General features: G+C 61.7%; 53 protein-coding genes and 3 pseudogenes (1 of these 56 only partly in view). 24 read left to right on the top strand and 32 right to left on the bottom strand.

Annotated features, from left to right (window positions below; all coding sequences use genetic code 11):
- Positions 1-712 (top strand): IS3 family transposase (locus A2I95_RS17955; protein WP_291731782.1); only part of this gene is annotated, 712 nt, incomplete at its 5' end.
- Here A2I95_RS17955 and A2I95_RS17960 read toward each other — a convergent pair.
- Positions 662-1,318: a M20/M25/M40 family metallo-hydrolase gene (locus A2I95_RS17960; protein WP_291731784.1), complete on the bottom strand. Its 657-nt coding sequence runs from the start codon at positions 1,316-1,318 to the stop codon at positions 662-664. The two genes, A2I95_RS17955 and A2I95_RS17960, sit on opposite strands and share 51 nt — an antisense overlap.
- Before the next feature lie 305 nt (positions 1,319-1,623).
- On the opposite strand from A2I95_RS17960, the gene A2I95_RS17965 reads away from it, so the two are divergent.
- The 3 genes from A2I95_RS17965 to A2I95_RS17975 are packed head-to-tail and all read left to right on the top strand — an operon-like array spanning position 1,624 to position 5,350.
- Positions 1,624-2,880 (top strand): Zn-dependent hydrolase, encoded by a 1,257-nt coding sequence (locus A2I95_RS17965; protein ID WP_291731786.1) that lies wholly within the window; start codon positions 1,624-1,626, stop codon positions 2,878-2,880.
- Positions 2,877-3,656, top strand: a complete 780-nt coding sequence (locus tag A2I95_RS17970; RefSeq protein WP_291731788.1) for a carbon-nitrogen hydrolase family protein — start codon at positions 2,877-2,879, stop codon at positions 3,654-3,656. The genes A2I95_RS17965 and A2I95_RS17970 overlap by 4 nt, the downstream gene beginning before the upstream one ends.
- 17 nt (positions 3,657-3,673) lie before the next feature.
- The gene (locus A2I95_RS17975; RefSeq protein ID WP_291731792.1) at positions 3,674-5,350 is read left to right on the top strand and encodes an amidohydrolase; all 1,677 of its coding nucleotides are present in this window, start codon (positions 3,674-3,676) and stop codon (positions 5,348-5,350) included.
- Positions 5,351-5,352: 2 nt separating this feature from the next.
- On the opposite strand, the gene A2I95_RS17980 is transcribed toward A2I95_RS17975, so the two are convergent.
- Genes A2I95_RS17980 through A2I95_RS17990 form a run of 3 tightly spaced genes read right to left on the bottom strand, consistent with a single transcriptional unit; the run spans position 5,353 to position 8,355 of the window.
- Positions 5,353-6,231 carry a LuxR family transcriptional regulator gene (locus A2I95_RS17980; RefSeq protein WP_291731795.1) on the bottom strand — a complete coding sequence of 293 codons (879 nt, stop codon included), beginning with the start codon at positions 6,229-6,231 and terminating at the stop codon, positions 5,353-5,355.
- 46 nt (positions 6,232-6,277) lie between these two features.
- Positions 6,278-7,339, bottom strand: a complete 1,062-nt coding sequence (locus A2I95_RS17985; RefSeq protein WP_291731797.1) for an agmatine/peptidylarginine deiminase — start codon at positions 7,337-7,339, stop codon at positions 6,278-6,280.
- Positions 7,336-8,355, bottom strand: coding sequence for an agmatine/peptidylarginine deiminase (locus A2I95_RS17990; RefSeq protein ID WP_291731799.1), 1,020 nt, complete (start codon positions 8,353-8,355; stop codon positions 7,336-7,338). Before A2I95_RS17990 ends, A2I95_RS17985 begins: the two co-directional genes overlap by 4 nt.
- A gap of 99 nt (positions 8,356-8,454) precedes the next feature.
- Here A2I95_RS17990 and A2I95_RS17995 point away from each other — a divergent pair, with 99 nt between their 5' ends.
- Positions 8,455-9,336 carry a LysR substrate-binding domain-containing protein gene (locus A2I95_RS17995; RefSeq protein WP_291731800.1) on the top strand — a complete coding sequence of 294 codons (882 nt, stop codon included), beginning with the start codon at positions 8,455-8,457 and terminating at the stop codon, positions 9,334-9,336.
- Here the strand turns inward: A2I95_RS17995 and A2I95_RS18000 are convergent.
- Both A2I95_RS18000 and A2I95_RS18005 read right to left on the bottom strand, forming a co-directional pair.
- Positions 9,333-10,376 carry an ABC transporter ATP-binding protein gene (locus tag A2I95_RS18000; RefSeq protein ID WP_291731802.1) on the bottom strand — a complete coding sequence of 348 codons (1,044 nt, stop codon included), beginning with the start codon at positions 10,374-10,376 and terminating at the stop codon, positions 9,333-9,335. The two genes, A2I95_RS17995 and A2I95_RS18000, sit on opposite strands and share 4 nt — an antisense overlap.
- A complete protein-coding gene (locus A2I95_RS18005) occupies positions 10,373-11,362 on the bottom strand; it encodes an ABC transporter ATP-binding protein (RefSeq protein WP_291731804.1) in 990 nt (329 codons plus the stop codon). Before A2I95_RS18005 ends, A2I95_RS18000 begins: the two co-directional genes overlap by 4 nt.
- Before the next feature lie 216 nt (positions 11,363-11,578).
- Between A2I95_RS18005 and A2I95_RS18010 the strand changes: the two genes are divergently transcribed.
- The 4 genes from A2I95_RS18010 to A2I95_RS18025 are packed head-to-tail and all read left to right on the top strand — an operon-like array spanning position 11,579 to position 16,308.
- Positions 11,579-13,234: an ABC transporter substrate-binding protein gene (locus A2I95_RS18010; RefSeq protein WP_291731806.1), complete on the top strand. Its 1,656-nt coding sequence runs from the start codon at positions 11,579-11,581 to the stop codon at positions 13,232-13,234.
- Positions 13,235-13,245: 11 nt separating this feature from the next.
- The gene (locus A2I95_RS18015) at positions 13,246-14,253 is read left to right on the top strand and encodes an ABC transporter permease (protein WP_291731809.1); all 1,008 of its coding nucleotides are present in this window, start codon (positions 13,246-13,248) and stop codon (positions 14,251-14,253) included.
- On the top strand, positions 14,250-15,179 hold the full coding sequence (locus A2I95_RS18020) for an ABC transporter permease (RefSeq protein WP_291731811.1): 930 nt from the start codon (positions 14,250-14,252) through the stop codon (positions 15,177-15,179). The genes A2I95_RS18015 and A2I95_RS18020 overlap by 4 nt, the downstream gene beginning before the upstream one ends.
- 16 nt (positions 15,180-15,195) lie before the next feature.
- Positions 15,196-16,308 (top strand): agmatine/peptidylarginine deiminase, encoded by a 1,113-nt coding sequence (locus A2I95_RS18025; RefSeq protein ID WP_291731812.1) that lies wholly within the window; start codon positions 15,196-15,198, stop codon positions 16,306-16,308.
- A 35-nt stretch (positions 16,309-16,343) separates the two neighbouring features.
- On the opposite strand, the gene A2I95_RS18030 is transcribed toward A2I95_RS18025, so the two are convergent.
- The 3 genes from A2I95_RS18030 to A2I95_RS18040 are packed head-to-tail and all read right to left on the bottom strand — an operon-like array spanning position 16,344 to position 19,061.
- Entirely contained in the window at positions 16,344-16,805 is a 462-nt protein-coding gene (locus A2I95_RS18030) for a GNAT family N-acetyltransferase (protein ID WP_291731814.1), read from the bottom strand.
- Positions 16,802-17,683, bottom strand: a complete 882-nt coding sequence (aguB, locus tag A2I95_RS18035) for an N-carbamoylputrescine amidase (RefSeq protein ID WP_291731816.1) — start codon at positions 17,681-17,683, stop codon at positions 16,802-16,804. Before aguB ends, A2I95_RS18030 begins: the two co-directional genes overlap by 4 nt.
- A 4-nt stretch (positions 17,684-17,687) precedes the next feature.
- Positions 17,688-19,061, bottom strand: coding sequence for an aminotransferase (locus tag A2I95_RS18040; protein WP_291731818.1), 1,374 nt, complete (start codon positions 19,059-19,061; stop codon positions 17,688-17,690).
- A gap of 677 nt (positions 19,062-19,738) precedes the next feature.
- Between A2I95_RS18040 and A2I95_RS18045 the strand changes: the two genes are divergently transcribed.
- The 5 genes and pseudogenes from A2I95_RS18045 to A2I95_RS18065 form a co-directional block, all read left to right on the top strand.
- A complete protein-coding gene (locus A2I95_RS18045; RefSeq protein WP_291731819.1) occupies positions 19,739-20,281 on the top strand; it encodes a sigma-70 family RNA polymerase sigma factor in 543 nt (180 codons plus the stop codon).
- On the top strand, positions 20,278-20,967 hold the full coding sequence (locus A2I95_RS18050; RefSeq protein ID WP_291731821.1) for an anti-sigma factor: 690 nt from the start codon (positions 20,278-20,280) through the stop codon (positions 20,965-20,967). Before A2I95_RS18045 ends, A2I95_RS18050 begins: the two co-directional genes overlap by 4 nt.
- Positions 20,968-21,063: 96 nt before the next feature.
- Positions 21,064-21,615 (top strand): fasciclin domain-containing protein, encoded by a 552-nt coding sequence (locus A2I95_RS18055; protein ID WP_291731823.1) that lies wholly within the window; start codon positions 21,064-21,066, stop codon positions 21,613-21,615.
- A gap of 119 nt (positions 21,616-21,734) precedes the next feature.
- A complete protein-coding gene (gene msrB, locus A2I95_RS18060; RefSeq protein ID WP_291731825.1) occupies positions 21,735-22,196 on the top strand; it encodes a peptide-methionine (R)-S-oxide reductase MsrB in 462 nt (153 codons plus the stop codon).
- 61 nt (positions 22,197-22,257) lie between these two features.
- Positions 22,258-22,398 (top strand): annotated as a pseudogene (locus tag A2I95_RS18065) (DoxX protein); the annotation flags it as partial.
- A gap of 201 nt (positions 22,399-22,599) precedes the next feature.
- Here the strand turns inward: A2I95_RS18065 and A2I95_RS18070 are convergent.
- Positions 22,600-22,808 (bottom strand): annotated as a pseudogene (locus tag A2I95_RS18070) (IS5/IS1182 family transposase); the annotation flags it as partial.
- A gap of 129 nt (positions 22,809-22,937) precedes the next feature.
- Between A2I95_RS18070 and A2I95_RS18075 the strand changes: the two are divergent.
- On the top strand, positions 22,938-23,555 hold the full coding sequence (locus A2I95_RS18075) for a transposase (RefSeq protein ID WP_291731826.1): 618 nt from the start codon (positions 22,938-22,940) through the stop codon (positions 23,553-23,555).
- Positions 23,556-23,968: 413 nt separating this feature from the next.
- On the opposite strand, the gene A2I95_RS18080 is transcribed toward A2I95_RS18075, so the two are convergent.
- The 15 genes from A2I95_RS18080 to A2I95_RS18150 all read right to left on the bottom strand — a co-directional run bounded on the left by A2I95_RS18080 (position 23,969) and on the right by A2I95_RS18150 (position 43,342).
- The gene (locus tag A2I95_RS18080) at positions 23,969-24,772 is read right to left on the bottom strand and encodes an IclR family transcriptional regulator (RefSeq protein WP_291731828.1); all 804 of its coding nucleotides are present in this window, start codon (positions 24,770-24,772) and stop codon (positions 23,969-23,971) included.
- Between the two features lie 67 nt (positions 24,773-24,839).
- Complete coding sequence (locus A2I95_RS18085; RefSeq protein ID WP_291731829.1) at positions 24,840-26,180, bottom strand: TRAP transporter large permease; 1,341 nt, start codon at positions 26,178-26,180, stop codon at positions 24,840-24,842.
- 41 nt (positions 26,181-26,221) lie between these two features.
- Positions 26,222-26,722, bottom strand: coding sequence for a TRAP transporter small permease (locus A2I95_RS18090; RefSeq protein WP_291731832.1), 501 nt, complete (start codon positions 26,720-26,722; stop codon positions 26,222-26,224).
- A 58-nt stretch (positions 26,723-26,780) separates the two neighbouring features.
- A complete protein-coding gene (locus A2I95_RS18095; protein ID WP_291731834.1) occupies positions 26,781-27,851 on the bottom strand; it encodes a C4-dicarboxylate TRAP transporter substrate-binding protein in 1,071 nt (356 codons plus the stop codon).
- 176 nt (positions 27,852-28,027) lie between these two features.
- Positions 28,028-29,548, bottom strand: a complete 1,521-nt coding sequence (locus A2I95_RS18100) for a class I adenylate-forming enzyme family protein (RefSeq protein ID WP_291731836.1) — start codon at positions 29,546-29,548, stop codon at positions 28,028-28,030.
- Positions 29,549-29,571: 23 nt separating this feature from the next.
- Complete coding sequence (locus A2I95_RS18105) at positions 29,572-30,576, bottom strand: nitronate monooxygenase (protein ID WP_291731838.1); 1,005 nt, start codon at positions 30,574-30,576, stop codon at positions 29,572-29,574.
- A 10-nt stretch (positions 30,577-30,586) separates the two neighbouring features.
- Positions 30,587-31,366, bottom strand: a complete 780-nt coding sequence (locus A2I95_RS18110) for an oxepin-CoA hydrolase, alternative type (RefSeq protein WP_291731840.1) — start codon at positions 31,364-31,366, stop codon at positions 30,587-30,589.
- Positions 31,363-31,788, bottom strand: coding sequence for a PaaI family thioesterase (locus tag A2I95_RS18115; RefSeq protein ID WP_291731842.1), 426 nt, complete (start codon positions 31,786-31,788; stop codon positions 31,363-31,365). The genes A2I95_RS18110 and A2I95_RS18115 overlap by 4 nt, the downstream gene beginning before the upstream one ends.
- Positions 31,789-31,791: 3 nt before the next feature.
- On the bottom strand, positions 31,792-32,922 hold the full coding sequence (locus A2I95_RS18120) for an acyl-CoA dehydrogenase family protein (protein WP_291731844.1): 1,131 nt from the start codon (positions 32,920-32,922) through the stop codon (positions 31,792-31,794).
- 14 nt (positions 32,923-32,936) lie between these two features.
- Positions 32,937-34,133, bottom strand: a complete 1,197-nt coding sequence (locus A2I95_RS18125) for an acyl-CoA dehydrogenase family protein (protein WP_291731846.1) — start codon at positions 34,131-34,133, stop codon at positions 32,937-32,939.
- Between the two features lie 13 nt (positions 34,134-34,146).
- Positions 34,147-35,325, bottom strand: a complete 1,179-nt coding sequence (locus A2I95_RS18130) for an acetyl-CoA C-acyltransferase (protein ID WP_291731847.1) — start codon at positions 35,323-35,325, stop codon at positions 34,147-34,149.
- 11 nt (positions 35,326-35,336) lie between these two features.
- A complete protein-coding gene (locus A2I95_RS18135; RefSeq protein ID WP_291731849.1) occupies positions 35,337-37,430 on the bottom strand; it encodes an FAD-dependent oxidoreductase in 2,094 nt (697 codons plus the stop codon).
- Positions 37,431-39,536: 2,106 nt separating this feature from the next.
- Complete coding sequence (locus tag A2I95_RS18140; RefSeq protein WP_291731851.1) at positions 39,537-39,866, bottom strand: hypothetical protein; 330 nt, start codon at positions 39,864-39,866, stop codon at positions 39,537-39,539.
- Entirely contained in the window at positions 39,802-40,740 is a 939-nt protein-coding gene (locus tag A2I95_RS18145; protein WP_291731853.1) for an IS110 family transposase, read from the bottom strand. Before A2I95_RS18145 ends, A2I95_RS18140 begins: the two co-directional genes overlap by 65 nt.
- Positions 40,741-41,293: 553 nt before the next feature.
- Positions 41,294-43,342, bottom strand: a complete 2,049-nt coding sequence (locus A2I95_RS18150; RefSeq protein ID WP_291731854.1) for a TonB-dependent siderophore receptor — start codon at positions 43,340-43,342, stop codon at positions 41,294-41,296.
- A gap of 490 nt (positions 43,343-43,832) precedes the next feature.
- On the opposite strand from A2I95_RS18150, the gene A2I95_RS18155 reads away from it, so the two are divergent.
- From A2I95_RS18155 to A2I95_RS18170, 4 genes are read left to right on the top strand one after another with little or no spacing between them, the layout of a single operon-like run.
- A complete protein-coding gene (locus tag A2I95_RS18155) occupies positions 43,833-44,744 on the top strand; it encodes a Fe(3+) dicitrate ABC transporter substrate-binding protein (protein WP_291731856.1) in 912 nt (303 codons plus the stop codon).
- Entirely contained in the window at positions 44,741-45,787 is a 1,047-nt protein-coding gene (locus A2I95_RS18160; protein WP_291731858.1) for an iron ABC transporter permease, read from the top strand. Before A2I95_RS18155 ends, A2I95_RS18160 begins: the two co-directional genes overlap by 4 nt.
- A complete protein-coding gene (locus A2I95_RS18165) occupies positions 45,777-46,811 on the top strand; it encodes an iron ABC transporter permease (RefSeq protein ID WP_291731859.1) in 1,035 nt (344 codons plus the stop codon). The genes A2I95_RS18160 and A2I95_RS18165 overlap by 11 nt, the downstream gene beginning before the upstream one ends.
- Positions 46,808-47,590: an ABC transporter ATP-binding protein gene (locus A2I95_RS18170; protein WP_291731861.1), complete on the top strand. Its 783-nt coding sequence runs from the start codon at positions 46,808-46,810 to the stop codon at positions 47,588-47,590. The genes A2I95_RS18165 and A2I95_RS18170 overlap by 4 nt, the downstream gene beginning before the upstream one ends.
- A gap of 94 nt (positions 47,591-47,684) precedes the next feature.
- Here A2I95_RS18170 and A2I95_RS18175 read toward each other — a convergent pair whose 3' ends face one another.
- Both A2I95_RS18175 and A2I95_RS18180 read right to left on the bottom strand, forming a co-directional pair.
- Entirely contained in the window at positions 47,685-48,008 is a 324-nt protein-coding gene (locus A2I95_RS18175; protein ID WP_291731883.1) for a YnfA family protein, read from the bottom strand.
- Positions 48,008-48,421 (bottom strand): helix-turn-helix domain-containing protein, encoded by a 414-nt coding sequence (locus A2I95_RS18180; RefSeq protein ID WP_291731863.1) that lies wholly within the window; start codon positions 48,419-48,421, stop codon positions 48,008-48,010. Before A2I95_RS18180 ends, A2I95_RS18175 begins: the two co-directional genes overlap by 1 nt.
- 76 nt (positions 48,422-48,497) lie before the next feature.
- Between A2I95_RS18180 and A2I95_RS18185 the strand changes: the two genes are divergently transcribed.
- From A2I95_RS18185 to A2I95_RS18200, 4 genes and pseudogenes are all read left to right on the top strand, one after another.
- Positions 48,498-48,890 (top strand): mercuric transporter MerT family protein, encoded by a 393-nt coding sequence (locus A2I95_RS18185; RefSeq protein ID WP_291731865.1) that lies wholly within the window; start codon positions 48,498-48,500, stop codon positions 48,888-48,890.
- A 12-nt stretch (positions 48,891-48,902) separates the two neighbouring features.
- Complete coding sequence (locus A2I95_RS18190) at positions 48,903-49,217, top strand: heavy-metal-associated domain-containing protein (protein WP_291731867.1); 315 nt, start codon at positions 48,903-48,905, stop codon at positions 49,215-49,217.
- A 254-nt stretch (positions 49,218-49,471) separates the two neighbouring features.
- Positions 49,472-49,696 carry a mercury resistance system transport protein MerF gene (gene merF, locus A2I95_RS18195; RefSeq protein ID WP_291731869.1) on the top strand — a complete coding sequence of 75 codons (225 nt, stop codon included), beginning with the start codon at positions 49,472-49,474 and terminating at the stop codon, positions 49,694-49,696.
- A gap of 143 nt (positions 49,697-49,839) precedes the next feature.
- Positions 49,840-50,115, top strand: a pseudogene (locus A2I95_RS18200) (FAD-dependent oxidoreductase); the annotation flags it as partial.
- 997 nt (positions 50,116-51,112) lie between these two features.
- Here the strand turns inward: A2I95_RS18200 and A2I95_RS18205 are convergent.
- From A2I95_RS18205 to A2I95_RS18225, 5 genes are all read right to left on the bottom strand, one after another.
- Positions 51,113-51,298 (bottom strand): sulfur transferase domain-containing protein, encoded by a 186-nt coding sequence (locus tag A2I95_RS18205; RefSeq protein WP_291731871.1) that lies wholly within the window; start codon positions 51,296-51,298, stop codon positions 51,113-51,115.
- Between the two features lie 153 nt (positions 51,299-51,451).
- Positions 51,452-52,972, bottom strand: a complete 1,521-nt coding sequence (locus A2I95_RS18210) for an NAD(P)-binding domain-containing protein (protein WP_291731874.1) — start codon at positions 52,970-52,972, stop codon at positions 51,452-51,454.
- Positions 52,973-53,003: 31 nt separating this feature from the next.
- The gene (locus A2I95_RS18215) at positions 53,004-53,375 is read right to left on the bottom strand and encodes a PadR family transcriptional regulator (protein WP_291731875.1); all 372 of its coding nucleotides are present in this window, start codon (positions 53,373-53,375) and stop codon (positions 53,004-53,006) included.
- A gap of 212 nt (positions 53,376-53,587) precedes the next feature.
- Complete coding sequence (locus A2I95_RS18220) at positions 53,588-54,046, bottom strand: LysR substrate-binding domain-containing protein (protein ID WP_291731876.1); 459 nt, start codon at positions 54,044-54,046, stop codon at positions 53,588-53,590.
- A 17-nt stretch (positions 54,047-54,063) separates the two neighbouring features.
- The gene (locus A2I95_RS18225; protein ID WP_291731878.1) at positions 54,064-54,999 is read right to left on the bottom strand and encodes a LysR family transcriptional regulator; all 936 of its coding nucleotides are present in this window, start codon (positions 54,997-54,999) and stop codon (positions 54,064-54,066) included.
- A gap of 99 nt (positions 55,000-55,098) precedes the next feature.
- On the opposite strand from A2I95_RS18225, the gene A2I95_RS18230 reads away from it, so the two are divergent.
- Positions 55,099-55,710, top strand: partial view of a cupin domain-containing protein gene (locus tag A2I95_RS18230; RefSeq protein WP_291731879.1) — the 5' portion only. Its footprint extends 69 nt past the window's final position; only the first 612 of its 681 coding nucleotides appear in the window; the start codon lies at positions 55,099-55,101; its stop codon lies beyond the right edge, outside the window.

Genomic DNA, 55,710 nt, shown 5'->3' on the forward strand with positions numbered 1-55,710 from the left:
CCGCATCCGTGAGCAGTTCCGCCTGTCCCTGGGCAGCGATGGCAGACCCCGCATGACCGAAGAACTGAAGGAGCTTGGCTTTGATATCGGGCACCGCCGTGCTGGCCGCCTGATGCGTGAGAACCGCATTGCGGTGAAAAGAAACAGGAAGTTCAAAGCCACGGCCGGCAGCAATCACAGCTTCAACATCGCGCCGAATCTTTTGAACCGGGACTTCTGTGCTGACCTCCCGAACCAGAAACGGGCGGGCGGTACCGGCTGCGTCCGGACACAAGAGGGATGGCTGTATCTGGCTGTCATCCTGGACCTGCATTCCAGGCGGGTTATCGGTTGGGCTGTCAGCAACCGAAGGAAGCGCGGCCTGGCGATCCGGGCGTTGAACATGGCGATTGCTTTGCGCGGGCCGTCGAAGGGCTGCATCCATCACACGGATCGCGGCAGCCAATACTGTTCGCACGACTACCAAAAGATCCTGCGCCGGCATGGGTTCAAGGTGCCGATGAGCGGGACTGGAAATTGCTACGATAACGCGGCGGTCGAAACCTTCTTCAAGACCCTCAAGGCGGAGCTGCTCTGGCAGCGATCCTGGGAAACGCGCAGGGACGCCGGGATGGCCATCTTCGAATACATAAACGGCTTCTGCAATCCGCGCCGGCGGCACTCAGCACTGGGCTGGAAAAGCCCCTTGGCCTACGAAAGAAAAGCCGCTTAAGTGAGAAATTGGAGCGGCATCAAACCGCGACACGTCCAGATCGGCGCTGTAGCCCCGTTGGAGGCAGGCGAGTGTCCCCGCGCCGGTGCTTTCCTGCTCGATCACGAACTGTACGCAAATCTCGGCACCGGGACGGAACCCGGCCGCGCGGATCGCGTCAATGGCGAACAAACCTGCAACCAGCCCTGATTTCATATCGCCCGCGGCGCTGCAATACATCCAGCCGCTGTCAATCACCGGCTCAATGGGCGGGCGAGTCCACATCTCCTCCGGACCTGCGGGCACGGTATCGACATGGCCATTGATGATCAGCGACCGGCCTACCGGGGACTCGCATGGCAAAACGCCTACGGTATTGAATGCCTGATCCAGGTCGCGGGTCAGAGGGGAATAGCCGGGATGATCCCGTATCTCTTCATCGGAAATGCGCCAGTGATCCACCTCGTAGCCGATCGCGGCCAGCCGGTCGGCCATGCAGTCCTGCACGCCCCGCTCGTTGCCGCGGGTGGAGGCAAATTTCACCAGATCGGAAGTAAAGGCCAGCTGTGCCTCAAAGCCGTCATCGACGGCAGCGCATAGCCTTTCCTTGATTCCGGTATCGAGCATGGCTGGTCCCATCAGTTTTGGTGCAACGTGAAGATTTGGTGATTTGGCGATGCTAATCCAGGCCGCCCGGCAAGGCAGCTACCCCATTGGGGGTAGCGCCGGCGCGACGAACACAGCAGGGACTATCGGGTCTGGACTGCAACTGCATCCCGGCCTCAAAGGCGCGAACGGCAACCTTTCCGGATGCGTCACACCCGCCAGCTCCCCCTCTTGGCAGGCCGCCAGTCCCACTGATGGGGGACTACCGGGAAGCTGCCCTGACAGGGATCATGCGGGTATTTCGCCAAGTTTTACAGGAGCGTTCGATGACAGGCTACTCGGTGGACGGAACGCGGCTTTGGTCCCGTTTGATGGACATGGCCGAAATCGGAGCAACAGCGAACGGCGGCTCGCACCGGCTTGCACTCAGCCAGGATGACGAGGACGGGCGCGAGCTGTTTCTGGCATGGTGCGAGAACCGCGGCTTCACAGCGGTCTTCGACAGGATCGGCAATCTGTTCGTCCGCCGCGCGGGCCGGACCCCTGCAGCGCCTCCGGTTGTTATCGGCAGCCACTTGGACACGCAGCCCTCGGGTGGCCGGTTCGACGGGGTACTGGGGGTGCTGGCCGGACTGGAAGTTCTGGAAACGCTTGAAGATCTTGAACTTGCAACAGAGGCGCCGGTGGAGGTCGCCGTGTGGACCAATGAGGAGGGCGCCCGGTTTCAGCCCGCAATGATGGGCTCGGGCGTTCATTGCGGCGTGCATTCACTTGCCGAGACCCTGGCGCTTACCGACGCATCGGGCATTCCGGTTGCGCAAGAACTCGAAAGATTTGGTTACGATAGCGGTGTGGAGCCGGGCAGCCGCGCAATCGGCAGCTATCTGGAACTGCATATCGAACAGGGGCCGGTCCTTGAGCAGGAGAAAAAGACTATCGGGGTGGTCACCGGCGGGCAGGCGATCCGCTGGTATACCCTGACAATGACCGGCGAAGAGACCCACGCGGGACCGATGCCCATGGCAATGCGCCGCGACCCAGTGCGGCAGCTGGCAGCGGTGACGGAACTAGTTTACCGGATTGGCCTGGAGGATCCGGATGCCCGCGCGACTATCGGGGTGATCGAAACGCAGCCCGGCTCCTTCAATGTGATGCCGGGGCAGGTCCGCTTATCGGTTGATATGCGCCACCCCGATGAGGCCGTGCTGGGGCATATGCATGGCACCTTGGCCGAGGGCATTGCTCAGTTGAATGCCGAAGCCGAGGGTGTGGACATTAACCTTGAGCAGACTTGGCACTCACCTGTGGTCACATTTGATACGCAACTGATTGAGGCGGTGCGGACCAGTGCCGCGGCGCGGGGCTATGCCGCCCGGGACATGGTCTCCGGCGCCGGACATGACGCATTCCATCTGGCCAAGGTCGTGCCTGCAACGATGGTTTTTGTGCCCTGCCGCGATGGCATCAGCCATAACGAGCGGGAATACACGGCGCCGGAGCATGTCCGCGCCGGTGCGAATGTGCTGCTGGATGTTGCGCTGCAGGCAGCGGGTGTGCAGGCGCCGGCGGGGGCCACGGCATGAGGGTCACTATTGCCAATTGGGACCCGCGGCCGGAGGCAAGGGCGGCACAAACGGAAGCGCTGGCGGCCCATGCCGCGGCAGAGCGGAGCGATCTTGTGCTGCTGCCGGAAATGCCGCTGAGCCTTTGGCTGGCCATCAGCCCGGAACGTGACGCGGCGTTGTGGCAGCAGTCTGTTTCTGACCACGAGAGCAGCCTGGATGAGCTTGGAAAGCAACTGGGAACGGGTTTGGCGGGATCGCGCCCGGTTCTGAATGCAACTGACCAGCCCAGAAACCGCGCCTTCCTATGGCGGGAAAACCGGATTGCTGCCGAGCCGCATGAGAAAGCGGCGCTGCCGGAGGAAGACGGCTATTGGGAGAGCCGATGGTATGGAGCGGGTGAGCAGCAAACGGCGCCGCTGGATTGGAACGGAGTGCGTTTCGGTTTTGCCATCTGCACCGAGCTTTGGGACTGGGCGCATGCCTGCCGCCTGTCGCAGGCGGGGGCGGAAGTGCTTCTGGTGCCGCGCGCGACGCCGGATGTGGGCAGCGATATCTGGATCTCCGGCGCCAGTGCCTTGGCGGTGCGGAGCGGCTGTTATGTCCTGTCGTCGAATTTCGCGTATCCGGCGGCGGACGGTTTTGCCTTTGAGGGGCTGTCCGTGGCGGTAGATCCGGACGGGGAGGTTCTCGCAGTAACCAGCGAGGAGCAGCCATTTGCCACGGTCTCTGTCAGCGCCAGTGCGGCGCGGGATGCCAAGGCCACTTATCCCCGGTATGTATTTGACAAAAAGTAAAAACAGGAAGGTGTGCAATGAAACATCTTTGTGCGGTTGCGGCGGGATTGGCCGGATTTGCAGGTGGTGCGGCATGGGCGGAGACTCTGGTTCTGACCAATGCCGTCATCTACACGGTGGATGAGGAGCGCAGCTGGGCTGAGGCGCTTGCCATTGATGAAACCGGCGTCATTGCCGCCGTTGGCAGCGAGGCCGAAGTGCTGGCTGCCGCAGGTAAAGATGCGGAGATCGTGAACCTTGGCGGCCGCATGGTGCTGCCTGGGTTTCAGGACATCCACCTGCATGCGGTGGAGGCCGGTGTGAATGCGGTCCTTTGCCCGTTTGAACCCTTTGATACTCTTGCGGGTTACAAGGCCACGGTGCGGGGCTGCGCTGAAAACGGCGATACTGGCGCGTGGGTGCTGGGGGCCGGTGTGAATATGGTCAACCTGCTGGACTTGCACGGGAACCCGGTTGAGGTGCTCGACGAAATCTCGCCGGACCAACCGGTGATGATCCTCGATGACATCGGCCACGGCGCCTGGGCCAATTCGCCGGCGCTGCAGGCTGCGGGATACGGCACGGCAGAGAATGCTGCCAATGGCAATATCATCCTGCGCGGTCCCGGCGGGCAACCCAACGGGGTGGTGCTTGAAAACGCACCGCGCAACCTGCGCACGCTTGCTTTCCCGCCCACCCGGGATAATCTGGAGTTCGCCTACGGCAGCCTGCTGAACGCGGCAGCGGAACTGAATGCCAACGGCATCACCTCTGTCAGCGATGCGGGCGGTTACTGGCCCCAGGGTCATCACCAGGTCTGGGACTGGGCAGAGCAAGCCGGCGAACTGACCCTTCGGGCTTCGAACGCCTTCTACATCTACCCTGACCGCCCGCTCGAGGAGCAGCTTTCCGAACTCAAAGCCCTCTACCACAATGACCCGGACCGGCTGGTGCGCTTCAACGTCGCCAAGATCTATGTTGATGGCATCCTGAGCCAGGCGACAGGCGCCTTGCTGAAGCCCTATGAGGCCGGGCTGGATCTGCCGGAAGGAGAGGAATACGGCTATCTGTACTTTGAGAAGGAGGCGTTGATGCGGGCCGCGCGGGAACTGTCGGCGGCGGGCTTCCAGCTGCATTTCCACGTGACAGGCGACTATGGCGCCCGTCTTGCGCTGGACGCGATTGCCCAGGCCGCGCCGGAGGCCGGGCCGCACCGGCTGACCCACCTCTATCTTGTCGATCCCGAGGATTACCCCCGGTTTTCCGAGCTTGGCGCCATTGCCGACCTGCAGCTGGCGCCAAGTGCTGTCAGCAAGGATTACGAGGCCTTCATGGCGGAGTTCATTGGCGATCGCACTGATTTTCTGCTGCCTGCAGAAGCGCTGCTGGAGGCGGGGGCGACCGTAACGCTGTCGAGCGACTGGGATGCGGATGAGCTGAACCCGCTGATCAAGATCGAAACCGCAGTCAGCCGGGAACGCAATGGCTTGCCGGATGTCGCTACCGCCATAGAGGCGATGACCATCAACCCGGCTGTGGCTCTGCGCCACGATGACCGGACCGGGTCCCTTGAGCCGGGCAAATTCGCGGACCTTGTGGTGTTGAACGAAAACATCCTGGAAATCCCGCTGGATAGCATCAGCGGCGTTGCCGTCGAGGCGACTCTGCTGCAGGGCGAGGCGGTTTTTGATGACGCAGGGCTGTTTTCAGAATGAAATTAGAGCTGCTCGCTCACTGGCCTGTCGAGGTAAGTGAGCGGGTCGCCAGTCGCATTGGCTGGTGCCCGGGTCAACGCTTCAAGGAACAGCGAGAACAGCTCCCCCTGCGAGGTGATGCCCAGCTTGTTGTGGATACGCTTGCGGTGAACCTTGACCGTTTCCGGACTGTTGCCCAGCTCGCGGGCAATAGACTTCGAGGAATGCCCTTTCAGGATCAGCTGCACGATCTCAGCCTCGCGCCCGCTCAGCACTGAGCTGGCAAAGCGCTCAAAGGATTTTTTCAGATGCAGCCCCATGCGCCCGCTGCCGACCAGTGAATCCGGATCCAGTGCGGGCCAGTGGCGGCGGCAGAGTGCTGCGATACAAGGCAGCAGCGCGGCAAGTGCAGCCCGTTGATCCGCGCCAAGCTGAAAGCCTTCTTCCCTGCTGCCCAGCGAAATCACCACAGCGGCACCATTCTGAAATGCGACGAACAGGCTGGTTTCGTCAAACAGGCCGGTGCTTGCATAAAAGGTCTGGTAGTACTCGGACGCCATGAAATCGTCGGGTGCACATTCGCCAAGCGTGACCACTTGGTCCCCGATCCCCTGCTGGAAAAGATTGTAGAAGGGGTCGAGGAAGCAGGCAAAATCCAAGTAAGGCTTGATTGTCGCGGCGCTGTATTCATCTGACAGGTTGTCGAACAGCTCCACCGGCGGATGGTCCGGGAAAAAGGCCACGGCAAAGGTGCTGTCATATCCCGATGCCGATTGGCACAGGTCTGCGAGCGTGGTCAGGAACCCCTCTTGCCCGACAAGCTCTATGGCCCGGGCGAGGCCGTCCAAGCCGTCTGATGCTCCGGTTCTGCTGATGTCTTGCATGTTTACTGCGTCAAACATTGAATCTCCCCTTTTTCATGGCAAATCGCTCTGGCCTTCTTTTTGCCTAGGCCGGCTGCTGCTGTGTCATGCAATGGATGCCGCCTCCGGCATGGCGGATCCCCTTCACGTCAACTTGCAGGACTTCGTGACCGGGGAATGCCTTGGCAAAGGTTTCCCGCGCGGAAGCATCTGTGGGCGTGCCGAACGAGGGGATCACCACGCCGCCGTTTGCGATATAGGCATTCACATAAGACAGTGCCGTAGTGTCCGTCTCAGGCTCGATCATATAGGCCTCGTCGATCAGCCCGATCTCGATTTCCCGGCCATCGGCATCGGTCTGTCCGCGCAGGGCCTTGAGGTTCTCCTCGCAGACTTTGTGGCGCGGGCTGGTCGGGTCCGGGTTGCGTTCGAACAGCAGCTTGCCCGGTGCGGTGAAGGTCAGCATGCCGTCGATGTGGCCGTCGGTGATCCACTCTTCCTCGTCGCCCGGCAGCCAGATGACCTTGCGGGCGCCAATGGCACGGAACAGTTCAGCCTCCACATCCGCCTTGGTCATGCCCGGATTGCGGTTGGGGTTTAGAAAGCAGGTCTCGGTGGTGATGACGGTGCCGCGGCCGTCCACATGCAAGCCGCCCCCCTCGCCGGTGAGAGGAGACTGAAACAGCGGCAGGTTAAGGTGGCGCAAAAGCGCGGCACCGATGACTGCATCATGTTCGTAGTCCGGAAACTTCCCGCCCCAGCAGTTGAAAATCAGGTTGGAGCCGATGGTCTGCCCCTTGCCATCCGTCACAAAAAGCGGGCCGGTGTCGCGGAACCAGTGATCGTTCTGCTTCAGCGGCACGACATCGACCTGAGGCGGCAGCAGGCTGCGGGCGCGGGCTGTGTGATCGGGATGCGCGGCCACCCGCACTTGCTCGAAACAAGAAATCGCAGCGGCAATCCGCACGAAGTTCTCCTGCGCAGCCACCAGGCCGCTGCCCCAATTGTCCGTGTGGCCGTCCCAGGGCCAGGCCATCCAGCAGGCGGCATGGGGGGCGGTTTCGATCGGCATGACAAAGCCCAGTTCACCGGGGCTCTTGCCGCTGGAAAGGGCTGCAATCAGGTCTGTTGAGGTCTGAGAAGTCATGCCGCGGGCTCCTGCTGGGTGATGCAGTGAATGCCGCCGCCGCCAATGGCGATGGCAGAGATCGGCACTTGCGCCACACTGCGGCCGGGCAAGAGTTCTTCGAAGGTTTCGCGCACTAGCCCGTCCTCGCGGATCCCGTATTCAGGCATCACCACGCCGCCGTTGCAGATGTAGGAATTGACGTAGGAGCGGCAGAACCGCGGATCGTCCGAGACCGCGCTGGCAGCGTCCGGGATCTTTACCAGCGTGATGCCGCGGCCCTTGGCGTCGGTCTGGCCCTCCATCGCAGTGATGTTGGCCGCATTGATGCTGTGCCAGTCATGATCCGCGGGGCCTTCCGCCTCGATCAGCACCACGCCCGGCGCAACGAAGGTTGCGATGCCGTCGACATGGCCGTCGGTTTCGGTTTCCTCCGCATTGCCAGGCAGCCAGATCACCTTGTCGCCGCCAAGCATGGCCTTCAGCTCCTGCTCGATGCGTTCACGGGTCCAGCCGGGATTGCGGTTGGCATTGGGAAAACAGCTGTCCGTGGTCAGGATGGTGCCCTCGCCATCGACAGAGACCCCGCCGCCTTCGGCGATGAGGCCGGAGTGGAAGATTGGTACATCGGCGGCATTCAAAATCGCGTCAGCCGCAGCATCATCCCCGTCAAACGGCTGGTATTTACCGCCCCAGGCATTGAACCCAAAAGACACGCCGGCCCGTCCGCCCTTTCCATTGGTCAGAAAGCAGGGCCCGGCATCCCGCGCCCAGCTGTCGTCAATCGGGCTGGTGAGGATTTCTATGTCAGACCCCAGCATTGATTTTGCGGGTGCCGCGTCCTCAGGGCGGACCAGCATGGTCAGCGGCTCGAATGCGCGGATGGCATGAGCGACGGCGGCATAGTTCCGGCGGGTCTCTTCCATGTCCGGCCAGAAGCCTTCGCGCGTCGGCCACATCATCCAGGTGCGCAGATGCGGCGCCCATTCGGCGGGCATCCGGAAGCCTGCGGATTTCGGGATTTGCTGTTCGGGCATGAAAGGCTCCATCGTGCAGGAATTGTTGTTCTGCAGTTTAGGTGTGAGTATATGTAATGGACAAACGGGTAATTCTTGCCATAACGATGAGATATTTTAATGAATAACCCTTATCGCCCCTTGCCTCCGTTAGGCGCCCTGATCGGGTTCGAAGCGGCGGCCCGGCTGGGCAGCTTCTCGCTCGCGGCTGAAGAACTGAACATGACGCAATCGGCGGTGTCGCATCAGATCCGGACCCTGGAAACGCATCTGCAGCAGCCGCTCTTCCTGCGCATCAGCCGCCGGGTGGAACTGACAGACGCCGGCCGCGACCTGCTGGTCTCGGCACAGGACGCGCTGGAGACGGTGCGGCTTGGCGTGCGGCGGCTTGATGCCTATTCGAAACCCGGGTCTGTTGTTATCCACATGCCGCCGGCCTTCGGCGCGCTCTGGTTCGCACCCAGGCTCGTGCAGTTCCGCGGCCGCCATCCCGAGGTCGACCCGTGGCTTTACACCGGTGGCCATGACGTCGATCTCACCGAGTCCGAATTTGACATCACGGTGACGGCCGCTCCGCCTGCGGGCGAAGGCTTTATCACCGCCCCATTTCTGATGGAGGAGCGCGTACCGCTTGCAAGCTCCGGCCTGGCCGCAGAGTTTCAGAACTGCCTGAGCGTGGCCCCCCTGATCCATGACGAACACCCCGACGACTGGCAGAGCTGGTTCCTGGCGGCGGGGGTGGAGCGGTCGGACTGTTCGAAAGGGTTGAATTTCTCCGATACCGCGCTGGCGGTTGATGCGGCCGCACGCGGGCTGGGGATGTGCCTCTGCGACCGGGTGCTGGTGCAGCCGCTGGTCAGCGAGGGCAGACTGCAAGTGCTGAGCCGGGTTTCCTTGCACAGCGGCAGCCAGTATCATCTGGTGACGCTGGAGCGTAACCTTCAACGGGCCGCGGTTCGTTCGCTGTGGGACTGGATGCTGGCGGAAACCAGCGATAGCTAAACGCAGGCCGCCGCGGGGGATCGTGCCGGTGTGGCAGCCTCCTCCGGGAAGAAACAAGCCGCTTGCCGCCCGCCCGGCAGTGTTTCAAGCCGGGGCATTTCGGTCCGGCAGCGGGCCGGGCAGCCCTTCTGTTCATAGAGCCAGCAACGGGTATGAAACGGGCAGCCGCTGGGAATGGCGGCGTGTGAGGGAACATCGCCGGACAGGACGATCGGTGCGGCTTGCGCACGGTTCCTGGCCTTGACCCGCGGTGCCGCCGACAGCAAAGACGTCGTATAGGGATGCGCAGGGGCGGCGGTCATCTCTTTCGCAGGGCCGATCTCGACGATCCGGCCCAGGTACATGACCGCGATACGCTGGCACAGGTGCCGCACCACCGACAGGTCGTGGCTGATAAAGAGCATGGCCATGTTCTGCTCGGCGCGCAGGTCGTCCAGCAAGTTCAAAATCTGGGCCTGCACCGAAACATCCAGCGCGCTGACAGGTTCGTCGGCAATGATCACCGGCGGATTATTGGCAATGGCCCGGGCAATGGCAATGCGCTGGCGCTGCCCGCCGCTGAAATGCTGGGGATAGCGCGCAGCATGGTCCGGGCTCAGCCCCACGCGCTGCAGCAGGGACCGGACCCGGGGTGCAATCCCGGCGCGGGAGGCGGTTCTTTGGATCGTGAAGGGTTCGGACAGGGTCTGCCCAATGGTTTTCCTCGGGTGCAGCGATGCATAAGGGTCCTGAAACACCATCTGCACCAGGCGCGCCAGACTGCGGCGGCCAGCCGCGCGCGCAGGACCGGCGTGCTGTCCCTTGATACAGATACTGCCCGCGGATGTCTCCGTCAGCCCGACGATGGCCTTGCCAAGAGTGGTTTTGCCGCTGCCGGATTCTCCGATCAGCCCCATAACCTCGCCCTGCCGGATATCCAGGGAAATACCGCTGAGCGCCTTGAAGGTTGCTGGCTTTTCGAAAAGCCCCCGGTTTGCGGGTGCGCGGAATTCGACAGAAAGGTCCCTGATTTCAAGGGCGGGATGTGAACTCTGGCTCATGCGGTTTCCTTTGCCAGCGGAGGAGTGGCGTGCAGCAGGCAAGTGACCCGGTGCGCCTGCTGCGGCGTTGCAACGAGCTGCGGCTTGACCGAGGCACAGCTATCAATTGCTGCCGGGCAGCGGTCGTGAAAAACGCAGCCCGAAGGGCGCTGCCAGATCGCCGGCGGGGAGCCCGCAATAGGCGCCAGCCGGCCGCAATCTCCGTCCATCGACGGATGCGCCCCCAACAGACCCCGGGTATACGGATGCTGTGGGTTTTCGAGAACTTCCTGAGTCGGCCCGTGCTCCACATCGCGCCCGGAATACAGCACAATCACCTCGTCGCTCATCCCGGCGACCACCCCCAGATCGTGGGTGATCAGCACCAGTGCCATGTTCAGATCGCGCGAGAGCTTTTTCAACAGTTGCAGGATTTGCGCCTGGATTGTCAGGTCAAGCGCGGTGGTTGGCTCATCGGCGATCAGCAGCTTTGGCTCGAACACGATGGCCATCGCGATCATGACGCGCTGGCGCTGGCCGCCGCTCAGCTGATGCGGATAGCGGTGCATCATACCTTCGGGATCCGGCATGCCCACGCGTGCCAGCGCCTCAACGGCCTTGCCCCGGGCGTTGGTATTAGTCAGGCGCCGGTGTGCCTGCAGGCATTCCACGATCTGATCGCCGATCCGCATCACCGGGTTCAGGCTGCTCATCGGGTCCTGGAAGATCATCGCGATGCCGGTGCCTTGCAGCTTGCGGAACTCCGCGGGCCGCATCTGTGCCAGATCGGCGCCATCGAACAGGATCTGCCCGGAGACCCGCAAAGGCCCATCTGTCAGCAGCCCCATGATGGCCATGGCCGCGGTGCTTTTCCCGGAGCCGCTTTCGCCGACAATGCCGAGGCATTTGCCGCGTTCAAGACGCAGCGATAGCTGCTCGATGATTGTTGCGGTGCTGCTGCCTGCTGTGAGGCTTACAGTTAAGTCTGTCACATCCAAAAGTGCCATGGCTGACGCAAGGTCCTTTCCTGCAGCGGCCTTTCCTCATGCGGAGGGGAGCCGGCTCTGTTGCAGATAACTATAGCCCATCCGCCTCCGGTGGCTGTGCCCCTTAGGTGGTATCGACAGAAACCGCGCTAATTTGGGAGTTTAGAGGCAAGGAAACGGTAAGCGGTTCGCTGAATGGCCGAGGCGCAGATTTCCTGGAAAAATAGGGAGCTGAACATGACCCATTCGCGAAAACGCCCGCATACTCCGCAATTTCAACTGCCGCGCCGGTCCTTCCTGGCGGGCAGCTGCGCCTTTGCCGCGATGGCGGCGGCGCCGGGTCCGGCGGCCTGGGCGGCGGGTGCTGCCACGCCTCCCGGCCTGGGTGCCCGCGATCCCAAAACCCTGGTGGTTCTAGTGGATGCTACGGTCGAAAACCTCGACCCGGCCACCAATATCGAATGGGCCTTCGGTCTGCGCCCGGTCTATGAAACGCTGACCGTGCTGGACGGCGCCAACACGCTCAAGGCGGCACCAGCACTGGCCACATCCTGGGAAGCCAGCGAAGACGCAAGCAGCTGGACTTTCACCCTGGCGGAAGGGGTGGTATTCCATGACGGCACCCCCTGCGATGCCGCGGCGGTGAAAAAGGCGGTCACACGCCTGGTGCTGCACCCCGCCGGGCTGGCCGGGACCTGGCAGCTGGAGGATCCGGAAAGCCAGATCGTTGTTGTGGACGCAAAGACCATCCGCTTTGACCTGGGCGAGCCGCGCCCGTTCTTCGACCGTCAGGTGTCCTCGCAATACGGGTTCTGGATCGCCAGCCCGGCAGCGGCCGAGGCGCATTCCAAGGGCGATGACGACATGGGCTCCGAATACCTGCAGGCCAATCCGGTGGGCTCTGGGCCTTACCGGCTGGCAAGCCTCAATCCGGGCCAGGATGCTACCTTTGCCGCCAATGCTGATTTCCGGGGCGGCTGGGACCATCCGCATTTTGACCGGGTGATCACCAAGACCATTCCGGTCTCCGCCACCCGCCGCCAGCTGCTGGAAACCGGCGAGGCCGATATGACCCTGGCGATGGAGCCGGAGGACATGGTGGTCCTGCGCGACGACCCGCGGTTCTCCCTAAGCGATACCCCGACCTTCACGGTGCAATATGTGGCCTTTGCCACCGACGGGAAACTGGCCGACCGGCGCGCGCGCCAGGCGCTCTGCCACGCCTTTGACCATGACACCTATATCGAGGAAGTGGCGCTTGGCACCGCGGACAAGCCCACCTCGGTCTTCCCCTCGCTGATGCAGGGCATGGACGGCAAGGACCGGCTGCTGCCGTTTGACCTGGACAAGGCCCGCGCGCTGCTGGCTGAGGCCGGGATCGCAGCAGGCACCGAGCTGACGATGGCCTATTACTCCGGCTTCGGCGACATCGAAGGCCAGCTGCTGCAGGCCTGGCTGTCGGAGATCGGGATCAGCCTCAAACTTCAGGAAATGTCCTTCTCCGCGTATCTCGACGTGTTCTTCGGCGAAGGCACCGCCGAGGAGCGCCCCGATCTGTTCTATTTCTCCTGGTGGCCTAATGTGGACCATCCCTACAGCTTTGCCTGGGGCCTGTTCAGCGGCGATGCGGCCACATTCGACGGCAACACCGGGCGCTATGCCAATGCCGAGGCGACGGCGCTGATCGACGCTCTGCGCAACCAGGTGATGGATGAGGAGATGACGGCCAAGTTCCAGCGCCTTGCCGGCATCCTGACCAACGAAGACCCGGCCTGGCTACCGATCCTGCAGGAGCGGTCGCAGTTTGTATCGCGCAGCGATATCGCCGGGCTGGAGAACAATCCGATCTATGTGGCGACGCTTGATATGTACAACCTGTCGCGCAAGTCTTGAGGGGTGTCTGAATGCTGCGCTTCATACTCAGACGCACCGCCGCCACCCTGGCGCTGTTGGCCGGTGTCGTGCTGATGACCTTCGCGCTCGCCCGGCTGCTGCCGGGCGATCCCGCGCGCCTGATCGCCGGCGCCCGCGCCAATGCTGAGGCAGTGGCTGCGGTGCGCGAGCGGCTTGGCCTGGACGACCCGGTCATCACGCAGTTCACGGCCTATGTCAGCAATGTGCTGCAAGGCGACTTCGGACGCTCGGTCGTGACCCGGCGGCCGATTTCCGAGGACATTTTGACCTTCTTTCCAGCAACGCTGGAACTGGTCATTGCGGCTGGCCTGATCTCGCTGCTGCTGGGGGTGCTGCTGGGCACGCTGGCGGCGGTCAATAGCGGCCGCCCCGCGGATGCAGGCGTGCGCAGCGTTGCGGTTCTGAGCCTGTCAGTGCCCGATTTCTGGATTGCGCTTGTCTTCCAGCTGGTCTTCTTTGCCACCCTGGGGCTGGTGCCTTTTGGCGGGCGGCTTGGCACCGGGATCACAGCCCCCGATTTCGTGACCGGCTTCATGACCATCGACAGCCTGATTGCAGGCCGGTTCGACCTGTTCGCGGACGCGCTGCACCATATGGTCCTGCCGGTTGCGGTGCTGGCGATCCCCTCGATGGCGATCACCATCCGGGTGGTGCGAACTTCGCTGCTGGAAGTGCTGTCGCAGGATTTCATCCGCACCGCGCGCTCCAAGGGGATCTCACCGGTCCAGGTCTATTTCAAACATGCGCTTGGCAATGCCCTGCTGCCCATCGTTACCATCTTCGGGCTGAACACCGGCCTGCTGATTTCCGGCGCAGTCTTCATCGAGCTGATCTTCGACTGGCCGGGGCTCGGCCGCTACACTGCAAACGCCATCTCGGCCTCCGACTACAACGCCATCATGGCCATCACCCTTGTGGTGTCGGTGGCCTACACGCTGATCAACTTCCTTGTTGATCTGAGCTATTCCTTCCTCGACCCGCGGGTGGATCTGACATGAGCGCCGAAACCTCCTTGCCCCCGTCCCCTACCCGCCTGCCCAAAACCCTTGGCCGCATCATCAACCCGGTTGCCGGCTTTGCCTGCTCTTCGGGCCAGGCTGCATTGGCGGTGGCAATTGTCACCCTGGTGACGACGATCTCGCTTCTTGCCTTTGGTGCCTACGTGATGGACACGCATATCACCGCCTTTGACCCGCTCAAGATGAACATCCGAACGCGGCTTGATCCGCCCTCGGCCGAGCATTGGATGGGCACCGACAAGATCGGCCGGGACATGCTGGCGCGGGTGGTGGCCGGATCCTGGATTTCGCTGTCGGTGTCCTTCGCTGTTCTGGCCGTCGCCGCCGTCATCGGCACCAGCTTCGGGCTGATCGCGGGTTACGCGGGCGGGCTGGCGGATGAGATCCTGATGCGCATCACCGACCTGTTCCTGGCCTTCCCGGCATTGATCCTGGCCGCGGCGATCGCCGCCAGCTTTGGCGGCGGGATGCTCTCGACAACTATCGCCCTGGCCGCCGTATTCTGGCCCTGGTACGCCCGGCTGATCCGCAGCCGCATCCTGTCGCTGAAGGAGCAGGAATTCATCGCCGCCGCCCGCTGCATGGGCGCCTCGCACCTGCGGCTGATCTTCTCGGACCTGCTGCCAATGGTCTGGCCTTTGGTGATTGTCCAGGCCACCACCGACGTCGGCTTTGTGATCCTGGCGGCATCGGGGCTGTCGTTCCTCGGGCTGGGCGCGCAGCCGCCAACACCGGAATGGGGCGCGATGATCTTTGACAGCCTCACCCACCAGCCGGCCTCCTGGTGGCTGGCGGTGTTCCCCGGAGGCGCAATTGCACTGGTCGCAGTCGGTTTCAACCTGCTTGGCGACAGCCTGCGCGACCACCTCGATCCTTCGCTCGGCGCTTCCGAAGCCGGCATTTGAACAAGGAACTCCTGATATGAACCGACGAAACTTTCTCGCCTCAGCAACAGCGGCGCTCTCTGGCGTGCTGACAGCAGGCCCTGCAGCTGCAGACCGGTCTGTGAACTACGCCAAGACCGGGGCCGAACTCATTCCGGGCAGCGCGGCCACGGACGGCTTTGCCTTTCCTGCCGAATGGGCCCGGCACGAGCACACTTTGATGCAATTCCCGCCGCCACAGAATTGGTATCCCAACCAGCTCAACGCTGCGCGCAGGGAATGGGCCGATGTTGCCAATACCGTGGCGGAGTATGAGCCCGTCACCATGGCAGTGCGGCAGCGCGACATGGCAGCGGCGAAAAAGCTGCTTTCCGCGGAGATCACCCTGATCGAAATGCCGCTGAACGATGCCTGGTCGCGCGACAGCGGGCCGATGATCGTGCAGAACGCGCAAGGCGCGCGCCGGATCACCGGCTACACCTTCAACGGCTGGGGCGGCAAGTTCCCCCCCTACAAGCATGATACATTGGTCAAAGGCCGGTTCGCGGCGCATCTGGGTCTGCCAATGTACGCATCAGATCTGGTGCTGGAGGGCGGCGGTGTGGCGGTGGACGGCCAAGGCACACTGCTGACCACCGAGGAGTGCCTGCTGCACAAGAACCGCAACCCTGGCTGGACCAAGGCCCGGGTGGAGGCAGAACTGAAGGCCGGTCTGGGTGTGCAGAAGGTGATCTGGCTGCCCCGCGGCCTCACCCCCGACCCGATCACCGACGGGCACGTGGACGGCATGGCAGCCTTTGCCGCGCCGGGCGTCGTTCTGCTGCACACAACCGATGACCGCTCCGACCCTAACTACCGGATCACCCAGGATGCCAAACGCATCCTGCAACAGGAAACGGACGTTCACGGGCGTCGCTTCGAGATTATTGAGATTCCGTTGACCAGCTATGACGTCGTTCACATGAACTTCTACATCTGCAATGGCGCTATCATCGTTCCCGTCTCCGGCCGCATGGCAGAGGATGATCAGCCGCTCGCCATCCTGCGCGAGGCTTTCCCTGACCGGCGCGTTGTGGGCGTTTCCGGCCGCATGATCGGCGGCGGCGGCGGCGGGGTTCATTGCATCACCCAGCAGGTGCCCGCGGTCTGAGTGCAAAAAAAGGGGCCAATTGCTTGGCCCCTTGTTCAGTTGGGGGAGAGGGGTTTGTCGTACTTCACGAATGGTGTCAGCGTGGCAACCTTGTCGTAGAGCCTGCGTGCAGTGTGATTGAACTCCTGCGTGTGCCAATAGAGGACAGAGGCTCCTTCTGCCTCCGCCCGTTTTGCCACATCGTCAATCAAAGCCTGTCCGACGCCGGCACCGCGCGCCTGCGGATCAACGAACAAGTCCTGTAGGTAGCAGGTATCTTCGACAGACCACATGTCGCGGTGCAGCAGATAGTGGGCGAGTCCAACGGCATCGCCATTCAGCTCCGCAATCAGGCCACGGTATTCCCGCGCATCCGCCGACAGCAGCCTCGCAAAGCTGCTGCCGTAGATGCGCTCCGGCAGCGTAGCCTTGTAGAAGGTGAGGTAGCCGGTCCACAGCCGGTCCCAGCTTTCACGGTCGCTTTGTTCAATCGACCGGATCGTCAGCAAGTTGGTCATCGCACAGTTCCTGTTTTGCCATCCAGGGTGCGCAGCGCCCCGTACATATGCGGCCTGCGGTCCCGGAACACGCCCCAGGCGCTGCGGTAGCGCGCGGCGGCGTCCAGATCGACAGCTGCCGTGATGAAGGTTTCGTCCGTGCGGTTGGCGTCTGCCAGGATCTCCCCGGTGTAGCCTGCAATGAATGAGGTGCCGTAGAAGACACCAGCCGTTTCGCCGTCCTGCTCCATGCCCACGCGGTTGGACGCCACGACCGGGACCATGTTTGCAGCGGCATGCCCCTGCATCGTGCGCCGCCAATGGCCGCTGCTGTCCATCTCGGGGTACTTGGGTTCAGTGCCGATGGCAGTCGGGAACAGCAGCACCTCAGCCCCCTGCAGCGCCAGGCAGCGGGCTGTTTCCGGGAACCACTGGTCCCAGCAGATGCCGCATCCGATCCGGCCAAAGCGGGTCTCTACCACCCGGAAACCACTATCGCCTGGCGAGAAATAGAACTTCTCCTCATAGCCCGGCGCCTGCGGGATATGGGTCTTGCGGTAGTTGGCCAAGATGGTGCCGTCAGCATCGGCGATAGCCAGCGAGTTGTAGCGCGCCAGCCCGGCTTCCTCGTAGTAGGAGATTGGCAGCACCACGCCGAGCTTCCGGGCCAGAGACGTGAAATGCTGCACCACATTGCTTTGCTCCAGTGGCCGGGCGAGCGGCAGATGGTCTGTCGACTGTTCGAGACAGAAATAGGGGGTTTCGAACAGCTCTTGCAGAAGAATGACCTGGGCGCCGGCCTCGGCGGCGCCGGCTACCAGTGCTTCGGCCTTGGCAATGTTTTCGTCGATGTCCCAGCTGCAGGCCATCTGGGTTGCCGCAAGCGTTATCTGTCGCACGAGTTCACTCCTGAGTGGCGATGAAATCCTGAATCGAGCCGGCAACGGCCCCGATCAGCTCATCGCATTGATCCTGGCTGATGATCAGCGGCGGCGACAGGATGATCCGGTCGCCCACCGGGCGCACAATGACGCCGCGTTCGACACAGCCTTTGAAGACCGTGCTGGCCGCCTGTTCGGAAAGCTCGATTGGGGACTTGCTGGCCTTGTCGGCAACCAGATCAATGCCCAGCATCAGATGGCTGCCGCGCACATCACCAACCACCGGCAGGTTGAGCAGGGACTGCGCGCTTTCCTGAAGGTAAGGGCCGACTGTGCGCACATGATCCAGCATGCCTTCGCGTTCGATGATCTCGATGTTCTTGAGCGCCGCGGCGCAGGCCACGGGGTGCCCGAAATAGGTGAGTCCCATTGAAAACACGCCGCCCTCGCATTGCGGCCTGGCGATGGTGTTGTAAATCTCATCCGAGATCAGCGTCGCCCCCAGCGGGATATAGCCCGAGGTCAGCCCCTTGGCGCAGACCAGAATGTCCGGCGTGTAGCCGTAGAGCGCTTCCGAGGCGAACCATTCGCCCAGACGGCCAAAACCGGTAACCACCTCATCAGCGATATAGAGCATGCCGTAGGCCTTGCAGACCTCATACATGCGCTTGTGGTAGCCCGTGGGCGCGACCAGCACACCACCGGCGCCCATGATCGGCTCGGCGATGAAGGCGGCCACGTTATCGGGGCCAAGCTGCTGAATGCGCGCCTCGAATTCGCGCACAAGGTAATCGCAGTATTCCGCATCGCTCCAGCCCTGCGGCTTGGCATATAGGTTGGCTTCCGAGACGTGGCTGATGAAATCTTCGCCAATCCGGTCGAACCCGTATTTTGTGCCATGGATACCAGTGAGCGAAGCGGCCACATAGGTTGCGCCGTGGTAGCCGTTCTGTCGCGAGATGATCTTCTTCTTCCGGTGCTGGCCCTTCATATCGAAGTAATAATGGACCAGCCGCACCGCCGCGTCATTCGCGGTTGAGCCGCCGCAGGAGTAATAGACGTGGTTCAGGTCCCCCGGCGCGAGTTCCGCGAGTTTGGCGCCCAGCTGGGCGGCTGGCACATTGGTGCTGTGACCGAACGGGTTGTAATACTGCATGTCCATCACCTGTTTGGCGATGGTTTCGGCCATCTCCTGGCGGCCATGGCCGATGTTCACGCACCATAACCCGGCAATGCCGTCCAGCAGCTGGTTGCCGTCTGCATCGAAGACATGCATATCCTCTGCACGCTCGATCACATGGCTGCCGTCTTCGGCAAAGGTGGCGAAATCCGTGTAAGGATGTACAAGGTGGGCGCGGTCCTGTGCCCATGCTGTCTGCGTGCCGGGGGCGGTCATCGGGGCTCTCCTGAAAGTGGCGGTGTTTCAACTGGTCTTCCCCAGTTTCCTTCGTGACGCCGTCCGGTCACAGTCCCCCGCAGGGGGTATTGGCCACCCAGTTGCCTTTAAACGATTTGGCCATAGCCAATGCCAAGTCAGTCAGCCATGCTGCCTGCTGGCAACCTGCGCCGTACAGTATGTCTGGATTGAGAGCGTCCGGGAGCTGTGAGAGATGAAGCTGTTAACCCGTTCGTGCGACAGAGATGCGGCGTCTGTGACGAATTAGAGTATCGCCGGACCGCACTGCAGGGTTGCAGATAGACGGCAATTAAGGGAATTGCCGTCTATCTTACCATGGGCAACGCCGGCGTGGCGTGCTTCGCATCAGTTCAAGTGCATCGCAGCTTTCTGTAAATTGGACCCTTTCGGTGAAACCGCCGCACAGCCTTTGAACGGTTGCCATGCAACAAACGACCCCTGCTGGACGGATTGACCTGCCGTCTTGGTAAGACTGCCAGGTCAGTTATGTGAGAACGTGGTGAACGGTAGCAGTTGGCTCGCTCGTGTAGCAATGCAGCTGAAATTCTGATCTTTGACCCAGGCTTGAACACAGCTTCTTCGCGAACTACCGTGCCACGAGGTCCGCCGGAGAGCCGGATCCCCAACAGGATTGCTTTGGCCGGAGAGGCGCATTCATGACCACGCGAAGCGACATCGAGGATTTGATCGCCCGCACCAGCCTGGGCGACCGCGAGGCGTTTTCGAAACTTTATGATGCAACCTCTGCGAAACTTTTCGGAATCTGCCTTCGTGTCTTGAAGAACAGAAGCGAAGCAGAGGATGCCTTGCAGGACGTCTTTGTCAGGATCTGGCAGAAATCCGGCAGCTATGCGGCCAACGGCTACAGCCCGATGACATGGTTGATTACCGTGACACGGAATCTGGCGATCGACCGGCTGCGGACGCGGAAGGTCGCGCCCGCGGATATAGATGACCTGAGCAGCATCCGGGACAGCGGCCCGTCTCCCGAAGCGGCGGCGGTGGCTGCCTCTGAAAGGCAGCAGCTTGGCGCCTGCCTGGAGGAGCTGGACTGCAGCCGGGCCGAGGCTGTGAAGGGGGCCTATCTGGAGGGCTTCAGCTACAAGGAACTGGCGGCACAGCACGGGGTGCCGCTGAACACGATGCGGACCTGGCTGCGGCGCAGCCTGCTGACACTAAGAGAGTGCCTGAGCCGATGACTGCACCGGAAGATCATAGCGAAGACGCCGCTCTGGCGGGCGAATACGCGCTGCATCTCCTGGATGCAGAGGCGCGGCTGACTTTTGAAAAACGGCTGGCGCAGGAGCCGGATTTGCGCCGGTTGCTGCGGGAGTGGGAGGAGCAGCTTGCGCTGCTGGCTGAGGACGTGAAACCTGTAGCCCCGCCCGCCAGTATCAAGACCCGCGTTGAACAGAGGCTGTTTGCGGCTGAGAAACGCTCCGGGCGGGCTGTTTGGGGCTGGTTCGCCGGTGCAGGCCTGGCCGCAGCCGTGGCAGTTGCTGCCGTTGTTGTAATACTGCCGCGCGTGACCGTTCCGCCGATGGCAGAGCCGTCCTATGTGGCGGAAATGGCTGCCGAGGACCGTTCGCTGGTGGTTGTTGCACGCTTTGCTCCGGAAACGGCAACGCTGCAGATCGAGCGCCAAGCGGGCGCTGCGGCGCCGGGCCGGGCTTTGGAGCTGTGGCTGATCGCCGATGGCGCACCGGGGCCGGTTTCGCTGGGCGTGCTGCCCGGAGACTCGGCGGCGAACATCCGGGTCCCCGAGGATCTGGCCGCGCAGATTGCCGGCGGCACCTTTGCCATCACTGACGAACCGCCGGGCGGCTCCCCGACCGGGCTGCCGACAGGCGCGGTGCTGGCTGCGGGCGCGGTGCAGGAAATCTGATTTTTTCCGCAACCGGTGAAACTTCCTGCACCGCCTTTACGTGACTTCTGTCAGCGCCGGGCAAAACACCCGGCTGCACTGACAGGAGATTAGACTATGACCTTTGTGAAAACCACGCTGACCGCCCTGAGCCTCGCCGCCGTCTCGACTGTGGCATTTGCCGGCAACCCGATGGTGGGCGGCTCGGAAATGTTTGCAGACAAAAACATCGTTGAAAACGCCGCCAACTCGGCCGATCACACAACGCTGGTTGCCGCGGTCAAGGCCGCGGGCCTGGTTGAAACACTCCAAAGCGAGGGCCCGTTTACCATCTTTGCCCCCACCAACAGCGCCTTTGAAGCTCTGCCGGAGGGCACCGTGGATACGCTGCTGAAGCCGGAAAACAAGGAAACGCTGACCCAGGTTCTGACCTGCCACGCCGTGGGCAAGGAGGTGATGGCCGCGGCATTGCAGGGCATGATCGAGGACGATGGCGGCGAGCACCCGGTTCCGACCCTGGGCGGCTGCACCTTGCAGGCGACCTATGCGGACGGCAAGATGATGCTGCTGGATGAAAACGGCAATATGGCCACTGTCACTATTGCCGACGTCAAGCAGTCCAACGGCGTGATCCACGTGATCGACACCGTGATGCTGCCCAAGTCGTAACGGCTGGCGCCGGAAAAGGACCGGGCTGCCCCCGGCCAACGGCTGCGGGGGCAGCCCGGTTCATCTGCTGCGCAGGGCGGGCCGGGGACTGTGCGCATTTTGATACAGGAGGAATACCCATGCAGCGCAGGACATTCATGCTGGCTTCTGCCGCAATGCTGCTGGCATCCAGAGGGAATGCAGGGGGCGGCAAATTTGAAGTCACCCGCACAGAGGCGGAGTGGCGTGCCATGCTGAGCGAAGCCGAGTACCAGGTCATGCGGGAGGAGGCGACCGAAAGACCAGGAACCAGCCCGCTGAACAAGGAAACCCGCGACGGGATATATCACTGCAAGGGCTGTGATCTGCCGCTTTACGGCTCGGCCGTGAAATACGACAGCGGCACCGGCTGGCCAAGCTTCTGGGAAAGCCTGCCAGGGGCGGTGGGGACAAAGCAGGACAGGAAGCTGTTCGTCACCCGGATCGAGGTGCATTGCCGCCGCTGCGGCTCCCATCTGGGCCATGTCTTTGATGACGGCCCTGATCCGACAGGAAAACGGCACTGCTTGAACGGGGTAAGCCTCGTCTTCAAGCCCGCATAGCAGTGCGCAAAATTCGGGCGAATCCTGCCTGCTGATTGCCGGGCGGAGCCTTCTTGCGCTGCTGTTTCCTGCAGGTGCAGTTCAGAAATGGGTCAGTCCGGAAACCGGGCTGGCCCTGCTGGCCGCACTCGGCTGGGCGGGCTGGCTCATCTGGCCTGCAATGGTGCACAACGCTTTGGCCGGGCTGGCGCTGCTGGCTGGTTTCGCGACCAGATGGGTTGCCATGTCGCTTGCGGTTTACTGTTTGGTCACCAGCGTTTTTCACCTGCAGCCGGACGATGGCTGGCAGATGTCTATCATGGTGAAGAATTGGGCGATTGCCGGGGCTTCTGATTCTGGCTGCTCAAAGGGGCTCTGTTGCACAAATCGGTTGAGGGCCGAACTCCCCCTTTCCCGGACGAATTTATCCTACGGGCTCTGTGACAGATATGCCCGGAGCGGTATAGCGATGAGCGCGGCGCCGCGGATTTGGATTTCAGCAACCTGGCGTTCGAAGCCCCGTGCCATCAACGGCTGGCCCAACGGTTTCAGGCAGTTCATCTTGGTCCCGGCGCGGTGACGGCGATGATATCCAGCCAATCGCCGTCACCGCGAACGCCCCGGATACCGTGAGACTCCCACCGTGCGCTCCCCCTTCAATGCTTCAAGCGCGACCGTGGCCTTTAAATCAGGTGAATGCTTCTTCCGTTTCGACCGGCGTTGTTGCAATACTCACTGGCTTAGGGATTCACGTCGGGAAAGATGCTCGACCGAACCGAAAAGCGCTTTGGCGTGAAGCCGGATCGGGTCGCAGCTGATACCGCCTGCGGGTCGTCGGACAATCTGGCCTGGCTCGCATTGAAGCCTCAGATCCTCCCCTTCATCCCTGTATTCGACAAGGGTGAGCGAACCGATGGAACCTTCTCACGATCCGACTTCACATGGGATGATGAGGACGACCGCTACATCTGTCCGGGCGGCAAAGAGATGCGGCACATCTGGCGGACCTATTCCGATCCAAAGCGAAATGCGCCAAGTTGGCGTGCCCGCAAGTACCGAGCATTGAAGTCCGATTGCACGGGATGTGCGTTGAAGGCCAAATGCTGCCCGAAATCGGAAACCCGCGCCATCCATCGCGAGAAATACGAGATCGTCCGCGGCTTCGCGCGCCAATGCACGGCTTCTGAGTTCAATCCAACGGCTCAGAGGCGGCGCAAGAAAGCCGAGATGCTCTTCGCCCACCTAAAACGCATCCTCGGGCTGGGGCGCCTCCGATTACGTGGCCCGTGTGGCGTTCAGGACGAATTTCCCCTCGCAGCTACCGCCCGGAACCTCAGAAAACTGGCCAAGCTCAAGCCTATGCTGCCCGCCGCAAGATGAAAGCAGGATAAGGCCAGTGCATCCAAAAGAAATCAAAGCGATAGCTTAGACAGACGCGCCGAAACCAAAGGCTTTTTCAACGGAATCAGCTCAAAGCGATGGATCGCCGCTCTTTGCCGGAACGGCCCCTGCCAGATAACCAAAATCACCGATAATTCTGATCGGTCAAAAAATCTGTGTATTTGCAACTGAAGTGATGGACCCTGGCGAACGGTCGGTACCAACATGCGAAAGGACCGCGGGTCGTTGCGGCACTGCATAGAAGCAGTGAGCCCAAACTAGGCGAATTCTATAATGCGCACAAATGTCCAAACGACCTGAGAAACTGCCATCAAGCGATGGCTCCGGGCCCGACGTGAGGGATGATTAAACACCGAATCCCCGTCGACAGAGGCGGTAGCGCCCCAACTGCCCTATTCATTCATCACCAGCGCCGATTGCTGACCGGTCATCCTGCGGACCTCAGACACAGCCTCGGCAAGTGCCGGACCGACCTCGTCAGAGATGCGCTGATCAGTTAGCTGCTTTGAGGTCGAGCTTGCCAGAAAGGCCACAGGCTCGCCTAAGTCAGACGGACGGTATGGCACAGCAGCGGCGTTGATGGTCTCGGAAAACCGGCTTCCTCCCCGCACCTGAGTGTAGCCGTCAGCCAGGATCTCGTCGTGCGCGGCAAGCCTGATGGCCGCAAATTCCGCCAGCAATTCTTCAGGCTGATCCCCTTGGCTGTCAAGAAAGCGGGCAAATTCCTCATCGCTCAACGCCCCCAGATACGCTTTGCCGCTGGAGGAAGTATGCAGCGGCATCCGGTAGCCGACATCCAGCCAGATCGCAGATGAGTTCACCGGCCGCCAGGCCCTGGTCAGCAACATCCGCTGGTCATCTTTGATGCTGATCGCGGTCAAAGTGCCGGTTTCATCCGCCAGCCGCTGCATCACCGGCGAGGCGATCTCGACAAAGGCAAAGGAGGCCGCAGCGATATTCCCCAGTGCAAGCGCCGCCGGGCCGAGGCGGTACTTGTCGTGCCGCCGCCCGTGGGTCAGATAGCCAAGCGCGCACAGGGTGAAGGTCAGCCTGGATACCGTCGGCCGCGGAATGCCGGTGCGTTCGGAAATTTCAAGGTTGCCCAATCCATCATCCGTCGGCCGGAAAGCCCTTAGGATTGTAAGGCCCCGCGCCAGTGTGTTGGCAAATCTCTTGTCCGATGAATCGGCTGGCATGGTGTTTCCTGTATCTATGCGGGCGTCTGGCCTGCACGGGGCATCCGCTGTTCGCTCATTCTCAATACTACTGAACCGCATTTGACAGCACCAGAGAGATCGGCGGGAAAGCCACCAGCAAAAGCAGCACAATCACATCGACACTCAGAAACCGCCAGATGCCGGAAAAGACCATGCCGACCGGGGCGTCCTTGCCGACGACATTGGACAGAACAAAGACATTCAGCCCCACCGGCGGGGTGATCAGGCCGATCTCAAGCAGTTTCACCACAACAACGCCGAACCAGATCAGGTTCAGGCCGTAGGATTCCACCAGCGGAACCACCAGCGGCAGGGTCAGAACCATGATCCCGATCGGGTCCAGGAACATGCCCAGCATCAGGTAGACCACACAGATGGCAAACAGCAGCACAGCGGTCGACAGCTCTGCCTGCGCAACCCAGTCCACCAGCGCGGGCGCCATGCCTGTCAGCGCAATGGCCGCGACAAAAATCTTGGCGCCGGCCGCAACAAAGAAGATCGCGCCGGTTTGCACACAGGTTTCCCGCACCGCCTGCCAGATGCCTGCCAGGTCCAATTGCCGCTGCGCCAGGCCGATCAGCGAGGTCAGCACGACGCTCACCGCCGCCGCGGCGGTGGCGGTAAAGTAGCCGCCGTAGATCCCCACCACGATAACCGCGAAAATCACCGCCGCTGGCCAGGCCCTGCGAAAGGCCGTCAGCTTGTCTGCAATGCTGGCCGCCTCCCCGCGCGCCGGAACCGCTGCCGGATCTGCCTTGATCCACATCGCGATGACCAGGACAAAACCCGCCAGCGTTAGCAGCCCCGGCAGAATGCCGGCAATGAACAGCTTGTTCACAGAGGTCTCGGTAAAGATCGCATAGATGATGAACAGGATGCTCGGAGGGATCAGAGAGCCAAGTGTACCCCCGGCAGCGACGCTGGCGGTTGCCAGCCTTGGGTCATAGCCAAGGCGCAGCATTTCCGGTGTGCAGATTTTGCCCATCGTCGAGGCGCAGGCCAGGCTGGAGCCGGTGATGGCGGAAAAGCCGCCGCAGCCCATCACCGAGGCCACCGCGATGCCGCCGCGCAGACGCAGCAGCCAGACTTTGGCCGCATCATAAACCGCCGTGGTGATCCCGGCGCGATAGGCGATGTTGCCCAGCGCAATGAACAGCGGGATCATCGACAGATCGAAGGAATGCAGCAAATCGAAAGAGTTGTTGAAGACCAGCGACGAGGTGGCCCGGAACGCACGTTCGGGCATGAAGGTGCCGGTGCGGAACGCAAAGATTGTAAAGGCCGCCAGTGTCGCCACGCCGATCAGGGCAAAGGCAATCGGCACACGGATGGCCAGAAGCACAAGCATTACGGCAAAGGCCACAAGGCCGATCAGGGCGGGATCCACAGGCAGTCTCCTCGACAGGTCTTTTGAATGTCAGACGGGGGTCAGGTTTTGGTCAGCGCGATTTCACCGCCGCGCAGCAGGGTCAGCGCATCACTTGCAACCATCACCGCAAGCCGCAGCCATCCCAGCGCAATGCCTAAGGTGAAGGCCAGACGTCCCGGCCATTGCGGCAGGTTCAGGTCGCCATAAAACACACTGCCGGTCTGCCACTGGTGCAAGAATTCACGACCGCCGGAATAGAGGATCGGCGACAGCGCCAGCAGGCCGAACAGGGTGCCGAACACCGTCAGCCATCCCGCCACCCGCGGCGGCAGTGCATTGGTCAGAAACTCCACCGCGATATGCGCCCGCTGCGCGGTTGCGGCGGCCAAGGGCATTACAATTGCCAGCACCATCAGCTCGCGCACGATGACAATGGTGTCCGGCACCGCGCTGCTGAACAGGTTCAGCGCCACGACATCGGCAAAGATCAATAGTGCCAGCAGAATGATGGCCGCAGCCGATACATCTACAAAAACCCGCTCAATCCTGTGCAGCATCATGTCCTCCCTCGGGATTGCCAGGCGGCGCAGGCGCCGCCCGGCCTCTGTTTCGCATTGATCAGTTGCTTCGCGTCCAGGGATAGCCCTTGGCTTCGAACTCGGACGTGAATTCCGCCACTGCTGAGGTGTAGGTTGCCATCAGCCGGTCCGCATCCAGACCAACGCTGCGGGCATTTTCCATCCAGTCCGCAATAAAGGGTTCTGCGGCGGCATTCAGCGCTGCCTTGTCTGCCTCGCTCAGCTCGATGACCTCGATCTTGCGGTTGGTCTCGCCTGCGGCCATCGCCTTCATCGCCTTGCCGTTGGCCCCGGTCACGATCTTGGCAAACTGGTCGGCCAGTTCCTCGCCCGCCTGCATCAGCACCTGCCGCTGGCCGGCCTCCAGACCGTCAAAGACCTGTTTGTTCATGAACATGCCGTAGCCGCCGATCTGCCCCCAGTTCAGGACAGTATAGCTGTCGATCACCTCGTCCCACTTCAGCGAGGGCACAATGTAATCATAGCCCTGGCTGCAGTCGATCAGCCCGGTGTCCAGCCCCTGATAGGCCTCATAGACCGACAGGTTCACGCGGGTTGCGCCCATTTCACCAAAGACCTTGCCGTAGACGCCGGCACCGCGGACTTTCTTGCCCTTGATGTCCTCAACCGAACGGATCGGCTCTCCGGCGCAGGCCACATTCACAGCCGAGGCGGTGAAGGTGCCGATATAGACCAGGTTCTGGCGGGCCAGATGTTCGGTGATCTGCGGTTCCGACCGCATCAGATGGTCAGCCGCGCGCATGGCGACCCAGGCATTCGGCCCGCCGATGGGAAAGTCAGCCAGCGAATAGGCCGCCATTTCCTTCTGGAAATAAGCCGCAATGATAGACCCGGCATCGGCCACCCCGTCGCCGATCCCCTGCACTGCCGCGCTTGCCTTGAACAGCGCGCCGCCCCATTGGACGTCCATCCGCAGATCGCCTTCCGACAGTTCGCCAATACGGCTGTTGTACCATTTCAGCGCGGCAGGAACCGTGCCCCGGTCCGGGCCGCTGTGGCCGTAGTAAATCACGGTCTCCGCAGACACCGCCGTTGCACCAAGACCGGCCGCAATGGTCAGCCCTCCCAGAATATTCCTGATCATTCCCATGACTGGCATCTCCTCCTCGAAAGCCATTCGCTTCATTTTACTATGTGGAATTTTAACGTTCTGTCCAGAATTTTATTCCACATAATGGAATTTATAATGACTGCCTGCGCCCGACCCGCAGCAGAACAGGACTCCCTCTTCTGCTCCTCTGCAGGACAAGAAATTGGCGCAGCAATTCACACGTTTTCAGCCAGCTCTCTGGCAAAGGTTTCGATCAGTTTCGCTTTCAGGATCTTACCCGTCGGCGCGGCAGGCAGAGCCGTGGCCACGATAATACGTGCCGGCCGTTTGTAGGGCGCAAGCCGGTCATGCAAAAAGGATTTCAGCTCTGCTTCCTTCACATTGCTGCCGGTGGCGGCGCTGACGAATGCCAGAACCTCCTCGTTCCCCTCAACAGTACGGCCCACCACGCTGGCGACGACCACATCAGGATGCTCGGTCAGCGCCGCCTCGATCTCAACCGGATAGACATTGAAACCGGACCGTATGATCAGCTCCTTGGTGCGCCCGGCAATATGCAGCCGACCTTCATCGTCAAAGCGGCCCAGATCGCCGGTGCGGAAGAACCCATCCTCTGTCAATGCCGCCGAAGTTTGCTCCGGGTCGCGGAAGTAGCCCTTCATGACTTGCGGGCCGCCCACTAGGATCTCCCCTATACCTTCCTCCGGAGTGGCGCCCGGCGCATCCAAGTCGAGCTTAAGGGTGCAATCGCCCATAGCCAGGCCGACGCTGATGTCAGGATCGCCGAATGCGTTGCGGGTGGCACAGACACCCGCTGTGCCTTCAGTCAGCCCATAGCCGTTTTGCAGCGGCAGGCCATAGAACGCCTCCGCCTCGCGTTTCCAGGCCGGATCCAGGGGCGCACCGCCCGAGGACACAAACCGCAGCTTGCCCGCATCATAGCGCGGCTTGCCGTTTGAGCGGGCATAGTTGAACAGATGCGCATGCATCTGCGGCACCGCAGGCAGCAGGGTCACATCTTCCTGCAGCGCCTGGTACAGCCGCTCGGCCGAGAATTGCGCCTCCATCCGCATCGCGGCTTGCGCCAGGGTGACAGACAACATGGCGATCAGTCCGAAGATATGGCTAAGCGGCAATGCCAGATAGGTCACATCCGACTGCAGAATACCCCGCACCTCTGCTGCCGCCGCGGCCCCTGCGATCAGGTTTGCATGGGTCAGCATCGCAGCCTTGGGCGTGCCGGTTGTGCCCGAGGTATATAGCAGAAGGGACACCTGTTCACGCCTATCCTCTGACACCGGTTCCGGAGTGGCGCCTGCGCGCGGCATCAGCGCAGCGGCGCCAAAGGCACCCTGCACATCCTGGGCGCCATAGTGATCCGCATGGGCGCGGGCCGCCGCGGAAGAGGCGGCTGTGAACATGACGGCACTGGGATCGGAATGGGCATAGATCCGGTCCAGCTCAGCCGTGGTCAGCCGCGCATTGATTGCAACTGCCGACGCGTCCAGAATGCTTGCGCCATAGAAGAACGCAATCACCTCGGCGCAGTTCTCGAACACCAGCACCACCCGGTCGCCGGGCCGGACGCCAGCGGCCTTCAACTGTTCCGCTGCGGCAGATGCCGCTTGGGACATTTCCTGCCAGCTCAGCCGGCGGCCATCATGATCCCTCAACGCCAAGGCACCGGGACGGGCCTCGGCGGCTGCTTGCAGCAGCCCGTGTACGCGGTTGTGCATGTCTTTCCTCCTCCCCTTCGCCGTCACGCCGCCAAGCCCAGCCGCCCGAACGCCGTCAGCGCCTCAGCCTCGAGGCGGCCGGTGATTTCGGCAAAGGGTTCCACCTTGTCCACAAACCCCAGCGCATGGCCTGCCGACAGCAACCCCTGCGACACGTCGCCGGTGGCATAAGCCTGGCGCCCGATCTTGCCCGACACATGCTTCAGCAGTTCCTGAATGCCGATCTCCGGATTGTCGCGCTCCAGCTTGGCAACTGTTTCGGTGGTAAGGTTGCGCAGGCTGCGCACGGTGTTGCGCACCGAGTGCATGGTCAGCTGCGTATCCAGCTCGCTGGCATTCACCATTGCCTGCTTGTAATCCGGATGCGCGGTCAGCTCGCTGGCAACCAGGAACCTTGTGCCCATCACCACGCCCGCCGCCCCCATCACCAGCGCCGCCATGATCTGCTTGCCGTGGCCGATGCCGCCGCCGATCAGCCAGGGGATAGTCAGCCGCTCCTCCGCCAGACCCGCATTGACCATGCTGCCGACCATGTCCATGCCGGGATGGCCGCCGCATTCGGCGCCGACAATCGACACCATATCGACGCCCACCTGCTCGGCCTTCACCGCATAGCGCAGGCTGGGAACCTTGTGCAGGACGGTGATCCCCGCGTCCTTGAGGATCGGCATAAATGCCTCGGGGCTGCGGCCCGAGGTTTCGACAAATTGCACGCCCTCGTCCGCAATCAGGCGGAACACCTCTTCGGTTTTCTCACCCGGCACCAGCTTGGGGATCATCGAAACATTGACCCCGAAAGGCTTGCCCCCGCACAACCCCCGGCAGCGGCGGATCTCGGCGCGCAGATCGTCCATCTGGGGAAAACTGGCGGCCGTGATGAACGAGACAATCCCGGCCCGCGCCGCAGCGGACACGTATTCGGCATTGGCAAGCCATTGCAGGCCGCCCGCCACAACCGGCAGCCGGGTGCCGTAGGTCCGGGTCACGGGCGTGTCGAAAATCGCCGGAAGTGCAGAAGTATGCATCATGTCGGTCTCCTTACCGGAATACTGGGGATGTTTTGCTGAGAAAGGCGCCGATGCCCGCCTGGGCCTCGTCACCGCCAAGGGCCTTGGCCATGGCATCGCGTTCATGCGCAAGCTGGTCTTCGAAACCGGCTGTTTCGGCCTGATTGAGCAGTGCCTTGATGCCGGCAATCGCCATCTCCGGACCGCGGGCCACTGCCGCGGTCAAAGCCTCGGCCTGCGCCAGGGTGCGGCCCTTGGGGGCCAGCTCGGTGACCGCGCCCAGCTGGTGCATGCGCCCGGCGCTGAGCGGCTCGGCCAGCATCGCCATCCGCGCCACGGTTGCCCGCGGCAGCGCCTGTGTCAGCGCATAGGTGGCGCCGCCATCCGGCACTAGGCCCGCCTTGACATAAGCAAGAGTGAACTTCGCCCCCTCTTCCGCCACGATCATATCCGCCGCCATTGCCAGAGACAGCCCGGCCCCGGCTGCGCCGCCCTCGACGGCTGCAATCACAGGCTTGGGGCAGGTCCGGACCGCACGGATAAGCGCGTTCAGCTTGCCGATCTGCACCTGCCGCTCCTCAAAGGGCATCGCGCGGCGTTCCCGCAGCATGTTCAGGTTGCCGCCGGAACAGAAGAACCCTCCCTCGCCCGCCAGGATCACCGCCGCAATCGCCGGATCCTTTGCAGCCCGTGCCAGACCGTCCTGCAAACCCTGGTAATACTTATACGACAGCGCGTTGCGCATCGCCGTATTGCAGTTCCAAATAATCAGGGTCCCGCCGCGGACCTCATGCCGGTAAAGCGCGCTCATGCCGCCTCCTCAGTTTCTGTCTTGCGCACCCGCTTGAAGACACCGGTGGAGGCCGCAATCAGCCGCCCTGCCCCGTCCCGCAGGTCACAGGAGACAAATTTGGTTGTCCTGCCGCCGCCGGTGATCCAGCCGGACGCGCGCACCGTCCCCTGCCGGGCCACCGCCAGGTAATTGACGTTCAGCGACAGGGTGACAAAAGGGGTGAGGCCCTGCGGATCGCAGGACAGGCTGGCGGTGATCCCGCTGGCCGTATCCAGCAACGTCGCCGCAACCCCGCCATGCAAGCCGCCCTGGTGGTTCAGGTGCAGGCTGGAAATCTCCAGCACGCAATGCGCCTCAACCGCCTGCGCGTCGATTTCGATGCCGTAACCCATCGCTTCAAACAGCGGGATCAGGGGCCTGTCGGGACGAACCGGCGGCATGGTTCAGCCGGCCTTGAGCGCGATGAAGCGCTCCAAGTGATAATCGGTGTCGCCGAACAAATGATCGATCATCGTCAGACGGCGGGCAAAATGGGACAGCGCGTATTCATCGGTCATGCCGATGCCGCCATGCATCTGAATGCACTCCTCGGCCACCAGCACCCCGGCCCGGCCAATGAGGTTCTTGGCGGCGCTGACATGGATTTCCCGCAGGTGGCGCGGCTGATCCAGGTTGCCCGCCAGGTTGATGACAGCCGAGCGCGCCTGCTCCACCTCGATCAGCATATCCGCCATCCGGTGCTGCAGCGCCTGAAACTTGCCGATCGGCATGCCGAACTGCTTGCGTTCCTTCAGGTAGCTGATGGTCAGGTCTTTGGCCGCCTCCATCGCCCCCAGCGCCTCGGCGCAGATGGCTGTCAGACCGCGGGCAACAGCGGCTTCCAGCGCGTCCAGCCCGTCTCCGGCCGCGCCTAGCCGCGCCGTCTCCACCAGCCGCACATCATCCAGCGCAACCGTTGCAGACGGAATGCCGTCCATATTGCGATGGCCGCTGACGGTGACGCCCGGCGTGTTCACCGGCACCAGAAACAGCGAAATGCCCGCCGCATCCGCCGCAGCGCCGGCCTCCCGCGCCGAAACCACCAGGGTCTGCGCCTCGGCGCCGTACAGCACATGGGTCTTGATGCCGTTCAGAACGATGGCACCGCCTGCGGCTGCCGCCGTGGTTTCCACGTGGTTCAGGTCATAACGCGATCCGGCTTCGCCCTGGGCCAGCGCCGCCACATGGGTTCCGGCGATGATCTCATCCGCCAGTCCGCGCTGGCGGCCGTTGCCGAATGCGGCAATCAGCCCGCCCGCCAGCACTGCCGGCAGCACCGGCTCGATAACTCCAGCGCGGCCCAACTCTTCGAACACCACCATCAGGTCAAAACCCCGGCCGCCGAAACCGCCCTGATCCTCGCGGAACATGGCGCCCAGCACGCCCAGTTCGGCCAGCCCGGCATAGATCCCGGTATCAAAGGGCTCACCCGCCGCGATCAGCGCCCGCCGGTTCTCGTGCGAGTATTTGTCCGCCAGAAACCGCTGCAGCGTATCGCGGAGCATCATCCGTTCTTCGGTCAGATTGAAATCCATGTCGCCTGCTCCCGTTACAGCCCCAGAATGGCCTTGGTGATGATGGTGCGCTGCACCTCGTTCGAGCCGCCGAAGATCGACAGCTTGCGCATGTTGAAATAAGAGGGCGCCGCCGCCGCCGCATGATCCGGCCCCAGCGCTGCTGCATTGCTGCCGCCATCCAGAAAGTCAGGCTGGAACGGCAGCGCGTCCGGCCCCATCGCCCGGCGCAGCAGAGAAGTCAGCTCCTGCCGGATCACCGTGCCCCTGACCTTCAGCATCGAGCTTTCGGCGCCGGGCGCCTGCCCCTTGGCCGCTGCCGAGACAACCCGCAGGTTGGTGGTCGCCATCGCCATCAGGTCGATCTCTGCCTGCGCCATGCGGGCCGCGAAATGCGGGTTCTCCGCCAGCGGCCGGCCGCCGGACTTCACCCGGCCCGCGACATGTTTCAGCGTGGTCAAAAGCGCCGTGGCAAAGCCCACGCCTGCGATATTGGTGCGCTCATGGGTCAGCAGGTACTTGGCATAGGTCCAGCCCTTGTTCTCCTCACCCACCAGGTTCTCCGCAGGCACCCGGACGTTGTCAAAGAACACCTCATTCACCTCCGGCTCGCCGTCGATCAGCACGATGGGGCGCACCGTGACACCGGGCGTGTCCATGTCGATCAGCAGGAAGGAGATCCCCTCCTGTTTCTTGACGTCCGGATCTGTCCGCACCAGGCAGAAAATCCAGTTTGCGTGCTGGCCCAACGTGGTCCAGGTCTTCTGGCCATTGACCACATAGTGATCGCCGTCGCGCACCGCGCGGGTCTTGACCGCCGCCAGATCGGACCCGGCGTCCGGCTCTGAATAGCCCTGGCACCACCAGTCCTGCCCGTTCAGGATGCGCGGCAGAAAGCGCTGCCGCTGCTGTTCCGACCCGAAGGCCAGCAGCACCGGCGCCAGCATCGACAGACCAAAAGGCAGGCTGCGCGGGGCATGGGCCAGGCAGGCTTCCTCTTCAAAGATATGGCGCTGCACCGCGTTCCACTCGCAGCCGCCATAGGCGCGCGGCCAGTTCGGCGCCAGCCAGCCGCGCGCATTCAGCAGGCTGTGCCACAGTTCCACGTCCGCCTTGGCCAGCCGCTTGCCCAGCCGCACCTTTTCGCGCAGCTCATGCGGCAGGGTTTCCGTCAGCCACTGGCGTACCTCTGTCCGAAACGCCTGTTCTTCCTTGGTGTAATTCAGATCCATCGCGTGGTGCCCCTCAGAAGATTTCAAACAGGCCGGCCGCACCCATGCCGCCGCCGATGCACATGGTGACAACGCCCAGCCTGGCGCCGCGCCGCCTTCCCTCCAGCAGCAGATGCCCAGTCATCCGCGCGCCGGTCATCCCAAACGGATGACCGATCGAGATCGAACCGCCGTTGACGTTGCAAATCTCCGGGTCGATCTCCAGCCGGTCGCGGCAGTAAAGCGCCTGCGAGGCAAAAGCCTCATTCAGCTCCCACAGATCAATGTCGCTGACCGTCAGCCCGTTCCGTTCCAGCAGACGCGGCACCGCATAGACCGGGCCGATACCCATTTCATCCGGCTCGCAGCCTGCCACGACAAAGCCTTTGAACGCGCCCAGCGGTTCAGCGCCTTCGCGTTCGGCCACCGCGCTGTCCATCAGCACCAGCGCCGCCGCCCCGTCGCTCAGTTGCGAGGCATTGCCGGCGGTGACGAAATGCCCTTCTCCCTGCACCGGGGCCAGCCCGGCCAGCCCGGCCAGCGTGGTGTTCGGCCGGTTGCAGTCGTCCATGGCAAAGGTCACCTCCTTGCGGGTGATCCCGCCGCTTTCCTTGTCCTTGAAGGCCTGGGTCACGGTGATCGGCACAATCTCATCATCCAGACGGCCCGCGGCCTGCGCCGCTGCCGTGCGCTGCTGGCTGGACAGCGCCAATTCGTCCTGCGCCTCACGGCTGATACCATAGCGTTCGGCGACAATGTCAGCGGTCTGGATCATCGGAAGATACAGCTCCGGCTTGTTTTCCAGGATCCAGGTTTCCTGTGCCTGCGGCGGGCGTGCGGGAGGCATTTGGCTGATGCTTTCCACCCCTGCCCCGATCGCGGCCGGCGCACCCTCCATCACAATCGAATGCGCCGCCATCGCAACCGCTTGCAGCCCGGAGGAACAAAAGCGGTTCACCGTGGCCGCAGAAACCGACACCGGCAGCCCTGCGCGGATCACCGACTGGCGGGCAATGTTGGACCCAGTCCAACCCTCAGGGTAGCCGCAGCCGATCAGCGCGTCCTCAATCAGGTCCGGCGCAATGCCTGCGCGCTTGACCGCGTGGCGGATGGCATGGCCGGCAATGGTAGCCCCATGGGTTTCATTGAAGGCGCCGCGGTAGGATTTGGCCAGACCGGTGCGCGCGGTGGAGACGATGACCGCCTGTTTCATTAAAAACTCCTTCAGATGTTGAGACTGGCAAAGCTCCGGCCTTCGGCGGCCAGACGTTCCAGCAGCGGCGCAGGCTGCCAGAGCAAGGGATCTTCTTCGTGGAAGCGGCAGATATCCTGCAGGACCCTGTCGAGCCCAATGGCATCCGCATAGTGCATCGGCCCGCCGCGCCAGCGCGGAAACCCGTAGCCGTTCAGCAAGGTCACATCCACATCCAGCGGCCGCAGAGCGATGCCATCGCCGACCACGCGCGCTGCCTCGTTCACCATTGCTGACATGTAGCGGCTGATGATTTCCGCATCGCCGATGCTGCGGGGCGTGATGCCCTTGGCAGCACGTTCCGCAGAGATGATCTCTTCCACCTCCGGGTCAGGGCGAGGACTGCCAGCACCGTCCTCGTAGATATAGAACCCGCGCCCGGTCTTGCGCCCGAACCGTCCCAACTCGCACAGCCGGTCGGCAAACTCGGGGTAGGTCTCCTGCGGATCGCGTTCCGCCGCCAGGCGTTTGCGGTTCGCCCAGCCGATATCCAGCCCCGCCAGATCACCGACTGCAAACGGCCCCATCGCCAGTCCGAAGCCGGTCAGCGCCCTGTCGACCGCATACGGGCTCGCCCCTGCCAGCACCATTCCGTAGACCGCCTTGCTGTAATGCGAAAGGATCCGGTTGCCGATGAACCCGTCACAGACGCCCGCGCGCACCGCCACTTTCTTCAGCCGCTTGGCCAGCGCAAAGCCGGTCGCCACGGCATCCGGGGCGGTTTCAGCCCCTACCACAACTTCCAGCAGCCTCATCACATGCGCCGGTGAGAAGAAATGCAACCCAATCACATCCTGCGGGCGGCTGGTCATTGCTGCAATCCGGTTCAGATCCAGATAAGAGGTGTTCGACGCCAAGATGGCCCCTGGCTTGCAGACCTTATCAAGCCGGGAAAACACGTCCTTCTTGACGTCCATGCTTTCAAACACGGCTTCGATCACCAGATCCGCCTGCGCGAAGTCTTCGTACGCAGTGGTACAGCGGAAGGCTACGGCAAGCATGGCTTCGCACTGCGGCCCGGACAGTTTGCCGCGTTTCACAGCACTCTCCAACATCTTCCCGACGCTGGCCGCAGCTTTTGACGCCGCCGCCTCGTCGCGTTCAAGCAGGGTCACGTCCAGGCCCCTAAACAGTGCACTAACAGCTATCCCCGCCCCCATTGTGCCACCGCCAACAACACCCATCCGGTTGATTTCACGCGGCTCGACCCTTTCCGAATCCGGCAATTTTCCAGCCTGCCGCTCGGCAAAGAAGGCATGGATCAGGGCCTTGCTCTGATCGGAAGCCATCAGGTCCTGAAACAGCGCGCGCTCTGTCTTCAGCCCCTCGGCGAAGGGCAAGGACATTGCCGCCTCCACCGCATCCACGCAGGCCATCGGCGCGACGGCCCCGCGTGCAGCCTTGGCTGTTTTGGCCCGGAGGGCCGCCAGACCCGCCTGCTCCAGTGTATTGCACGGCAGGCTGCCGGCCGGGCGCGGCCCCTTGCCCGCCGCGATCAGGTCCCGCGCAAAGGCAACACCTTCGGCGCAGGCATCACTGCTGCCCGCAATCCGGTCGATCAATCCCATCGAGAGCGCCGCATCGGCATCAACCGGTTTGCCGCCGGTGATCATCCGGGCCGCATCTGCCGCCAGGATCAGCCGCGGCAGGCGCTGAGTGCCGCCTGCGCCAGGCAGCAGGCCCAGCGTTACCTCCGGCAGGCCAAACCGGGTTCCCTTCACCGCGACACGGTAGTGCGCCCCCAGGGCAACCTCCAGCCCGCCGCCAAGCGCATTTCCGTGCATCGTGGCAATAACCGGCACAGGCGCCGCTTCGATTTCATTTATGAGGTCCGGCAGAACCGGCGCCTGGGGCGGTGCGCCGAATTCCCTGATGTCTGCTCCGGAAAAGAAGCTGCGGCCCGCGCAGCAGATAACCACCGCTTGGGTCTCCACGCTGTTCAGCGCCTTGTGCAAACAGTCCTGCAAGCCCGCGCGCACCGCGTGCGAAAGAGCATTCACCGGCGGATTCTCCACCGTCACAACAGCAATGCCATCATCCATTGCCAGATTGACCAGGTTCTCCATTTGCCCCCGCACGTTGCTCTCAGAAACTCTTGCTCGTGTTTTGCTAACCAATCCGATTCAAAATTTCAATATGTAAAATTTCATTCCTCCTTTCAGAATTTCCTTCCGCCGAGACGGCTGCTCATCCGTATGGTCACACAGGGCGCGGCGGAGAAGGCGAGCCAGCACGCGCTCACTGTCAATCGTGCTGCATGTCGACCAGTCAGGTTCCGGACCAGGGCCCATGGTGAAGGTCCGCTTCTGCAGCCGGTCAAGTACGCACACGCATGTGCGGCGAACTTCCGGAGACCGCTCGTCGTGCAGGACAAGCGAAGAGCGAACGGCGGCTCGGGTCGTGTCTGCTTCGGGCCGACTAGGCCAGTTGGCTAAGTACTTGCGCCTAGACTATGTAAAGCGCGCTTACTGCGCTTCGCTGTCGCCATTGCTACCCACTTCATCCAAGTGTGCCATATCGCCTCACAGGGCTTCCGCTTTCGGGAAGGCGGTCCCGAAATATCGCGTTTGCAGCCGAATGCGCGCTGCGCTTGGCACGGATGTCAGAAGGGCTGCCTTCCGTCGTCTTGGGGAATATTCGCAGTCCCTTCGGCGCATGAATGGCGGTGTCTAGTCGCGACGGTACAGCGGGAAGCTGCCTCCGCGTTACATATCAGGTGTTACTTTTATGTTTATCGAGCTGAAGCGTTACGGTCCTACTCAATATTTTCAACAACTTAGCCCATGTGTAACGCTGTAACGCCTGTAACGGCGGGGAAAGTGTATACCTCTTACTCTCTCCGGCAGGAGATCTCTTTCTCTCTCTTTATATATAACTATTTGTGTGTTACATACATAGACATACATACAAACTCCCAGCATTTTCAATATCTTAACCCTGCAATAGGTGTGTAACGTCCAGCGCCAAACCGTTACATCGTTGATTTTAAATGACTTTTTCAGAGCCACTGCCCTCACCTGCGGCAGGAACGTCGCATTTTCAGGCTCCTCGGTGTATGGCGGCCAATGGAATGAAGAAAATCATCAAATGTTTTCAAAGATGTAACGGAACCTGCATGCTAAACGAGCCTTGATGCTCGTGTTGAACAGAAGGGAAAGCCCATCTGGGGGGCAAAGGTCGGCTTGAATGGCAGCCTGCCCTGGTCTTGCCGCAACAGCAGCAGATCTCGGCACTGGGACCCTCGAAGGCTGAAGAGGGCTGCGGTTCATGTCTCCCCGGAATTGTGGAGAACTGACAAATGCCGCTTTCGGTTTTCAACCTCATCGCCCACATTACCCCTGAGATTGAATTTAGGGCGACAAGTGAGCCACCAGATGAACGAAAACCTTGTCCGTATCATGCGCGCGGAACATCTGCTCCACCAGGTTTGCGAGGACGCACTATCCGAATATGTAGCGGAGTGCGGTATGCGCGCCAGCGGTCACGGAAACCGCTGCAATCCGGTCAGGAACAATGCCAGCGGCCCAGATATCCTGCAAGGAGGCAACTAGCGCTGACCACCAGCCTTCCGGCCTTGCCGGAGGTCGCCATGTCCCTCGTCTATGCAGCGTCTAAACCATCGCCAGCAGTGCGGTCCTTCGGCAAATTCGTTGGGTTGCATCTGGGCGGAACAAAATCGTGACCGCTTTAATGCACTCTGCAGCGCGAAGCCCAGCCTGGAACCTGGAACTCACCGCACCAGGGAAATTGGCGGCATTGGGCTCCTGTCCAACCGGCCCGGCAGGTGATAGGCAATAATTCTGAACTTGTTGATGGAGAGATTGGAGAGATTGGAGAGATTTATGAGCGCAAACGGCGCATGTGAATACGGGGGCAAAATTGCATACCTGTTCACAAGCCGACCTGCGTGGCTGTCCAGGCTGCGTCCTCAGCGAAGGGCGGCATTTGCCCCGCGTCTTTCGTGTCCAAACGCCATGCAGCGAAAGCGCGGTTTGGTTCAGCCGTTCGAAACCAGCAAACAATGACTGCTTCCGCGACAAGGGCTGCAATGCAGCAAGAAGTCCTCCGCATGTGCATAGCGATGCTGCGTCGGCGAAGACGAATAATCCAAGGCCGACTTATCCCGCGCAGCAAACCTTGGCTTGTCACGCAACAAAAGGCAGCAATCGGTCCTATTTCGGCCCGCCGTCCATCTCCCCACGCGAGATTCTCGTCAGCCGCGCTTCATCTTCCAGCTCCCATTTCTGACGCAGACCGCGAACGTAATCCGCGTCCTTTTTCAGCTTTTGCCGTTCTGTGGCGAGGACGCGTTTAACGGTCCGGGCCACCATTTGTGCAATGCGTGCGACCAGAAGACACGGCGCGGGCTGGAGGGGCGCGTCGGCTCCCAAAGTCCCGCCAATCCTGGCCAACAGTGCTCTCACCTCTTCAAGCGTTTTATGGGCAGCGTGGAAATCCTGATTGACCCGCGCAAGCGCTTCTTTGCGCGCCGTCTTGAACATCGCGCCCCATCCGCGCTGGAACGCCTTTGCAATGCGCGATGCACCTTTGGGTGAACGTTGCGCATGTCGCTATACGCCCCGGATTGTCATGCTCACCCGACTGGTATCGTCGTGGCGTCAGGCCAAAGTGCGCAGCGACAGTGCGGGATCTTTTGAAGCGCGCAGGATCATCAATGGCGGCTTTGAAGGTCAGCGCAGCTATTGGACCAACACCCGGAACTGTCATCATTCGCAGACAGACTTCGTCACTCCTAGCCGCATGTTTTACCCGTCGATCCAGATCGAGGAACTGCCGATATATCTCGAGCCGGGCATCCAGCAGCGGCAACATGGCGTGCGCCAAGACTCCGTCGGCTTCGATCAACGGGCGCACTATGTCATCGAAACTACCATGCTGGACAGTCTTGGGCAGGCGCAGCCCAAAGATCTTCAAGAGCCCCCGAACCTCGTTCGCCAGATCGATTGTCTTGTTGAGCAAGGCCTTGCGGCAACTCAGCAGCGCGCGAACACCATGCGCTTCCCGGCTCTTCATGTGAACCGGGCTGAACCAGCCGGTTCTCAGGATATGAGCAATGCCGCGGGCATCGTTCTTATCGGTCTTGTTCCGCATCGCCGACAAAGCGGCGCTGACCTGGCGGGCTTCCATGCAGGCGACATCAAAGCCATTGTTCGTAAGACCGTAGAACAAATGCTGACTCATGGTGCCAGCCTCAAACCCGATCCTTGCAATCGGGTGCGCGAAACTCTTCAGACACTGGGCGATTTCATCGACGTCACAGGTCAGTTCACGCTCAAAAGCAATGCCACCCCTCGCGTCCACAATGCACAGAGCGCACGATCGCAACGACACATCCAGCCCGGCAAAAAATTCCATCGTCTCTCTCCCTTACTCACAGATTTCCTGTGATCCTATCGGGAGCTCGACCTCAGTTCAGGGTCAGCCCAATTACGCATGCTTAGCGCCGTCAGCGGCATGCTGCACATGCGAGAGGCTGCCAGATGCTAACGGCCGATATGGGGCTCAGTTGACCTGCGGCGATGCAGAACAGAATCCTATTGCGGCGTTGCCTGAAGGTCGGCTTCCAGCGTTTCACCATGTTCGGCTCGCGCCTGCGGAGAAGGTCCGGTTCCCGCCCGACCTGCGTGTGCTGACCGACCTGACTGGCCACCTGGCAAGGGGCCGCTTCGGGCTGCCTGCCGTCATTCACGCCTGGCGCGGCGAATGCCCGGTCCGAGCCCGATTTGACCGATGCTGCAAAATGAACGGACGTCCGCTATCGCCCGCCCGTCAGCGCGGCCCAGTAGTCGGGGATCAGGGAGCATGAGTTTGCGACCGATCAAGAGGTGCCGGCCAGGCGCGCGTTCCATGAACGATGGAATGATGGCGGCCTGACCGGCGATGGTGCGTTTCTTACCTCGAGCGCTGATCAGAAATCAGCTTGGACGGCGACGACAAAGCTGCGCCCAGGCTGGGCAACACGGCCGATCGGGCTCACGTCAACACCCCGGGTATAATAGTCCTCATCAAAGAGGTTGTTGATCGCTGCAGTAAGGCGGACATTCCGGTTGGAAACGCCGAGTTCCTTGGACGCCTGCAGGTTCCACACCCAGGCAGACGGCAAAGGGCCCGCCGAGCCATCGGCCGTTTCAGCCTGAGTGTTTGCGGCGTCACTGAAAGCAGCGCTGCGGTAATGGCCATTGAGGCCGAAGGCCCAGCTGTCCAACTCGTATTCGGCCATCACATTGAACTGATGGTCCGAGGCGTAGGGCACTTCGTTGCCCGCAAATTGCCCCGAAAGCTGCTCGGTATCGGTCAATGTGTAATTCGCCTTCAGCGACAGGCCCGGCACCGCATAGGGCTGCCAAGCTGCGGTCAGCTCTACGCCCTGGTGGCGGGTCTCGCCCAGGTTCTGAAACTGCAGGCTGGAGCGGTCAAACTCGATCTGGCCGGAGAAATCGATCCGGAACAGCGCTGCGCTGAGGCTGATGTCCGAGGTTGGCTCATAGCGCATCCCCAGCTCGTAGTTCCACGCCAGTTCGTTGCTGACCGGAGCGCCGCGGGTCACCTGCGCCACCTGCGGAACGCGCAGGGACTTGTTGGCATTGGCGAATAGGAAGACGCTGTCCGCCGCCTGGAAGCCAAGCGCCAGGCCGGGCAGGAGTTCGGTGGTGCGGTTGCCCGACGCGGTGTTGTTGATGCGGTCGCTGAAATCGGTCTCGACGGATTCGTAGCGCAGGCCGGGGGTGATCTCCAGCCGGTCATTCATCAGCGAAACCGTGTCACTGATGTAAGCCGCATAGGCGTCGGTTTTGAAGTACCAGTCCCGCGCGGCCGTGGTGGTGCCGGTGGCCAGATTGGTGCGGTCGACGGCAAAATCGACCTCTTCGCGCACGTAACGGGCGCCAACCACCAGCTTGTGCGAGGCATTTGTGGAGTGGAACAGATGCGTGTAGCGGGGCTCGGTGCCGTATACCGTGAATTCGCGCGGGCTGCTGGCCACGTCAGTTGCCGGAGTGTCCGGATCGAACGGCTGTCCGAAATCGAAGGCCCGGTCCGACTTGTGCGCGAAATTCACCCAATGGAATTCCCCGTTGCTGCCGATCTGGCGGTCATAGGTCAGAGATGCGCGCAGGGTTTTTGCATCGAAGGCATCATGCGGGCGCGTTGATTGGCTCGGATCCTGTTCGTAGGACTGAGGAGACAGCGCGCCGGGCAGTTCCGCGTCCACATCGTAATACTGCAGGCGGCCCTTCAGGCCGCTCTGGTCATCAATCCGCCATTCACCATCAAGCATGACGTTCAGGACATCGGTTCCGGAATGCTCCCGGCCGCCGTCGCCAGTCACGGCGTTGACCTGCGCCTGCAGACCGAAATCGGGGGACACGAAGCCGCCCCACCGGAAGTAGGTATCGCTCAGAAGGTTGCCGGTGCGCTCATCCACGATGAACTCCTGCTTGGCGGTACCGGAGAGCTCTTGCGGGATCGGCTTGCTGATCAGATCGATCACACCGCTCACATTGTTCGGGCCGAAACGGACAGCGCCGCCGCCGCGGACGATATCTGCCCGGGCGATCGTTTCCAGGCTGGCCGGAAACAGCGAGAGCCCGGTTCCGGTGTAAGGCGCCAGCGCCAGCGGGATTCCGTCCAGCAGCATCATGACCCGCTCGCTGCGCAGGGGGTTGAGGCCGCGGATCCCGATGTTGGGCAGCACGCCGGTGCCGGTCTCGTCTTCGACACGGACGCTGGGAACCTTGCGCAGCGCATCGTCCAGCGTCCGGTTCCCTTGCTCATGGAGGTCCTTTTCAGACAGGATATCACGTGCGCCCGGGTAACGCTTGACCTCTGCTTCCGTGGAATCGCCGAGCCAGCTGCCGTCGACAGTTATTGCTTCCAGTTCCAGGACTTCGGCAGCCGGCTGATTGGCCGGTTGCGCGTGCAGAGCCGCCGGCATCCCCAGGCTTGCGGCTGAAAGCATTAGAAGTCCCAAGGTGCTGACTGGTGAGCCAAGAGACCGCTCTGGCCGTATGTAAGTATTTCCTGCGTGAGTGGTTCGCATTTTCGTGTTCCTCGTTCCGATCGAAATTCGCATCCGGAAGAACTGCTTGCAGGAGTTGTTCTGCGCATTCTTTGCGCCAGCCGGTACCCGTGAGCATGGGGCAGCCGGCAGGTCTCTCTGTCTTTTGTTAGGCTGTATTCGCCGCGGTTCACATGGTCCTGATGCAACCGGGCTTGACGGACTGCCGCTTGGCTGGGTCCCGGCTCTCATAGGTGGCAGCCCCCGCGCCGTCAATCCTGACAAAAAAACTTTTTTACAGGCTGTCAATGGCCGTGCGGGCCCGCGGATATCCTGCATAACCGCATTTCTGACAAAAAGACTTTGACGGCGCATGGCCTTGCCTGTAACTGCAGCCATCAGCCAGCCTTCCGGCAAGCCAGATACGCAAACGAGCTATGGTCCCGGGTACATGCGCTGCTTCATTCTTGCCATCGTCCTTGGTCTCGCCGCTGCTGCCGCTCAGGCGCGCGAGGTGGTTCATGCGCTTGGCACGGCGCAGGTCCCCGATGCACCGCAGCGGATCGTGGTGCTGGAATTCTCCTTCCTCGATGCCTTGGCTGCGGCCGGTCTGGTGCCGGTGGGGGTTGCGGATGACAACAAACCCGAGCGCATCCAGCCGGTGCTTCGGGAACTGATCGGGGACAACTGGACCAGCGTCGGCACCCGCAAAACCCCGAGCCTGGAAGTGATTGCCGCCCTGCAGCCTGATCTGATCATTGCAGACACAGACCGGCACGGGGCAATCCGCAGCACGCTGGAGCAGATTGCTCCGGTGATCTTCTATGACAGCCTGACTGGCGGTTACCAGGACGTGCTGACTCAGGCCGCCCGTATCGGCGAAGCTGTGGGCCGGGGTGAGGAAACGGCCGCGTTTCAGGCCAGTCACGCCGCACGTATGAACGCGATACGTGAGCAAATCGCGGCTGCAGCCGATGGCCGCCCCGCGCAATTCGGGGTCGCCAGCAGCCGAGGACTCTGGCTGCACAGCCCGCAATCTTATGCCGGCACATTTCTGGCTGCTCTCGGTTTCGAGGCAGCCGGGCCTGTGACCGAGGGCGGCACTTACGGTGCTCTCTACCAGCCTGTGACGCTTGAGCAGCTATCGGAATCCGATCCTGCCGTCCTGATCCTGGGCAAACCTGCCAAGGGGGATACGATTGATCAGGCCTGGGCGTCCGAAGCACTTTGGCAGCAGCTTGAAGCGGTCCAGAAAGGGCATGTCTTTGAAGTCTCTTCCGATCTCTGGTCCCGGTCGCGGGGGATGCTGACCGCCGAACAGTCCGCCGCAGATCTTCTGGCCATTGCAAAGTCGCTCCAGTGAACGGGGCCCGCTGTGTGATCCAGGCCGGCGAAAGGCATACGGTCCGTTGGGACCGGGTATTCCGGGCGTTGGCAGGCTGTACTGCAATTGCCGTTGGCATCGGGCTTTCACTGGTCACAGGCGGGCGCAGTGACGTCGGGCTTGCCGATCTCGCAGGCCTGTTTCTGGGAGCCGAAGCGACACTGGCCGAACAGACCATGCGCGATATTCGAGTGCCGCGCACTCTGTCAGCGGTGCTGCTGGGCGCCAACCTCGGGGTGGCCGGGCTGCTCCTGCAAGCGGTGACACGCAACGGCTTGGCTTCGCCGGGCCTGCTGGGTATTAATCAGGGGGCTGCGTTGGGGATCGTGCTGGGGGTGGCGGCGCCTGGGTTTGCGGCAGTGCCATTGCCGCTGCTGGCCACGTTCTGCGCCCTTGCCGCGGCAGCTCTGACCTTTGCCATTTCGGGGGCATTTTCCGGGCGTATCGATGCCATGCGCCTGATCCTGGGCGGGATTGCCGTGGGCGCACTTGGGTTTGCCGCAGTGCGGCTCGGCTATACGCTGGAGGACGACGTGTCGCGCCAGATCGTTCGCTGGACAGTCGGCGATGTCGCCGGGGTGCGGATGGATGCGGTGGTGCGGCTGGTTCTGGTTGCGGTGGCGGGCGGCGGCGCAGCCTTCGCCCTGGCACACCGGCTCAACTTGATGGCACTGGGACAGGCCGCCAGCCACGGGCTGGGTGCGGATCCCCGCCGAACGCTGGCCGCCGGCACCGCAGTGGCCGCCGTCCTGACCGGGGTCAGCGTGTCCGTCGCCGGACCCATCGCCTTTGCCGGACTGGTGGTGCCGCATCTCGCCAAAAGCCTGGCGGGCCCGGATTACCGCCGGCTGGTGCCGCTGGCCGCGCTTCTGGGAGCCGGGCTGATGGCCTGGGCAGACGCGCTCTCGAAATTGTGGCCAGGCATGGCGGAGGTTCCCGTCGGCGTCGTAGTTGCCTTGATCGGTGCGCCTTGGCTTCTGGCGGCAGTTCTCAGCGGCGAAGGAGCAGGCAATGCTCGCTGAACCTGTATCCTATCACCGTTTCGGCAGCCGCCGGACTTTCTGTACCCTGGTCATTCTCGCGCTTGTTCTGACTGCTGCCGTGCTGTTCGGCCTGACCAGTGGCGCAGTTTCCATCCCTGCCAGAATCTTATGGAACACGCTGCTTGGTTTGGAGGGGCCCCGTCAGGATTTCATAATCCTCAACCTGCGCCTGCCCCGTACCCTTCTGGCCGCCCTTACTGGTGCCTCGCTCGCAGTCTCCGGCGCGGTGATCCAGTCGCTGCTGCGCAATCCGCTGGCCAGCCCGAAGATCGCTGGCATCAATTCCGGCGCCGCCTTTGCCGTTCTCATATGCACATTGATCCTGCCCGGTCACGCCAGCGGTTTGGCCCCCTATGCGGCAGCAGCGGGCGGGCTTGCAGCTGGCGGTCTGGTGTGGATCATGGCCAACCGCGGACAGGCGGAGGCCGCGCGGCTGACCCTGATCGGAGTCGCAACCGGGTTTGCACTGGATGCTGCAGTTGAATTCCTGCTGGTCACCCAGACCGGGCCAGAGTTTTCCGCGCCGATGATCTGGCTATCAGGCAGCCTGTGGGGCCGCGGCTGGACGCATCTCACCGGCGTCGCTCCGGTACTGTCCGTGCTGATCTTACTGGCCTTCCTGCTGAGCTTCCGGCTGGATCTGCAATATCTCGGCCCCGCCCGTGCGGCAGCGCTGGGGGCACGCAACCGGCTGGAGCGCGGAACGGCCTTTCTGGTGGCAGCCCTTCTGGCTGCCATTTCGGTCAGCGTGGTCGGGGTTATCGGCTTTGTCGGCCTGATGGCGCCGCATATCGCCATGCGGGTGGTCGGCGGGCGTCATTGGCCGCTGCTGCCCGCTGCGGCGCTGACCGGCGCAATCTTCTGTACGGGCGCGGATGCCGCTGGCCGCGCCATCGCACCGCCGGTTGAGATTTCCGCCGGAATCATCACCGCGCTGCTGGGCGCGCCGTTTTTCATTTGGCTTCTTGTAACAGAAAGTCGCGGCCAGGGAGGCGCCGGATGATCGAGCTTGAAAACCTCGTGGCAGGTTACAGGTCGTTCCGCCTCCACCCTGCAACCTTGCGCTTTGACGCTGGCAAGCTGACCGCGCTGATCGGCCCGAACGGCTGCGGCAAGTCCACCCTTTTCAAGGCGGTATCGGGGCAGCTGAAGGCGGAGCGCGGGAGGATCCGCGTTGGCGGTGAAGACATTGCGTGTCTGTCCCCCCGCGCACAGGCCAGACGGCTGGCCCTGCTGGCACAGGACAATGAGGTGCCGCCCGGGGTCACTGTGGGCGATCTGGTTGGCTATGGCCGCGCGCCGCATCAGAACCTGCTGGGCATCGGTGATGCCGCCGACCGGGCTCATGTCGCCCGTGCCATAACCCGGATGGGGCTGGAGGATCTGGCCGGGCGCAAGCTGGCGGCCCTGTCCGGCGGCCAGCGCCAGCGGGCGTTCATTGCCATGGTTCTGGCTCAGGACACGCCCGCGATGCTGTTTGACGAGCCGACCAGCTGGCTGGACATCCGTCACCAGGTGGAGGTGCTGCGGCTGATGCGCAGCCTGGCCCGCGAGGGGCGGAGCTGCATCACCGTGCTGCACGACATCCCGCAGGCGGCCCGCTATGCCGATGAAATCGTGGTCATGAACGCAGGCCGGGTGGTGGCGCAAGGCGCGCCCCAGCAGGTGCTGACCACGGAGCTGATCGAGCAGGTCTATGGCCTGCCCGTTGAAATCCATCCCGACCCGGTAACCGGCACTCCGGTCCCGGTGCCGTTGGAGCCGGTCTGCCAGGTTCAGTAGTTCAGCAGGCAGCAAAGATTGGCTTGCCAAGCGTCGCAAGTGGCGCCATGCGCATCATGCGCCAGCCAGGGCGGCGACCGCCCGGAGGCGGGAGTCAGCCTCGTGAAGGTACCAGGATCAGCGCGCTGCCAATCAAGCATATCGTCATTCCGGCGACATCCCAGCGGTCGGGGCGGTTGCCTTCAGCCAGCCACATCCAGAACATGGAACTGGCGATGTAGACCCCGCCATAGGCCGCGTATGCCCGGCCAGCAAACCCACTGTCGGCGCGCGTCAGAAGATACGCAAACAGCACGAGGCTTGCAACGCCGGGCACCAGCCAGAGCGGCGAACGGTCCAAGCGCAGCCACGCCCAAAAGGCGAAGCACCCGGCGATTTCCGCAAGGGCTGCCAAGGCAAAGATCAGAAACGTCCCGATCAAGATGCCAGTGCCTCCAGGACCGGACACTCCGGGACATCCTCGCCGGAACATTGGGCAGATGTTGCGGCCAGTACTTTTTCTATCCGGCGAAGATCTGCAATTTTCCGGCGTACATCGCTGAGATGACTTTCGGTCAGGGCTTTCACCTCACCGCAGGTCTGGGTGCCGCCGTCGACCAGGCCGAGCAGGCCCTTGATTTCATCAATGGCAAAGCCGAGCTCGCGGGCCCGCAGGATGAAGCGCAGGCGCTGGACATGGCTCTGCCCGTAGATGCGGTGGCCTGCGGCCGTGCGCGGCGGGTCTGGCATCATGCCGGTCTTCTCGTAATAGCGGATGGTTTCAAGGTTGCAGCCCGTGGCCCGGGCCAGCTCCCCGCGGGTGAGCGTTGTCGCGGTTTTGTGATCTGGCATCGGAAAAAACCTCCTTGCCCCTGTAGCTACTACAGGGCCTACACAAGGTGCCAGCACTATTCGTGAGGAGATAAGTATGAGGATTGCTGAACAGCAAACCGGGCAAGTAAACACAGGTGCGGACCGCAGCCGCACAGGCTGGCTTGCCGCGGGCGGGCTGCTTGGTGCGGTTTTTGCGTCCGCTTGCTGCGTTGGGCCGCTGGTATTGCTCACGCTTGGTATCTCGGGGGCCTGGATCGGGAACCTGACCGCACTTGAACCCTACAAGCCGGTTTTTGCCCTGATCGCGCTTGGCTTCATCGGGGCTGGCTTCTGGCAGGTGTATTTCCGCAAGCCAGCCGCCTGTGAACCGGGTTCCTACTGCACCAAACCCTCTTCGGCCCGTATCACCAAAACAGCGCTCTGGATCTCGCTGGCTGTTGTTGTGGCAGCTCTGACCATCACCTGGTGGGCGCCGCTCTTTTACTGAAAGGAACATCAAATGAAGAAACTGCTCGCTGCTGTTCTCGGCTTCGGTCTTCTCGGAACGGCCGCCATCGCAACCGCTGCACTGCCCGCTGCCGTCCAAAGCGTTGCTGCGGAGGAGACCGTGACATTCGCGGTCGAAAACATGACCTGCGCGCTCTGCCCGGTGACGGTGAAGCGCGCTATGGAAGGCGTGGACGGCGTGCGCTCCGTCGAGGTGGATTTTGACGCAAAGACGGCCACGGTCGTTTTTGACACCGCCGCAACGAGCGCTGAAACCATTTCCACGGCCTCAGAAAACGCCGGTTATCCGGCCATGGAGAAGGGCTGATCCCATGTGTGACAGCCTGATAGGAGGCCTCGGCGCGACGATCCTGGCGGCACCTCTGGTGATAATATGCTGTGGCGGCGGCGGTATCCTATTGTCTGCGCTTGCCGGCGCCGCAGGCGGGTGGCTGACCGGGTACGGCGTGATTTCCATTGGGCTGGCGGTTGCGGCGCTTGCATTGGTCTGGCGTTCGATGCGCCGCGGCCGGCTGACCGGCCAGTGTCCGGTTGGGAGCAACAATAGCGGAAGAACAGTCCATGACTGAAAAAACTGACCGCAAACTGGTGGCAGCAGGCATCGCCGGTACCCTTATCGCCGCATTGTGCTGTTTCACTCCACTCCTGGCGGTTCTCCTTGGAGCTATCGGGCTTTCTGCAGCGCTGGGCTGGATCGACTATGTGCCGATCCCCGCGCTGGCGTTCTTCATTGCCTTGACGGCCTATGCCGTCTGGCGGCGGCAGCGGCGGGCACGACGGATCTGACAGAGTATTCCGTGCTGAGGCTTGTTGCTGCACCCCTTCTGGGCGCGCCCTTCTGAGGCTGAACCTGGCTCCGATTAGAAATCGCCACCGCATAAACCAGACAAATGACAACGACGCCCGCGCGCGTATCGAAAGGAAAATCAATGAACAGCGACTGCTGCACGCCGAATGGGGAATATGATCTTGCTGTCATTGGAGCCGGATCGGCTGGTTTCTCGGCCGCGATCACGGCTGCGGAAGGCGGTAAGCGTGTGGCGCTGATCGGGCACGGAACCATTGGCGGCACCTGCGTGAACGTGGGCTGTGTGCCTTCGAAAACGATGATCCGTGCTGCCGAGGCAGTGAATGGCGCGATGGCCGCGCATCGCTTTCGCGGCCTGAAGGGCACCGCAGAAGTCACGGACTGGGCTGCGGTCATCCAGGTGGAACACCGCAGCAAACTGGACGCCCGGCGGCATCCGTTTCCGGAAGTCCTTCAAGGCAAGGTTCGCCCATCTGTTGATCAACGGCTGGTACTTGTTCCGGTCCTGGCACCGGACCTGCTGGCGCAGTTCGCGGAGGAATACCGCGAGGCCTTCAACGAAGCCGCAGCGGGCGCCTGCCAGGACCGGCAGAAAGCCGAACACTCCCTCAAGAAGGTGGAAAGCCGGATCGCCAACATCCTGACAGCCATCGAGGACGGCATGTACACCGCCTCAATGAAGGACAAGATGTCTGAGCTGGAGAGGGAGAAGGCCCGCCTGGAGGCGGTCATCGCTGACAACCCGGAGCCCCCTGCCCTGCGGCTGCACCCGAGCCTGTCGGTGCGGTACCGGGAGCTGATCGAGGATCTTGCTGGCGCCCTGAACGCACCAGAGGTGCGGCGGGAGGCGACGGCGTCGCTGCGGGCTTTGGTTTCGGAAGTGCGGATGGTTCCGGACGCTAAGGCGCCGGGCGGGCATCAGCTTGAACTTGTTGGGGAATTGGCGGGGCTGATGTCTTTGGGTTATCCTGAATCAACCAAGCCCCCGCTGGTGGCGAGGGCTTGGTCGGAAACGATGGTTGCGGGAGCAGGATTTGGACACTGTTTCATTCAAGCCCGATAACTTACGGCTGCGTTGCCAGCCGCCATCCATTGTAAGCGCTGCCTAGGTATCCTCTTATGTCCGCTGTGCGCAGGAAGCGGGCTTTGCAGAATCCTGCAAAGCACACTTGGTTGTCGGCCCAAGCCTGGTCGAGCGCCGCAGCGCATATCGCATTGCAGCCGTTCGTGGATCGCGCAGCATTTCCGAAGGTCTAACAACGGCACAGCGGGACGAAACCGACCTTGGATTTTTCGTCTTCGCTGACGCCGCATCCTTTCGCACGTGCGGCGGGCTTCTTGCTGCATCGCCGCTCAAATCCTCGAAGCGGTCATTGCTTCCTGGTTTCGAAGGGCTACCGGACTTCAAGCTCTGCGGCTTTGGCTGCAATCTGGATTTCCTTGTAGGAAGGCTGGTTTGCGGTTGCACTGTCCAGCCGGTTGCAAATGACAGTCCGAATACCCGCGTCTTTCAGTATTGCGAGGTCTTCGGGAAAAACTTGCGGACTGACAAAACCATCGGAAATCTCTTTAAGTTCCATGTTCTTCTCCACAGATCCAGCATTCGTTGACGGGCATAGCTGTTTTGGGAAGTATTGCTTTCACAAAGCCCTGTATCGGGAAAAACGGGCAAGGTACTAAGTCTCGCCCGTCTTAGTGAATGCTCAGGTGTTTCAAGCGCAGCAGTCGGCCTGCTATACTGCCTCTTCGGGCTTTTCGGACGACCCGCAGCAGCCAGATGATGCGGCGGCGGTTTCATTTCCGGGGTCAGACGGCGCGCAACAGCCTGACGCTTTGTCTTGGCCGGGGCTGCAGCTGCTGGCGGATTCCGGACTGGTATCCTGGCTTCCGCAGCAGCTGGACTCTTCCTGTTGCGGGGCGCCATAGCTGTTGGCGGGGTCAGAGTCGGCTTCCAGCTTTCCGCCGCAGTTGAATTCGGCACCGTCTTCTCCAATGCAGCAGGCAGGTGCGACTTGTTCAGGCGGCATCTCAGTGACCACTCCAGCCAAGGAATCGGTGATTGAGTGGACTTGTGCGTAGCCTGTCCGCATCAGGAAGGTTGGGGCCCGCCCGTAGGATTTCATACCGGCAATAAAGAAATTTTTGTCCGTGTGGGACAGCTCCTTCACGCCATGAGCAGGCACTGAGCCGCAGGAGTGCAGGTTCGGGTCGATCATCGGAGCGAGGAGGCGCGGGGATTCAACGACGTCGTCAAGATCCAGCCGCAATTCGCGCAGGATGCCCATATCAGCCCGGAATCCGGTGTTCACGATGATCCGGTCCACAGTAATCTCGCGGTGCCGGCCGGCGACCAGAAGGGAAACATTCAATCTGCCATCTGTTTTCGTGATGCGTTCAACGCGCATCGGTGCCAGCAGATCAAGCGAACCGGAGTCGATCGCTTCCTTCGCCGCAGCACCCAAGGCTGCCCGCTCCGGCAGCTCCTTGTTCAGGCCGGCACTCGACAGGAGTTTTTCCATCGTATTGTGCCGAAGCCCCCAGAAAATCTGAGTGCGGGGATCGCTGCTGCGCAGCTGCAGCAGATCTAGGACAACGTTAGTTGCGGAATGCCCGCCGCCCAGAACAAGCGTAGACTTGCCCTCATACAGGCCCCGATCCGCGCCCAGCGTATCCGGAATTGCTTGAAGGATGTGAGTCTTGGCTTCTTCTTCCCCGGGAACCGGGAGCCCATCGGCTCCGATAGGGTTCGGATTTGACCAAGTGCCGGAGGCGTCAATGACAGCACCTGCTTCAATGACCTGGCGCGTTCCGCCTGCCGTCACATAGTGAACGGTGAACGGAGCATCGTCCCGGCCCCTGGAGATTGATTTGCTCAGGCCGCGTTTCGATACGGCGATAACTTCCGCGCCGAAAGTGATGTGGTCTTTTAGCGGGGTGTTGTGTGTTGCCGGGATCAGGTATTGCTCGACAAACTCTTTGCCTGTCGGGACGCCGTCGCCGTCCGGCGCTGTCCATCCGGCACCGTCCAGCAGGGATGTGACTGCGGGATCAATCATGAGCCGCCAAGGGGTGAATACGCGAACATGGCCCCACTCCAGGATGGCGCGGCCCGCTGACTTACCCTTCTCCAGAACAACCGGCGTCAGGCCTTTCTCCAAAAGCTGAGCAGCTGTTGCGATCCCAATGGGTCCTGCGCCGATGACGACCACTATGTTGTCAATTTGTGCGTGCTTCATTTTCTTTCCTCGATGCATCGATCTTCAACGTTTAAGGTCAAAAAAACCTCTATTCAGCGACCAAGCAGGAGCATTCCTGCAGGCAGAGTGCCATTTTTGCCCATTCCTTCATTGAGACTTGGAACGCTTGCCGCCCTTTGTCGGTGATGGAATAGATTTTGCGTCGCCGGCCTGACGTGATTACCGACTGGTGAGTCACAATTCCGCCGTCGGAAAATTGCTTCATGACAGGATAAACCGTGCCTTCACTGGGGGCGCAGCCCCCATTACTGTGGCGCTTTATCTCCTTTGCAATATCGTACCCGTGCAGTTCCTGTTGCTGCAGCACATAAAGGATAAAGAACTTGGACAAGCTCATCTTGATCATCGTGTCCCAGCAGTCTGGGCTCAGCAGGTCAGGTCGGGCGGTATTGGTGCTCATGAGGCCGACATACGCATTGATGGTCGATGTATCAAGTGGAAAGCTGAAGAAGCGGAAGTGACCGGCTTCTGACCGCTCAGGCAACCTGATCAGCAGCTCGCTTTTAACCCAATTTGCCCGAGGTTACCCTGCTACAGCGGTATGGAAAGTTGTTGTGTCATTGATGTCCTAGCCTGGTTTCTGCAGCTTTTTTCGAGCAATGCGAGAACAGTCTAGCCAGAGGTCGTGAAAGACTTGACCATTGCCCGAGCATCCATTTGCGACCGGATGAACGTTCCGAATTTCTCCAAATTCTCTGCACGAGGATCACTGTTGCGCCAGAGAAGCCTGACCTCGCGCCCGAAGTTTCCGTCTTCTATCGAGTGAAGAGACACCAGTCCGCCGAAGCGGTCTGGGCCGTTAACAGACAGGACAGGGAAAAGCGCGCAACCTTCTCCTAGGGCAACCATCTGGCGCAGCATTTCTAGGCTGCTGGCAACACGATGCCCTGGCCTGTCAATCCTGTCGCATAACGCCATGGTCTGATCCCGCAAGCAGTGCTCTTCAGACAATAGAACCAACTTGGATGACAGAACTTCGGACCACCGGACAGGATGATCAGGCTTTCTCGGCAACTCCTTGGGGCAGGCTAGAATGAAGGGCTCGTGGAACAGGGAAAGTGAGGCAAGCATCTGCTGTTTCGGCTCGCTTAAGGGAAAATGGCGTCAGCTGGTCGGGTTGGCGCCATATCTGCTTTGTAAACTGGGATCCCGCGAGCCAGCCGCAAGAAACCAGATACATAGTCAATATCTGTATCTGCCTGCCGCAAGCCAACATTGATGCTTTTGGGAAGGCCAGTTTCTCCAATCTTCACCGCGCGGACGGGGAGGCCTGCCCCTGTTTCGCTGATCAGCCAGTCCGGCAGAACGGCCAGGCCCCGCCCCGCGGCAACAAGCTGGAGCATCAGATCTATGCTTTCTACTTCTATACGCCGCTGAGGGCGGCAACCGGCCGGTATTAAGAAACGTGTGTAGATGTCCAGCCTGTCGGTGCTGACTGGCACAGTAATCAGCGTCTGGTCAGTCAAGCAGGCCGGCTCTGCGGAAAGCTGCGCCGCCAGAGAGTGATCATCCCTTACAGCCAGCATGATCTCATAATCAAAAACCGGCGCAAACAGCAGTCCGGGCTTGGTTACCGGGTCCGGTGTGATCAGCAGGTCGATCTCGTGACCTTCAAGCGCAGCAACGCCATCAAAACGAAACTCTGTGCGAACCTCCAACTCAACGTTCGGCCACTCCGCCAGATAGGACGCTGTGACCTGCATCAGCCACTTTTCGCAGGGGTGGCACTCCATACCAAGCCGCAGGATCCCGCGCAGCCCGCGTGCCATGCCGGCCAGGACGCCTTCGGCATGCTCCAGCTCAGGTACAATGCGGTCAGCCAGTTCAAGGAGATACGATCCTGCCTGGGTGAACTCGAGGCTGCGGCCTTTCTTACGCCAGACCTTCACCTGGTGAAACTTTTCCAGCTTGGAAACCGCATGGCTGACCGCCGACTGGCTGAGGTTCATGCGGTCTGCGGCAGCGGTGACACTGCCCGCGCGATGGACTTCGCGTAGAATGGCCAAATGGTATCGATCCAGCATTATGAATGTCCTGCATTGAACAATGAATTTATGACATTTTTGATCATGAGAGTGGAGTGCTATCTGTGTTCTCAATGCCGATAGGAAAAGGCCCCTGCCATGCGCATTAACGCAGAGTTGGACCAGCCAGTAACTGTACACGCATCCATCCTCGATTGGATTCCAAGCCCGGCTGCAGGAGTGGACCGCAAAATGCTGTACCGCGAAGGGGCGGAAGTCGCGCGGGCCACCTCAATCGTTCGTTATGCGCCGGGAAGCGCCTTTCCTGGACATGTTCACAGTGGTGGAGAAGAAATCCTGGTGCTCGACGGTACCTTTCAGGATGAGCACGGGGACTACCCGGCAGGAACATACTTCCGCAATCCTCCGGGTACATCCCACAGCCCTGCTGCAGCAGACGGCTGCATTATTTTCGTCCGGCTGTGGCAATTCCGGGAGGGTGACGAGGCACAGATTGTGCGCACGCCCGGGAAAGGCAATCCGGCAGGGCTGCGCCAAGGCGTGGCCTCGGCACTTACATTGTTCGACGACGGTGCCGAACGCGTCTTGCTTGAGGAATGGGTTCCGGGCGCAGAGGTTTTGCTTGCCAATCCGCGCGGCCTGGAGCTCCTGGTGCTGAAGGGTACCTTTGCCGCTGGAGGAGAACTCCTGGCTGAGCAAAGCTGGCAGCGGTTTCCGGCCGGGAAAGATCTTACGGCGGAAGCTGGCGCT

It is taken from the genome of Leisingera sp. F5, assembly GCF_001593695.1.

What these genes read in the sequence shown, in the direction of transcription:
- A2I95_RS18025 (WP_291731812.1), top strand. Translation starts at nt 15,196, where the DNA reads ATGAACCGACGAAACTTTCTCGCCTCAGCAACAGCGGCGCTCTCTGGC.
- A2I95_RS18150 (WP_291731854.1), bottom strand. Translation starts at nt 43,342, where the DNA reads ATGCTTTCAGCCGCAAGCCTGGGGATGCCGGCGGCTCTGCACGCGCAA.
- A2I95_RS17980 (WP_291731795.1), bottom strand. Translation starts at nt 6,231, where the DNA reads ATGTTTGACGCAGTAAACATGCAAGACATCAGCAGAACCGGAGCATCA.
- A2I95_RS18040 (WP_291731818.1), bottom strand. Translation starts at nt 19,061, where the DNA reads ATGACCGCCCCCGGCACGCAGACAGCATGGGCACAGGACCGCGCCCAC.
- A2I95_RS18015 (WP_291731809.1), top strand. Translation starts at nt 13,246, where the DNA reads ATGCTGCGCTTCATACTCAGACGCACCGCCGCCACCCTGGCGCTGTTG.
- A2I95_RS17995 (WP_291731800.1), top strand. Translation starts at nt 8,455, where the DNA reads ATGAATAACCCTTATCGCCCCTTGCCTCCGTTAGGCGCCCTGATCGGG.
- A2I95_RS18030 (WP_291731814.1), bottom strand. Translation starts at nt 16,805, where the DNA reads ATGACCAACTTGCTGACGATCCGGTCGATTGAACAAAGCGACCGTGAA.
- A2I95_RS18165 (WP_291731859.1), top strand. Translation starts at nt 45,777, where the DNA reads ATGCTCGCTGAACCTGTATCCTATCACCGTTTCGGCAGCCGCCGGACT.
- A2I95_RS18140 (WP_291731851.1), bottom strand. Translation starts at nt 39,866, where the DNA reads ATGTTCAAGACGGCGCGCAAAGAAGCGCTTGCGCGGGTCAATCAGGAT.
- A2I95_RS18145 (WP_291731853.1), bottom strand. Translation starts at nt 40,740, where the DNA reads ATGGAATTTTTTGCCGGGCTGGATGTGTCGTTGCGATCGTGCGCTCTG.
- merF (WP_291731869.1), top strand. Translation starts at nt 49,472, where the DNA reads ATGACTGAAAAAACTGACCGCAAACTGGTGGCAGCAGGCATCGCCGGT.
- A2I95_RS18120 (WP_291731844.1), bottom strand. Translation starts at nt 32,922, where the DNA reads ATGGATTTCAATCTGACCGAAGAACGGATGATGCTCCGCGATACGCTG.
- A2I95_RS17985 (WP_291731797.1), bottom strand. Translation starts at nt 7,339, where the DNA reads ATGACTTCTCAGACCTCAACAGACCTGATTGCAGCCCTTTCCAGCGGC.
- A2I95_RS18125 (WP_291731846.1), bottom strand. Translation starts at nt 34,133, where the DNA reads ATGGATCTGAATTACACCAAGGAAGAACAGGCGTTTCGGACAGAGGTA.
- A2I95_RS17990 (WP_291731799.1), bottom strand. Translation starts at nt 8,355, where the DNA reads ATGCCCGAACAGCAAATCCCGAAATCCGCAGGCTTCCGGATGCCCGCC.
- A2I95_RS18100 (WP_291731836.1), bottom strand. Translation starts at nt 29,548, where the DNA reads ATGCACAACCGCGTACACGGGCTGCTGCAAGCAGCCGCCGAGGCCCGT.
- A2I95_RS17960 (WP_291731784.1), bottom strand. Translation starts at nt 1,318, where the DNA reads ATGCTCGATACCGGAATCAAGGAAAGGCTATGCGCTGCCGTCGATGAC.
- A2I95_RS18185 (WP_291731865.1), top strand. Translation starts at nt 48,498, where the DNA reads ATGAGGATTGCTGAACAGCAAACCGGGCAAGTAAACACAGGTGCGGAC.
- A2I95_RS18215 (WP_291731875.1), bottom strand. Translation starts at nt 53,375, where the DNA reads ATGAGCACCAATACCGCCCGACCTGACCTGCTGAGCCCAGACTGCTGG.
- A2I95_RS18220 (WP_291731876.1), bottom strand. Translation starts at nt 54,046, where the DNA reads ATGCTTGCCTCACTTTCCCTGTTCCACGAGCCCTTCATTCTAGCCTGC.
- A2I95_RS18130 (WP_291731847.1), bottom strand. Translation starts at nt 35,325, where the DNA reads ATGAAACAGGCGGTCATCGTCTCCACCGCGCGCACCGGTCTGGCCAAA.
- A2I95_RS18110 (WP_291731840.1), bottom strand. Translation starts at nt 31,366, where the DNA reads ATGAGCGCGCTTTACCGGCATGAGGTCCGCGGCGGGACCCTGATTATT.
- A2I95_RS18000 (WP_291731802.1), bottom strand. Translation starts at nt 10,376, where the DNA reads ATGAGCCAGAGTTCACATCCCGCCCTTGAAATCAGGGACCTTTCTGTC.
- A2I95_RS18020 (WP_291731811.1), top strand. Translation starts at nt 14,250, where the DNA reads ATGAGCGCCGAAACCTCCTTGCCCCCGTCCCCTACCCGCCTGCCCAAA.
- A2I95_RS17970 (WP_291731788.1), top strand. Translation starts at nt 2,877, where the DNA reads ATGAGGGTCACTATTGCCAATTGGGACCCGCGGCCGGAGGCAAGGGCG.
- msrB (WP_291731825.1), top strand. Translation starts at nt 21,735, where the DNA reads ATGCAGCGCAGGACATTCATGCTGGCTTCTGCCGCAATGCTGCTGGCA.
- A2I95_RS18005 (WP_291731804.1), bottom strand. Translation starts at nt 11,362, where the DNA reads ATGGCACTTTTGGATGTGACAGACTTAACTGTAAGCCTCACAGCAGGC.
- A2I95_RS18170 (WP_291731861.1), top strand. Translation starts at nt 46,808, where the DNA reads ATGATCGAGCTTGAAAACCTCGTGGCAGGTTACAGGTCGTTCCGCCTC.
- A2I95_RS18115 (WP_291731842.1), bottom strand. Translation starts at nt 31,788, where the DNA reads ATGCCGCCGGTTCGTCCCGACAGGCCCCTGATCCCGCTGTTTGAAGCG.
- A2I95_RS18075 (WP_291731826.1), top strand. Translation starts at nt 22,938, where the DNA reads ATGCTCGACCGAACCGAAAAGCGCTTTGGCGTGAAGCCGGATCGGGTC.
- A2I95_RS18205 (WP_291731871.1), bottom strand. Translation starts at nt 51,298, where the DNA reads ATGGAACTTAAAGAGATTTCCGATGGTTTTGTCAGTCCGCAAGTTTTT.
- A2I95_RS18180 (WP_291731863.1), bottom strand. Translation starts at nt 48,421, where the DNA reads ATGCCAGATCACAAAACCGCGACAACGCTCACCCGCGGGGAGCTGGCC.
- A2I95_RS18225 (WP_291731878.1), bottom strand. Translation starts at nt 54,999, where the DNA reads ATGCTGGATCGATACCATTTGGCCATTCTACGCGAAGTCCATCGCGCG.
- A2I95_RS18095 (WP_291731834.1), bottom strand. Translation starts at nt 27,851, where the DNA reads ATGGGAATGATCAGGAATATTCTGGGAGGGCTGACCATTGCGGCCGGT.
- A2I95_RS17965 (WP_291731786.1), top strand. Translation starts at nt 1,624, where the DNA reads ATGACAGGCTACTCGGTGGACGGAACGCGGCTTTGGTCCCGTTTGATG.
- A2I95_RS18080 (WP_291731828.1), bottom strand. Translation starts at nt 24,772, where the DNA reads ATGCCAGCCGATTCATCGGACAAGAGATTTGCCAACACACTGGCGCGG.
- A2I95_RS18210 (WP_291731874.1), bottom strand. Translation starts at nt 52,972, where the DNA reads ATGCATCGAGGAAAGAAAATGAAGCACGCACAAATTGACAACATAGTG.
- A2I95_RS18050 (WP_291731821.1), top strand. Translation starts at nt 20,278, where the DNA reads ATGACTGCACCGGAAGATCATAGCGAAGACGCCGCTCTGGCGGGCGAA.
- A2I95_RS18190 (WP_291731867.1), top strand. Translation starts at nt 48,903, where the DNA reads ATGAAGAAACTGCTCGCTGCTGTTCTCGGCTTCGGTCTTCTCGGAACG.
- A2I95_RS18090 (WP_291731832.1), bottom strand. Translation starts at nt 26,722, where the DNA reads ATGATGCTGCACAGGATTGAGCGGGTTTTTGTAGATGTATCGGCTGCG.
- A2I95_RS18010 (WP_291731806.1), top strand. Translation starts at nt 11,579, where the DNA reads ATGACCCATTCGCGAAAACGCCCGCATACTCCGCAATTTCAACTGCCG.
- A2I95_RS17975 (WP_291731792.1), top strand. Translation starts at nt 3,674, where the DNA reads ATGAAACATCTTTGTGCGGTTGCGGCGGGATTGGCCGGATTTGCAGGT.
- A2I95_RS18045 (WP_291731819.1), top strand. Translation starts at nt 19,739, where the DNA reads ATGACCACGCGAAGCGACATCGAGGATTTGATCGCCCGCACCAGCCTG.
- A2I95_RS18055 (WP_291731823.1), top strand. Translation starts at nt 21,064, where the DNA reads ATGACCTTTGTGAAAACCACGCTGACCGCCCTGAGCCTCGCCGCCGTC.
- A2I95_RS18135 (WP_291731849.1), bottom strand. Translation starts at nt 37,430, where the DNA reads ATGGAGAACCTGGTCAATCTGGCAATGGATGATGGCATTGCTGTTGTG.
- A2I95_RS18155 (WP_291731856.1), top strand. Translation starts at nt 43,833, where the DNA reads ATGCGCTGCTTCATTCTTGCCATCGTCCTTGGTCTCGCCGCTGCTGCC.
- A2I95_RS18105 (WP_291731838.1), bottom strand. Translation starts at nt 30,576, where the DNA reads ATGATGCATACTTCTGCACTTCCGGCGATTTTCGACACGCCCGTGACC.